At 45.0% G+C, this 56,115-nt stretch carries 64 protein-coding genes, 1 pseudogene and 4 riboswitches (2 of these 69 running past the window's edge); of the genes and pseudogenes, 46 read left to right on the top strand and 19 right to left on the bottom strand.

All coding sequences use genetic code 11. The annotated features are described in order from the left end of the window. The 10 genes in view from KXD37_RS15200 to KXD37_RS15150 are tightly spaced (at most 52 nt apart) and all read left to right on the top strand, a layout consistent with a single transcriptional unit that may run on beyond the window. Window positions 1-527, top strand: the 3' portion of a protein-coding gene (locus KXD37_RS15200) for a baseplate J/gp47 family protein (protein WP_106022243.1). The gene continues 520 nt to the left of window position 1, outside the view; the window shows 527 of its 1,047 coding nt (coding positions 521-1,047); the start codon falls outside the window, past its left edge; it ends in the stop codon at window positions 525-527. Continuing rightward, complete coding sequence (locus tag KXD37_RS15195; RefSeq protein WP_059292942.1) at window positions 511-1,089, top strand: YmfQ family protein; 579 nt, start codon at window positions 511-513, stop codon at window positions 1,087-1,089. Before KXD37_RS15200 ends, KXD37_RS15195 begins: the two co-directional genes overlap by 17 nt. Continuing rightward, window positions 1,086-1,358, top strand: coding sequence for a hypothetical protein (locus tag KXD37_RS15190; protein WP_106022242.1), 273 nt, complete (start codon window positions 1,086-1,088; stop codon window positions 1,356-1,358). The genes KXD37_RS15195 and KXD37_RS15190 overlap by 4 nt, the downstream gene beginning before the upstream one ends. A gap of 2 nt (window positions 1,359-1,360) precedes the next feature. Next, a complete protein-coding gene (locus tag KXD37_RS15180) occupies window positions 1,361-3,475 on the top strand; it encodes a terminase (protein ID WP_106020449.1) in 2,115 nt (704 codons plus the stop codon). Between the two features lie 11 nt (window positions 3,476-3,486). Then, window positions 3,487-3,816: an XkdW family protein gene (locus KXD37_RS15175; protein WP_106020448.1), complete on the top strand. Its 330-nt coding sequence runs from the start codon at window positions 3,487-3,489 to the stop codon at window positions 3,814-3,816. After that, window positions 3,813-3,977, top strand: coding sequence for an XkdX family protein (locus tag KXD37_RS15170; protein WP_106020447.1), 165 nt, complete (start codon window positions 3,813-3,815; stop codon window positions 3,975-3,977). The genes KXD37_RS15175 and KXD37_RS15170 overlap by 4 nt, the downstream gene beginning before the upstream one ends. Before the next feature lie 43 nt (window positions 3,978-4,020). After that, window positions 4,021-4,860 carry a phage-like element PBSX protein XepA gene (xepA, locus tag KXD37_RS15165; protein WP_106020446.1) on the top strand — a complete coding sequence of 280 codons (840 nt, stop codon included), beginning with the start codon at window positions 4,021-4,023 and terminating at the stop codon, window positions 4,858-4,860. 52 nt (window positions 4,861-4,912) lie between these two features. Then, window positions 4,913-5,182, top strand: a complete 270-nt coding sequence (locus KXD37_RS15160) for a hemolysin XhlA family protein (protein WP_106020445.1) — start codon at window positions 4,913-4,915, stop codon at window positions 5,180-5,182. A gap of 11 nt (window positions 5,183-5,193) precedes the next feature. Continuing rightward, entirely contained in the window at window positions 5,194-5,457 is a 264-nt protein-coding gene (locus KXD37_RS15155) for a phage holin (RefSeq protein ID WP_106020444.1), read from the top strand. Between the two features lie 12 nt (window positions 5,458-5,469). Then, window positions 5,470-6,363 (top strand): N-acetylmuramoyl-L-alanine amidase, encoded by an 894-nt coding sequence (locus KXD37_RS15150; protein WP_101860749.1) that lies wholly within the window; start codon window positions 5,470-5,472, stop codon window positions 6,361-6,363. Window positions 6,364-6,399: 36 nt separating this feature from the next. Here KXD37_RS15150 and spoIISC read toward each other — a convergent pair whose 3' ends face one another. The 6 genes from spoIISC to steT form a co-directional block, all read right to left on the bottom strand. Then, the gene (gene spoIISC / locus KXD37_RS15145) at window positions 6,400-6,537 is read right to left on the bottom strand and encodes a three component toxin-antitoxin-antitoxin system antitoxin SpoIISC (protein WP_142396753.1); all 138 of its coding nucleotides are present in this window, start codon (window positions 6,535-6,537) and stop codon (window positions 6,400-6,402) included. Window positions 6,538-6,620: 83 nt separating this feature from the next. Then, window positions 6,621-6,791 (bottom strand): type II toxin-antitoxin system SpoIISB family antitoxin, encoded by a 171-nt coding sequence (locus KXD37_RS15140; RefSeq protein WP_024121090.1) that lies wholly within the window; start codon window positions 6,789-6,791, stop codon window positions 6,621-6,623. Next, the gene (spoIISA, locus tag KXD37_RS15135) at window positions 6,791-7,537 is read right to left on the bottom strand and encodes a toxin-antitoxin-antitoxin system toxin SpoIISA (protein ID WP_024121091.1); all 747 of its coding nucleotides are present in this window, start codon (window positions 7,535-7,537) and stop codon (window positions 6,791-6,793) included. Before spoIISA ends, KXD37_RS15140 begins: the two co-directional genes overlap by 1 nt. 108 nt (window positions 7,538-7,645) lie before the next feature. Beyond that, a complete protein-coding gene (locus KXD37_RS15130) occupies window positions 7,646-8,647 on the bottom strand; it encodes an inorganic phosphate transporter (protein ID WP_024121092.1) in 1,002 nt (333 codons plus the stop codon). 12 nt (window positions 8,648-8,659) lie between these two features. Beyond that, on the bottom strand, window positions 8,660-9,277 hold the full coding sequence (locus tag KXD37_RS15125; RefSeq protein WP_010333926.1) for a DUF47 domain-containing protein: 618 nt from the start codon (window positions 9,275-9,277) through the stop codon (window positions 8,660-8,662). Between the two features lie 276 nt (window positions 9,278-9,553). Beyond that, a complete protein-coding gene (gene steT, locus KXD37_RS15120) occupies window positions 9,554-10,870 on the bottom strand; it encodes a serine/threonine exchanger (protein WP_099042852.1) in 1,317 nt (438 codons plus the stop codon). A gap of 394 nt (window positions 10,871-11,264) precedes the next feature. Between steT and KXD37_RS15115 the strand changes: the two genes are divergently transcribed. The 4 genes and pseudogenes from KXD37_RS15115 to KXD37_RS15100 all read left to right on the top strand — a co-directional run bounded on the left by KXD37_RS15115 (window position 11,265) and on the right by KXD37_RS15100 (window position 15,621). Then, on the top strand, window positions 11,265-12,215 hold the full coding sequence (locus tag KXD37_RS15115) for a ring-cleaving dioxygenase (protein ID WP_127695396.1): 951 nt from the start codon (window positions 11,265-11,267) through the stop codon (window positions 12,213-12,215). 144 nt (window positions 12,216-12,359) lie between these two features. Continuing rightward, a pseudogene (locus tag KXD37_RS15110) lies at window positions 12,360-12,455 on the top strand (hypothetical protein); the annotation flags it as partial. Window positions 12,456-12,462: 7 nt separating this feature from the next. Further along, a complete protein-coding gene (locus KXD37_RS15105) occupies window positions 12,463-14,637 on the top strand; it encodes an ArnT family glycosyltransferase (protein WP_106020443.1) in 2,175 nt (724 codons plus the stop codon). Window positions 14,638-14,649: 12 nt separating this feature from the next. Further along, window positions 14,650-15,621, top strand: coding sequence for a glycosyltransferase family 2 protein (locus tag KXD37_RS15100; RefSeq protein ID WP_105953633.1), 972 nt, complete (start codon window positions 14,650-14,652; stop codon window positions 15,619-15,621). A 180-nt stretch (window positions 15,622-15,801) separates the two neighbouring features. Here KXD37_RS15100 and KXD37_RS15095 read toward each other — a convergent pair whose 3' ends face one another. Both KXD37_RS15095 and htrA read right to left on the bottom strand, forming a co-directional pair. Then, window positions 15,802-15,978 carry a hypothetical protein gene (locus tag KXD37_RS15095; protein ID WP_164848133.1) on the bottom strand — a complete coding sequence of 59 codons (177 nt, stop codon included), beginning with the start codon at window positions 15,976-15,978 and terminating at the stop codon, window positions 15,802-15,804. A 156-nt stretch (window positions 15,979-16,134) separates the two neighbouring features. Further along, entirely contained in the window at window positions 16,135-17,490 is a 1,356-nt protein-coding gene (gene htrA, locus KXD37_RS15090; RefSeq protein ID WP_106022237.1) for a serine protease HtrA, read from the bottom strand. A gap of 181 nt (window positions 17,491-17,671) precedes the next feature. Between htrA and proG the strand changes: the two genes are divergently transcribed. The 10 genes from proG to KXD37_RS15040 all read left to right on the top strand — a co-directional run bounded on the left by proG (window position 17,672) and on the right by KXD37_RS15040 (window position 28,043). Continuing rightward, window positions 17,672-18,490, top strand: coding sequence for a pyrroline-5-carboxylate reductase ProG (gene proG, locus KXD37_RS15085; protein WP_106020440.1), 819 nt, complete (start codon window positions 17,672-17,674; stop codon window positions 18,488-18,490). 127 nt (window positions 18,491-18,617) lie between these two features. Continuing rightward, a complete protein-coding gene (gene dppA / locus KXD37_RS15080; RefSeq protein ID WP_106020439.1) occupies window positions 18,618-19,442 on the top strand; it encodes a D-aminopeptidase DppA in 825 nt (274 codons plus the stop codon). Between the two features lie 15 nt (window positions 19,443-19,457). After that, window positions 19,458-20,384: a dipeptide ABC transporter permease DppB gene (dppB, locus tag KXD37_RS15075; protein ID WP_106020438.1), complete on the top strand. Its 927-nt coding sequence runs from the start codon at window positions 19,458-19,460 to the stop codon at window positions 20,382-20,384. 5 nt (window positions 20,385-20,389) lie between these two features. Beyond that, window positions 20,390-21,352, top strand: coding sequence for a dipeptide ABC transporter permease DppC (gene dppC / locus KXD37_RS15070; protein ID WP_024121102.1), 963 nt, complete (start codon window positions 20,390-20,392; stop codon window positions 21,350-21,352). A gap of 4 nt (window positions 21,353-21,356) precedes the next feature. Next, complete coding sequence (locus KXD37_RS15065; protein ID WP_106020436.1) at window positions 21,357-22,364, top strand: ABC transporter ATP-binding protein; 1,008 nt, start codon at window positions 21,357-21,359, stop codon at window positions 22,362-22,364. 18 nt (window positions 22,365-22,382) lie between these two features. Continuing rightward, complete coding sequence (gene dppE / locus KXD37_RS15060) at window positions 22,383-24,014, top strand: dipeptide ABC transporter substrate-binding protein DppE (protein WP_106020435.1); 1,632 nt, start codon at window positions 22,383-22,385, stop codon at window positions 24,012-24,014. 107 nt (window positions 24,015-24,121) lie between these two features. Then, complete coding sequence (locus KXD37_RS15055; protein ID WP_024121105.1) at window positions 24,122-25,057, top strand: LD-carboxypeptidase; 936 nt, start codon at window positions 24,122-24,124, stop codon at window positions 25,055-25,057. Window positions 25,058-25,059: 2 nt separating this feature from the next. Beyond that, on the top strand, window positions 25,060-26,160 hold the full coding sequence (gene ykfB, locus KXD37_RS15050; RefSeq protein ID WP_106020434.1) for an L-Ala-D/L-Glu epimerase: 1,101 nt from the start codon (window positions 25,060-25,062) through the stop codon (window positions 26,158-26,160). Next, a complete protein-coding gene (locus KXD37_RS15045; RefSeq protein WP_106020433.1) occupies window positions 26,157-27,047 on the top strand; it encodes a C40 family peptidase in 891 nt (296 codons plus the stop codon). Before ykfB ends, KXD37_RS15045 begins: the two co-directional genes overlap by 4 nt. A 12-nt stretch (window positions 27,048-27,059) precedes the next feature. After that, the gene (locus KXD37_RS15040; RefSeq protein WP_101865257.1) at window positions 27,060-28,043 is read left to right on the top strand and encodes an ABC transporter ATP-binding protein; all 984 of its coding nucleotides are present in this window, start codon (window positions 27,060-27,062) and stop codon (window positions 28,041-28,043) included. A 41-nt stretch (window positions 28,044-28,084) separates the two neighbouring features. Here the strand turns inward: KXD37_RS15040 and pgl are convergent, their stop codons facing one another. Further along, entirely contained in the window at window positions 28,085-29,131 is a 1,047-nt protein-coding gene (pgl, locus tag KXD37_RS15035) for a 6-phosphogluconolactonase (RefSeq protein WP_024121108.1), read from the bottom strand. Between the two features lie 89 nt (window positions 29,132-29,220). After that, window positions 29,221-30,081, bottom strand: coding sequence for a dimethylarginine dimethylaminohydrolase family protein (locus KXD37_RS15030; protein WP_101860741.1), 861 nt, complete (start codon window positions 30,079-30,081; stop codon window positions 29,221-29,223). 188 nt (window positions 30,082-30,269) lie between these two features. Here KXD37_RS15030 and KXD37_RS15025 point away from each other — a divergent pair, with 188 nt between their 5' ends. Both KXD37_RS15025 and hmpA read left to right on the top strand, forming a co-directional pair. Continuing rightward, window positions 30,270-30,788: an acyl-CoA thioesterase gene (locus KXD37_RS15025; RefSeq protein ID WP_024121110.1), complete on the top strand. Its 519-nt coding sequence runs from the start codon at window positions 30,270-30,272 to the stop codon at window positions 30,786-30,788. 252 nt (window positions 30,789-31,040) lie between these two features. Beyond that, complete coding sequence (hmpA, locus tag KXD37_RS15020) at window positions 31,041-32,243, top strand: NO-inducible flavohemoprotein (RefSeq protein WP_263463638.1); 1,203 nt, start codon at window positions 31,041-31,043, stop codon at window positions 32,241-32,243. 73 nt (window positions 32,244-32,316) lie between these two features. On the opposite strand, the gene KXD37_RS15015 is transcribed toward hmpA, so the two are convergent. After that, window positions 32,317-32,541, bottom strand: a complete 225-nt coding sequence (locus tag KXD37_RS15015) for a hypothetical protein (RefSeq protein WP_263463637.1) — start codon at window positions 32,539-32,541, stop codon at window positions 32,317-32,319. Between the two features lie 150 nt (window positions 32,542-32,691). Between KXD37_RS15015 and KXD37_RS15010 the strand changes: the two genes are divergently transcribed. From KXD37_RS15010 to KXD37_RS14970, 9 genes are all read left to right on the top strand, one after another. Continuing rightward, window positions 32,692-33,423: a DUF421 domain-containing protein gene (locus tag KXD37_RS15010; RefSeq protein WP_024121113.1), complete on the top strand. Its 732-nt coding sequence runs from the start codon at window positions 32,692-32,694 to the stop codon at window positions 33,421-33,423. Between the two features lie 113 nt (window positions 33,424-33,536). Continuing rightward, window positions 33,537-34,064, top strand: a complete 528-nt coding sequence (locus KXD37_RS15005; protein ID WP_185848033.1) for a DinB family protein — start codon at window positions 33,537-33,539, stop codon at window positions 34,062-34,064. Beyond that, window positions 34,054-34,569, top strand: a complete 516-nt coding sequence (locus tag KXD37_RS15000; RefSeq protein WP_095713471.1) for a GNAT family N-acetyltransferase — start codon at window positions 34,054-34,056, stop codon at window positions 34,567-34,569. The genes KXD37_RS15005 and KXD37_RS15000 overlap by 11 nt, the downstream gene beginning before the upstream one ends. Before the next feature lie 32 nt (window positions 34,570-34,601). Next, a riboswitch (guanidine-I (ykkC/yxkD leader) is annotated at window positions 34,602-34,714 on the top strand. An 82-nt stretch (window positions 34,715-34,796) separates the two neighbouring features. Beyond that, entirely contained in the window at window positions 34,797-35,135 is a 339-nt protein-coding gene (locus tag KXD37_RS14995) for a DMT family transporter (protein ID WP_024121115.1), read from the top strand. Then, window positions 35,135-35,452 carry a DMT family transporter gene (locus KXD37_RS14990; protein ID WP_059292921.1) on the top strand — a complete coding sequence of 106 codons (318 nt, stop codon included), beginning with the start codon at window positions 35,135-35,137 and terminating at the stop codon, window positions 35,450-35,452. The genes KXD37_RS14995 and KXD37_RS14990 overlap by 1 nt, the downstream gene beginning before the upstream one ends. Before the next feature lie 70 nt (window positions 35,453-35,522). After that, a complete protein-coding gene (gene purU, locus KXD37_RS14985) occupies window positions 35,523-36,425 on the top strand; it encodes a formyltetrahydrofolate deformylase (RefSeq protein ID WP_024121117.1) in 903 nt (300 codons plus the stop codon). 361 nt (window positions 36,426-36,786) lie between these two features. After that, window positions 36,787-37,884: a glutamate 5-kinase gene (proB, locus tag KXD37_RS14980; RefSeq protein ID WP_106020429.1), complete on the top strand. Its 1,098-nt coding sequence runs from the start codon at window positions 36,787-36,789 to the stop codon at window positions 37,882-37,884. Window positions 37,885-37,895: 11 nt separating this feature from the next. Continuing rightward, window positions 37,896-39,143, top strand: coding sequence for a glutamate-5-semialdehyde dehydrogenase (proA, locus tag KXD37_RS14975; protein ID WP_263463636.1), 1,248 nt, complete (start codon window positions 37,896-37,898; stop codon window positions 39,141-39,143). Between the two features lie 130 nt (window positions 39,144-39,273). Next, window positions 39,274-39,699 carry an organic hydroperoxide resistance protein gene (locus KXD37_RS14970; protein WP_010333956.1) on the top strand — a complete coding sequence of 142 codons (426 nt, stop codon included), beginning with the start codon at window positions 39,274-39,276 and terminating at the stop codon, window positions 39,697-39,699. Window positions 39,700-39,728: 29 nt separating this feature from the next. On the opposite strand, the gene KXD37_RS14965 is transcribed toward KXD37_RS14970, so the two are convergent. Next, window positions 39,729-40,172 carry a MarR family winged helix-turn-helix transcriptional regulator gene (locus KXD37_RS14965; RefSeq protein ID WP_095713468.1) on the bottom strand — a complete coding sequence of 148 codons (444 nt, stop codon included), beginning with the start codon at window positions 40,170-40,172 and terminating at the stop codon, window positions 39,729-39,731. A gap of 143 nt (window positions 40,173-40,315) precedes the next feature. On the opposite strand from KXD37_RS14965, the gene KXD37_RS14960 reads away from it, so the two are divergent. Next, the gene (locus KXD37_RS14960; RefSeq protein ID WP_010333958.1) at window positions 40,316-40,726 is read left to right on the top strand and encodes an organic hydroperoxide resistance protein; all 411 of its coding nucleotides are present in this window, start codon (window positions 40,316-40,318) and stop codon (window positions 40,724-40,726) included. Between the two features lie 119 nt (window positions 40,727-40,845). Beyond that, the gene (locus KXD37_RS14955) at window positions 40,846-41,949 is read left to right on the top strand and encodes a glycosyltransferase family 2 protein (protein WP_106020426.1); all 1,104 of its coding nucleotides are present in this window, start codon (window positions 40,846-40,848) and stop codon (window positions 41,947-41,949) included. A 4-nt stretch (window positions 41,950-41,953) separates the two neighbouring features. On the opposite strand, the gene KXD37_RS14950 is transcribed toward KXD37_RS14955, so the two are convergent. After that, the gene (locus KXD37_RS14950) at window positions 41,954-42,424 is read right to left on the bottom strand and encodes a nucleoside deaminase (RefSeq protein ID WP_106020425.1); all 471 of its coding nucleotides are present in this window, start codon (window positions 42,422-42,424) and stop codon (window positions 41,954-41,956) included. 132 nt (window positions 42,425-42,556) lie between these two features. Between KXD37_RS14950 and KXD37_RS14945 the strand changes: the two genes are divergently transcribed. Next, a complete protein-coding gene (locus KXD37_RS14945) occupies window positions 42,557-43,183 on the top strand; it encodes a histidine phosphatase family protein (RefSeq protein ID WP_106020424.1) in 627 nt (208 codons plus the stop codon). A gap of 37 nt (window positions 43,184-43,220) precedes the next feature. Here the strand turns inward: KXD37_RS14945 and metE are convergent, their stop codons facing one another. Both metE and isp read right to left on the bottom strand, forming a co-directional pair. Continuing rightward, a complete protein-coding gene (metE, locus tag KXD37_RS14940) occupies window positions 43,221-45,509 on the bottom strand; it encodes a 5-methyltetrahydropteroyltriglutamate--homocysteine S-methyltransferase (protein WP_127695386.1) in 2,289 nt (762 codons plus the stop codon). 128 nt (window positions 45,510-45,637) lie between these two features. Next, a riboswitch (SAM riboswitch) is annotated at window positions 45,638-45,793 on the bottom strand. Between the two features lie 131 nt (window positions 45,794-45,924). Continuing rightward, the gene (isp, locus tag KXD37_RS14935; protein ID WP_106020422.1) at window positions 45,925-46,884 is read right to left on the bottom strand and encodes a serine protease Isp; all 960 of its coding nucleotides are present in this window, start codon (window positions 46,882-46,884) and stop codon (window positions 45,925-45,927) included. A gap of 222 nt (window positions 46,885-47,106) precedes the next feature. Here isp and rsbRB point away from each other — a divergent pair, with 222 nt between their 5' ends. Continuing rightward, window positions 47,107-47,940, top strand: a complete 834-nt coding sequence (gene rsbRB, locus KXD37_RS14930; RefSeq protein ID WP_024121127.1) for an RsbT co-antagonist RsbRB — start codon at window positions 47,107-47,109, stop codon at window positions 47,938-47,940. A 33-nt stretch (window positions 47,941-47,973) separates the two neighbouring features. Here rsbRB and KXD37_RS14925 read toward each other — a convergent pair whose 3' ends face one another. The 4 genes from KXD37_RS14925 to KXD37_RS14910 are packed head-to-tail and all read right to left on the bottom strand — an operon-like array spanning window position 47,974 to window position 51,550. Then, complete coding sequence (locus tag KXD37_RS14925; protein ID WP_106022228.1) at window positions 47,974-48,738, bottom strand: CbiQ family ECF transporter T component; 765 nt, start codon at window positions 48,736-48,738, stop codon at window positions 47,974-47,976. Then, window positions 48,713-50,356: an ABC transporter ATP-binding protein gene (locus KXD37_RS14920; protein WP_127695384.1), complete on the bottom strand. Its 1,644-nt coding sequence runs from the start codon at window positions 50,354-50,356 to the stop codon at window positions 48,713-48,715. The genes KXD37_RS14925 and KXD37_RS14920 overlap by 26 nt, the downstream gene beginning before the upstream one ends. Continuing rightward, a complete protein-coding gene (locus KXD37_RS14915) occupies window positions 50,343-50,948 on the bottom strand; it encodes an ECF transporter S component (protein WP_127695382.1) in 606 nt (201 codons plus the stop codon). Before KXD37_RS14915 ends, KXD37_RS14920 begins: the two co-directional genes overlap by 14 nt. Then, window positions 50,945-51,550, bottom strand: a complete 606-nt coding sequence (locus tag KXD37_RS14910) for a YkoF family thiamine/hydroxymethylpyrimidine-binding protein (protein ID WP_101860627.1) — start codon at window positions 51,548-51,550, stop codon at window positions 50,945-50,947. Before KXD37_RS14910 ends, KXD37_RS14915 begins: the two co-directional genes overlap by 4 nt. A 96-nt stretch (window positions 51,551-51,646) precedes the next feature. Continuing rightward, window positions 51,647-51,758, bottom strand: a riboswitch (TPP riboswitch). A 101-nt stretch (window positions 51,759-51,859) separates the two neighbouring features. On the opposite strand from KXD37_RS14910, the gene KXD37_RS14905 reads away from it, so the two are divergent. From KXD37_RS14905 to mgtE, 7 genes are all read left to right on the top strand, one after another. Next, entirely contained in the window at window positions 51,860-52,546 is a 687-nt protein-coding gene (locus KXD37_RS14905; RefSeq protein ID WP_127695380.1) for a response regulator transcription factor, read from the top strand. Between the two features lie 3 nt (window positions 52,547-52,549). Beyond that, window positions 52,550-53,914: a sensor histidine kinase gene (locus KXD37_RS14900; protein ID WP_106020417.1), complete on the top strand. Its 1,365-nt coding sequence runs from the start codon at window positions 52,550-52,552 to the stop codon at window positions 53,912-53,914. After that, entirely contained in the window at window positions 53,911-54,591 is a 681-nt protein-coding gene (locus KXD37_RS14895; RefSeq protein ID WP_106022225.1) for a PepSY domain-containing protein, read from the top strand. The genes KXD37_RS14900 and KXD37_RS14895 overlap by 4 nt, the downstream gene beginning before the upstream one ends. Window positions 54,592-54,683: 92 nt before the next feature. After that, window positions 54,684-55,196 (top strand): PepSY domain-containing protein, encoded by a 513-nt coding sequence (locus tag KXD37_RS14890; protein ID WP_024121135.1) that lies wholly within the window; start codon window positions 54,684-54,686, stop codon window positions 55,194-55,196. 76 nt (window positions 55,197-55,272) lie between these two features. Then, on the top strand, window positions 55,273-55,410 hold the full coding sequence (locus KXD37_RS14885) for a transcriptional regulator SplA domain-containing protein (RefSeq protein WP_003218541.1): 138 nt from the start codon (window positions 55,273-55,275) through the stop codon (window positions 55,408-55,410). 108 nt (window positions 55,411-55,518) lie between these two features. Next, window positions 55,519-55,685: riboswitch (M-box (ykoK) riboswitch) on the top strand. 95 nt (window positions 55,686-55,780) lie between these two features. Beyond that, window positions 55,781-55,903 (top strand): hypothetical protein, encoded by a 123-nt coding sequence (locus tag KXD37_RS14880; RefSeq protein WP_010330178.1) that lies wholly within the window; start codon window positions 55,781-55,783, stop codon window positions 55,901-55,903. Between the two features lie 17 nt (window positions 55,904-55,920). Beyond that, window positions 55,921-56,115, top strand: the 5' end (the start) of a protein-coding gene (gene mgtE / locus KXD37_RS14875) for a magnesium transporter (RefSeq protein WP_024121136.1). It continues 1,161 nt past the right edge of the window; 195 of the gene's 1,356 nt are visible here — the first part of the coding sequence; the start codon lies at window positions 55,921-55,923; its stop codon lies beyond the right edge, outside the window.

The raw sequence follows: 56,115 nt of genomic DNA, 5'->3' as shown, positions 1-56,115 counted from the left end.
AGGCTGTCAGCGCCAATAAAATGCATTATAAAGAGTGGGCTGAAGAAGTGGACGGTGTTGGAAAGGCAAAGATCTTCCCGCTTTGGAACGGAGACGGGACGGTTAAAATTGTCGTCACGAATGCTAACCTTGAACCGGCTTCTGAAATCTTAATTCAAAAAGTGAAAGACTATATTGATCCTGAGCCCGGTCAGGGCGAGGGGCAGGCGCCAATCGGAGCCGTTGTCACAGTAGAAAGCGCGGTCTGGAAGGAAGTTGAGATTTCTGCCGAGGTGCTTCCAGAAGTCAATCACTCGATTGATGAAGTAAAGACAGAAATTCAAGAAGGCGTTTTAAATCTCTTTAAGAAAATGGCATTCGAAGATAACATTATCCGCCTTTCTCAAATTAATAACATCGTCTATAATTCGCCGTCTGTCAGTGATTATTCAAATATTAAAATCAACGGCACTTCCGAAAATTTAGTGCTGAGCGACGTAGAAATCCCTAAGCTTGGGCAGGTGAAGATCATTGAGCAAACAAGATGACATGATTTCATATCTGCCGCCGTTTCTCACCAGCTTAAAAGAAATGTCGGAGCTGCTGAAAGCGGAAGCACCTGAGTTTGATCAGCAAAATAACAGCATATTTGATCTGACAGACCAGTTATTTGTGCCAACAGCAACATGGGGGCTTAGCCGCTGGGAAAAGATTTTAAACGTGCCGCGGGAATCTGGAGACACCGATGAAATCAGGCGATTACGGCTCATTTCGAAGATGTCGAACATCCCGCCGATCACCTACAGGGCCATTGAGCAGGCGGTGAACCGTTTCTTAAAAAAACCGTCGGCACAAGTCCGCCTGCTGCCCGGTGAATACCGCTTTAATGTAGACATCAATATTGATGATCTCCAGCACATGAATGAGCTGATCGAAGCATTGGAAAATATGAAGCCGGCACATCTGGCGTATACGCTCAGAGGCGGATTGAATGAGACGCTCCAAATAAAGGACAGAGTCATCCTGAATCACCGAAGATACCGAACAGCCAGTGAGCTGAAGGTCGGTTATTCTGTCACCCTTAACAATAATGAGGTGGTCTTAACTTGATTTCAACCATATACAGAGAACGTACAGCTACCGATCTCAAAAGCAGGATTCATCACGTGCTGCTTAACGGCCAAGAAACAGAAATAGTGGAGCTCACCATTGAAGGAGCAACAGTGACCGTTCTGACAAAACGTGAGGAAGATATTAAACATATAGAAACGGTACAAATTTTAGACGAGCTGGGCAACATCATTACAGAAAGAAAAACAGACCTGGACGTCAGTGAAAACAGAACACTCGATTTCAGATTTACCTTTGAGGTGGTGTAAATATGGCATACGAAGAAAAAACAGACTGGCTTCCGGATGATCCAATTAACGAGGACGACGTCAACCGCTGGGAAAAAGGCATAAAAGACGCCCACACAGACCTGGCTGCCCACAAAAACGACATGAACAACCCCCACAACACAACAAAGGCGCAAATCGGGCTGGGGAATGTGGATAATGTGCAGCAGGCCGCGAAGAAGGATTTTGATCAGCATGAGCAAGATCAGGTGCGGCATATTACATCAATAGAACGTGAGAAATGGAATAGTGGTCAGTTATCTAAAATTACAAATGATGACGGTCAGCCTGTATTCAATATAGCTAACGATTTCCATACTGAACTGCTTAACTATCCTACGCTGACTTATTTTTCTTACAGTGGCTTGCCCTTAAATTCTCCGGGTGGATCAGGAAGGGGATTTTGGACTTGCAGTGATAGTAAGTTATATGGGCATGTTATTGTGATGACAAATGATAATAGAACCTATCGCAAAACGTTATCAAATGGCAACTGGTCAGATTGGATTGAATTGGAGACAACAAATGGTGCTCAAACAAAGGTGAACGCTCATGCCGCCAAGTCGGATATACACGTAACACAAGCGGAGAAGGATAAATGGAACAACAGCCAACTTTTTAAAATAACAGCGGATAATGGTCAAGGAAAACTATACTTAAATGAAACCGATGATTTTCATGAAATTGTACCAAAGAATACTGGAATGGTTCATTTTACGTCTGCTTCTAATACAGTGAATGGTCCTGGTACTTCAGTTAGAGGCATATGGACAGTTAATGCTATGGGGAATTACGGACAGATTATCGCTTTTGATAATGCAAATAAAACTTATCGAAAGACAATATCCGGAGGGAATTGGTCTGAGTGGATAGAACTTGAAACAACTGTGGGAGCACAGTCTAAAGTTTCTAATCATGCCATGGACTCAACAGCTCATATTACGACAGAGGAACGTAACAAATGGAATGCTGGTCAATTGTCTAAAATTACGAACGATGCGGGCGGGGTTCTAGTTTCAATAGGCGACGCAGATGATTTTCTTAGTAAAATTGTTCAAACGGGGGAGAAGTTTGGAACATTTTATTCTACTGGAAAACCGACTAATGCACCTTCTGCATTATCTACAAGAGGATTTTTTCATTTTACAGCTACTGATAGTAATGGGAATGGAACTTTTGGGTACGTAGTCGCTATTGATTATAAGAATAACATGTTTACTAACTATGTTGATGGTAATTTAGGATGGCAAGGGTGGAATAAAGTTGAAAGTGAGATCGGGTCACAAAGTAAGGCAGATAAAGCAGTAACGGACGCTAAAAATTACGTTGACACAAACTACACAAATGAAAAATTAATAGTCCAGCAGAGCTCTGTAGCAATTCAAGATGCAAGAACACCTGGCACAGATTATCCGCTGGGCATAACTATTTGTACTATAAATAATAACAATGATACAGGATACCCGCTTGGATATGGAATGATCAAAAATGAAAAGTGGTCGCATTATCGATTTGCTCAATATTTTTATGGAAATGGCGATACTACGAATGGTAAAAATGACCATGTAGGAACTTGGATACGTCACTGGTGGAATGAATCTGGATGGACTCCTTGGGAAAAAATATCTGGTTTCGCACATGCTATCATCGGAAGAACCGGAAAACAAGCTCTTAATAAGGGAGAACAAAATAAAATCATTTTTAAAAATATAATAAAAGACAGCAACAACTTATTTGATTTATCAAATAGCAGATTTATAGCTAGCCATGCTGGTATGTATTTGGTGAATGCCAGTTTATACATTGAAAATACATTACAATATTCTAATTTTGAGTTGTACGCATATGTTAATGGTTCTCAATATAAATTAATGAATCAGTTTAGGATGCCCTCTCCTAAAGACAATGATGACTCAAAAGAGTTTTATGCAACTGTTACTGGATCAGCCACAGTACCACTTAACGCAGGGGATTATGTTGAAATCTATGTTTACGTAGGATATACAGGTACAGCATCACGATATATTTTTGATAATCCTAATAGTAAAAATTACTTTGATATCCTAGAACTCGGTGGCCAAATTTTCCCTACAAGATAGGAGGTACAAAAATGATATTATACGACGCAATCATGTACAAATACCCTGACGCTGTGCCAAGAAAGGATTTCGAGCTGCGGAATGACGGAAATGGTTCCTACATTGAAAAATGGAACCTGCGCGCCCCGATCCCGACGCAAAAAGAACTGGAAGCCTGGTGGGAGGAATCGCAAAAAAATCCTCCGTACGAGCCGCCTGATCAGGTGGAGCTGCTTGCTCAGGAATTGTCGCAAGAAAAGTTGGCACGCAAAAAGCTTGAAGAGCTAAACAAAACGTTGGGGAGTGAGCTGTCAGATATAAAGCTTTCATTATTATCTTTGAAAGGAGAGAGTGCTGAATGAATTATTGGGTGCTTGCCCTCTACTATGAGTGGGCGACAACGGATATGGTGAAACAGGCCATCGCATATCAAGACTGTTCATTTGAGGATCTGGCAGAAGGCGTGAACAAAAAACTGATCACTTCTGACCAGTATGAAGAAATTACCGGTAAAGCCATGTAGGCTTTTTTATTTTGCTCGTTTTTACATGAAAAGGAGGATAAAAATGGTCAAGTATCAATATGAATTTCCTCTCGATAAGACTGGAAAAGCTGGAGCTGTAAAGCCGTATAGAGGAGAAAAAACCGATTTTGTCACACCTGTTTCAAATCTCTCAGGTGTAGCGGAGATTTTAACAAATGCCGCGTTAAAGGCCACTGAGGCATACAGTCAGCTCGGACAAGACCGGCTTGGCGCAGTTCTGATTTCTAAAGTAAAGGGCTGGGCGTATGCAGATCGTGAAGGCACGCTCTTTATAGAAGAAAGTGACAATAACAATGTTTGGACGACGACAGCATCAGTTAATGTCGCAGCAGGTGTCCTGACAGCGACGGACTGGGTATATCTTTCTAAACGCTATTACCGCTTCCGCTATGTGAACGGGAATCTTCAGCAATCAGACTTTGTATTATACCAATCAGTCGGTGCGGGTGAAATGGATGTGCGTGTCAGTGGAAAAGCGCCTTTGCAGATTGACTTTCAGGAGAATCAAACACACGATGGACGGTTGAAAGTGGAGGCCCGCAAAACATTTGACTTTGTCTTTCATGAAAATGCAGAGTCCGCCAGTGAGGGTGCTGCTTTACCTGTTGACGGTGCCGAGCATTTACTCGTTGAAGTATACGGCACAGCGGAAATGAGCGAAGTCAAATTTTGGGGCAAATCGGTGTCAGGACAGAAACTACCGATCAGAGGCGTGAAAACTGATGATGCCAGCTCTGCATTGAGTACATTAGGAAAAGCTGAGGCGTGGGCCTTTGATATTAAAGGGTTTAAGGAGATCATTATGGAGATCGTCAGTATCACCGGCGGTACTCTTTCGGTAAAAGGAACCGCTGTTTCATAACAGTTTTGGCTCTCGGAAGGGAGGTGATCTGCATGTGAAGGAGGAGTGAGTAATGCAGCAAGAGGCAGATGTTAATGTCTTTCAGCAGGATTTAGCAGACATAAAAGGTGAACAAAAAGCGCTCGAACAGAGAGTTTCGGCATTGGAACGCGTGTCTGACCGGCAAGACCAGCAAATCATGACGCTGAACGAAAAATTAAACAAAATTGATGAAAATACAACATGGATTAAGCGCACCATTACAGGTGCCATCATTACAGCAGTGTGCACAGGGATCATTGGCGGAGCGATCGCCATTATGTACAACCTGCTGCAGCATTAAGGGGGATTATCATGAAAACGTATGATAAAGGCACGGTCACTAGGACGGTGCTTCTTTTGCTTGCGCTCATCAACCAGAGCATGCTGATGTTTGGCAAATCACCATTGGACATACAGGAAGAGCAGGTGAATCAGCTTGCAGATGCTCTGTATTCAGCAGGATCAGTGATCTTCACAATTGGGACAACACTAGCAGCTTGGTTTAAAAACAACTATGTAACAGAAAGAGGGAAAAAGCAACGCGACTTGTTAAAGGAAAATAATCTGACGAAATAAGGAGAGATGAAAATGGTTAACATTATTCAAGATTTTATTCCGGTCGGTGCAAATAACCGTCCAGGCTACGCGATGACACCTCTTTATATTACCGTACACAATACAGCGAACACGGCAGCAGGCGCCGATGCCCAAGCGCATGCCCGCTATTTGAAAAACCCTGATACGGCGACAAGCTGGCATTTTACAGTTGATGATACAGAGATTTATCAGCATCTGCCGTTAAATGAAAACGGCTGGCATGCAGGAGACGGGAACGGAAGCGGCAACCGGGCTTCTATTGGGATTGAAATTTGTGAAAATGCGGATGGCGACTTTGCACAAGCAACAGCTAATGCCCAGTGGCTGATCAAAACATTGATGGCTGAACACGGTATCAGTCTCGCTAACGTCGTGCCTCATAAATATTGGTCAGGGAAGGAATGCCCTCGCAAACTGTTGGATACGTGGGACTCGTTTAAAGCGGGAATTGGCGGCGGCGGGAGCCAAACTTACGTCGTAAAAAAAGGTGACACACTTACATCCATAGCGAGAGCGTTCGGTGTTACTGTTGCTCAGCTGCAAGAGTGGAACAATATCGAAGATCCGAATCTCATTCAGGTTGGTCAAGTGTTAATTGTAAGTGCTCCTTCGTCCGCTGCAGAGCCAGAACTCTATCCGCTCCCTGACGGTATCATTCAGCTGACAACACCATATACCTCAGGCGAACACGTCTTTCAGGTGCAACGAGCGCTGGCGGCTCTCTACTTTTATCCTGATAAAGGAGCTGTGAACAACGGAATCGACGGCATTTACGGGCCGAAAACAGCAGACGCGGTTGCGCGTTTTCAGTCTGTTAACGGTCTACCCGCCGACGGTATCTACGGACCTGCGACAAAAGCGAAGATCTCAGCTCAAGTTAGCTGATGAAAGAACATAAAAATCCCGGAGTTGCTCCGGGATTTATTTTTTCTTCTTCAATTTTTTTAAAATTCCTGCACTCCGCTCCCTCACCCGAAGCGAATACCCGGAAAAGCCAAACTTCCCGTAATCAATAACCTTCACACGCCGCACCAATTTTTTCACTGTATCACCTGACATTATCCTCTGTTTGTTTTATTATATGTAGCCCCTTAAGAAAAGGAATAAGGACAAGAGCTGTTTCTCTTGTCCTTTTAGTGTGATCATGCTTTTTTTCGTTTATACTCATCAATCAGCCGTTCGTTTTCTTTGAAGATTCTTGCTGTGTGCGGACTGACTTGATAGCTTGCGACACTGGTGGTTGAACGTTTTTTCAGGATTTTAAACGGTTTCTTTGCCCGCGGATGGCATCCGTTTTGAAACGCGTTTTCCATTATCCTTCACCTTCCTCCTCAATTGGCAGCACCAAATCATATATGCTCGTTAATGATGTGAATAGCAAATAATCAAATTCCGTTACAATGCTGTCAGACGTCAGTTTGATGACATAGCTCTGTGTCTCAATTGTAAAGGGAATGAGCACTACTTTTCCATACTGGTCGTAATAGACATCCTTTCGATCCAGCCTCGTTTGCACGTCAGCGGGATCCTCCATGTGCTCGGTTAACCGGTCTTTATCAGACTGTGTCGAATAGTGACAAAGGCTGGCCGTCAGATTCATTTTATCAGCATAGGTTTTCAGCAGTTTATCAATTCCTTCAGCATATGCTTCTATACTTCCATAATAAACATGAATCGGTTCGTTTTTCAATAGATATTGGTATGTTTTCAGCCGATCGAGATACATGTGGAGCATTTCGTTGTTTTCTTCGAGAATTTCTCTTGTGTCTGTTTCCAGTTCACTGCCGGCCAGTTTTTTCACATAAGCGCTCAAAAAGATAAAAGCGTCAATTAAAGCAAAGCTGACAGCGACAATGACATACCGTTCCCAGTTTGTGAACAGGGAAGAGGGATCATATGTCCAGTATATCATGGCGCCCAAAACAAACAGCAAATACCATGTTTTTCGGATGGCGGACATTTTTTCTTTGACCTTCGCTTCGAACCGCCATGTGGCGTATACGTATAAGCCTAAAGCGGCCATAGTGCACCAGACCATGATTTGAAAGAATAAAAGCATACATCAATCCCTCGCATCTGAAATAGGTTCTGATTATTGTATTCGAGAGATGCGGCTGGTTTTCCTGTTCCATCAAAAAAACCGCTTCTGTTAAGAAGCGGTTCCACATTAAAAAATCATATTTAAAATAAAGTAGGCGATAGCACCAAGTGTCGCTGAAATCGGAAGCGTGATGACCCATGTAATGAGCATCCGCTTAGCTGTGCCCCAGTTTACGCCTTTTACCCGGTGTGATGCACCGACGCCAAGGATTGATGAAGAAATGACGTGGGTTGTACTGACCGGCAAATGAATAAATGTGGCGCCGAAAATAATGGCTGCCCCGGTTAAGTCAGCGGATACACCGTTTACCGGACGAATCTTCATGATTTTTCCGCCAACGGTTTTAATGATTTTCCATCCGCCGATTGAAGTTCCGAGACCCATGGCTGTCGCGCAGGCGAATTGCACCCAGGTTGGAATATCATTAGCAGAAGTATGTAAATTTGCTGTGATGAGAGCCATTGTGATAATTCCCATTGCTTTTTGCGCATCGTTTGTTCCGTGTGTATAGGATTGCAGGGCAGCAGTTATAATCTGCACTCTGCGGAATTGCTTGTTCGTTTTCGCCAAATTGCTGTCTTTGAAGATCAGCTTGACGATGCTGTAAAGAATATAACCAAGGACAAAGGCAATAATTGGTGATAAGATGAGTGCCTCAATGATTTTAATGAAGCCCTTATAATTTAACGCAGTAAATCCGGCTGCCGCAACGGCTGCACCGGCAATCGCCCCGATGATGGCATGGGATGAGCTGCTTGGGATGCCGTAATACCAAGTGAGCAGGTTCCACGCTATTGCTGCGACTAAAGCAGCCAAAATAACAACAGAGCCATTTTCCAAAGTATAAGGGTCTACAATATCTTTCGTAATGGTTTTGGCAACACCTGTAAACGTCATTGCTCCGACAAAGTTCATCACTGCCGCCATTATAATGGCATGGCGCGGTTTCAACGCTTTTGTTGATACTGAAGTCGCAATTGCGTTCGCCGTATCATGAAACCCGTTGATGAAATCAAACGCCAGAGCAAAAATGACTATTAGTATCGTTAATATAAATAGAATATCCATTTTTACCCCTCGTTACGCGTTTTTCATAATGATGGTTTCAAGATTATTGGCAACACTTTGGCACGAATCGGCAATTTCTTCAAGTGTTTCGTAAATTTCACGATATTGAATGACTTTAATTGGATCTGTTTCATTTCCGAAAAGATTCTTTAATGATTTTCTGTGCAGGTTGTCACAGCTGTGCTCATACTCTTTAATTTTGATCGCGTGAGGCTGAATATCCTTTAAGCGGTTTTCTGCCAGCAGCTCAATTGTAATCAAAATTTCTTTCGCGCATTCTCTGATGTATCCGCTGAATTTATCGATATGCTCGTCTGATGAAGTAATTGAGAAAATCTCCATCATGGCAGAGAAATGTTCGATTCCGTCAAGCACATCATCCAGGCTGTTTGTCAGCTGAAGGATATCCTCGCGCTCAATAGGAGTGATGAATGCTTTGTTAAGCTCTTTGATCATGACATGAACATGATTGTCACCTTTTGTTTCATATTCCTTTAACGTATCTGCAAACTCTTTAAGCGTCGTTTGGTTAGTGACCTTAAAATTCAAAAAATATTCTGCAGTTTCGTCTATGTTCTTTGCAATTTCTGTTAAAAGGAGTGAGAACTTATCTTTTTTTCTTCTTATCATTAAAAACCCTCCATAGTTTGAATGAACAATGCACACATCAAATTATTATATAGCCTTTTGTCGAAAAAAAACAGGAAAAGTCGAAAAAAAACGCGGCTTGACTTTTTCGATAAAACGTGTCTCCTTATTTTGGCCTACTTCACCTCAAAAAAACGAACCAAGTTTGCAAAATCTTTCTGGTTAACGTAAAAAGTATATCAAAAGTTGTGTTTTTTTTGTCAACATTTATCTTCTGATTCACCAAAAAACGGTTCCCTAAACAAGGGAACCGTTTTTTTAGCTGGCTTTTCGTTTTTGCATCCAATAATACACAGGGAGTCCGGCCAGGCCGATGAGAATTGATAATCCGCAGCTTAATGTGTCTGTAATGAGTGTGCTTCCCAATACAAAGAATGAACCTGCGATCGCCAATATCGGCATGAACGGGTAAAGCGGAACACTGTAAGCACGCGTTTTTCCCTTTGTTTGTTTGCGAAGAATAAATACTGCAAAAAAGGCCATCACATAAAAAATATAGATCATAAAAATAGAGATTTCAGAAAGCTTATCAGGATTACTGATGAGCATCAGGATGATCGCCACAGCGATTTGGAAAGAAATCGCAATCCACGGTGTGCGGAATGTCGGGTGCACGCGGGACAATTTCTCAGCAAAAGGCAGCTGTTTTCGTTCTGCCATCGCAAAGGTCACACGCGGGAAAGAAAGAACCTTTCCGTTTAAACAGCCGAAGATGCTGACAATAATTCCTATACTGACCAGCTTTCCGCCGATTGAACCGAACAGCATGCTGGCAGCAGTGCTTGTCGCATTTTCTCCAAGTGTCACAATTTCGTTTGCGGACAGGATGTGAAGCAGCGCAAAATTAATGAAGATATAAATGGCTGTTACGATTAACAGTCCGCCAGTCATTGCGCGAGGCAGAAGCTTTTCAGGATTTTTCATTTCTCCGCCGAGAGCTGCAAGCAGGATCCATCCGTCATAAGCAAACAATGTGGCCAAAATGGCTGCACCGAAATTCATATCAGAAATGCTTTCGTTTACTGCTGTAAAGATATGCTGATCGCCTTTCCAAAGGCCGAAAATAATGATACAAGCAATCGGAATCAGCTTTCCGACCGTAGTCAGCGTTTGAACAAAACCGCCGTATTTTGTACCGATAATATTAATTACACATAAAAAGATAACTGCGATAATACCGATTACCTTTGATAGTCCTGAACCCCAGCCGAAAAGATTCGCCATTAAAGATCCAAAATATAAACCGAGTGCCCCGATAATCGCCGGGCCGTAAATAATGATCTGCACCCAGCCGCATAAAAATCCCCAAAACTCGCCGTACACTTCTTCAAGGTACGTATAAAGTCCGCCTGTTTTCGGAATCTGCGTACCGATTTCTGCAATCGTCAGTCCGCCTGCCAGCGTTAATATACCGCCCAACAGCCACGCAAATAGCGCAGTTTTTGAGTCTCCTGAATAAGCGAGCACAGCACCGGGCTTCATAAAAACGCCGGAACCGATAATGGTTCCAATAACAAGAGTAAGGGCAAACAAGAGGCCTATCTCTTTTTTTAAACCGTTTTCTTCAGTATGCATGTCCTTAACCTCCTATGATGAAGCTTCGTGATGAAGAATCTATTTTTCATATTGTAAACCCTATTTTAGAAAAGTGAAATAAAATAAATTTTCTGATTTTCGATATTTGCTTTATTTCCATTCGTAAAATCTGTGAAATCGTCTATTTACTATCTATTGAAACGAATGAAATTGAGTGTAATCTTATCTAAAGTTCGTGTTTTGCGAAAGGTGTTCAAGCGGAGAATGAGCACATTAAACGGCTGACATCGGGACTTAGCAGGATGCCGGACCTAGATGAAGCTGATATGTTGACTTTCGTATGTGAATAAAATACCTTGTAATTAGGAAAATAAATATACATCTTTAATATAATATCTCGAAATCGAGATAAATTGACCTGGAGGGACAGCATATGAAAGTCAACGGCATTCACCACGTGTCCGCATTAACAGCTGACGCGCAAAAAAACTTAGATTTCTATAGTAAAGTATTAGGATTAAAACTCGTCAAAAAATCCGTAAACCAAGATGAACCAACGATGTACCATCTATTCTACGGGGATGAAGTGGCAAATCCGGGAACGGAACTGACGTTTTTTGAGATTCCCCGCATTGCGCCGTTTCATGCGGGAACAAACAGTATTTCTTCTATTGGATTACGTGTTCCAAGCACAGAAGCGCTGCATTACTGGAAAGAACGTTTTGAAGAGCATCAGGTAGCGCATAGCGGCATCGCCCAAAGAGCCGGACGTGACATATTGGCGTTCGAAGATCATGAAGGACAGCGCCTTGTGCTGATTGCTGATGAGAAAGGCAAAGGTTATGGTCTGCCTGTTAAACAAAGCGGCATTCCGGAAGAATTTTCATTTCGCGGGTTAGGGCCTGTTGAATTGACAGTGCCGTACGCTGAACCAACATTACATGTATTAACCAATATTCTTGGGTTTACAGAGGTCAGCCGAGAGCCGGTTGAAGGACAGGGAACAGCGGTCATTTTAGAATCTGGAGAAGGCGGTGCGGCCACGGAAATCCATTTAATTGAAAGAAATGATCTTCCGCGCGAACGTCAAGGAAAAGGAAGTGTCCATCATGTCGCATTTCGCGTGAGAGACGAAGAAGAGCTTGCCGGATGGCACCGCATCATCAGCCGGGAAGGCTTTAGCAACTCAGGCATCGTTGAGCGCTACTATTTCAAGGCGCTGTATTTCAGAGAACCGAACGGCATTCTGTTTGAATTATCTACAGACGGTCCGGGCTTTATGGTTGATGAAGAAATTGATGAGCTTGGCCAAACCATCGCTCTTCCGCCATATCTTGAGCATAGAAGAGAGGAAATCGAAGCAAGACTGAAGCCGATTCAATAACGATATATTGTGATTCTTTGCCTTCCGGCGTCACCGGAAGGCTATTTTTGTTCAAAAACGGCTTACATATGGATGATTAGGTACAAAATATCAGATTTAGATCAGGATAAAGACCCGAAAACTTTTGCTTTTATGGACTGATCGTATGAATTGGTTTTGGCAAAAATATTGCCTTTGTTTATTAATAGTTTTTTCATATTTGCTTGTTACACTATTTCAAAGTTAGACGAAAAGGAGTGAGACACACGTGGAAAAGAAAAAACGCGAGCTGGACATCTTCCTGATTCTCATTTTGCTCGCATCTGCATTTTTAAATATCTATAACATCTGGAATGATGATACGGTGAATCCTTATTACACCGCTGCAGTCACAAGTATGATGCAAAGCTTTCATAATTTTTTCTATGCCTCATTCGATGCGGCAGGGTTTATAACGGTTGATAAACCGCCTGTTACGTTCCAGATACAAACCATCAGCGCACTTATATTCGGTATGCACGGCTGGAGCGTCATCCTGCCTCAGGCACTTGCTGGTGTAGGTTCTGTCCTTTTAATGTATCTGTTAATAAAACCGACATTCGGTAAGACGGCAGCAAGAATCGCCTCTTTCATCATGGCATGTACACCGATTGCGGTGGCTGTGGCCCGGACAAACAATGTTGATGCATTACTGGTATTTTTCTTATTGCTGGCTACATGGCTTCTCTTTAAAGCCATCAGAAAAGGAAAGCTGATCTGGCTGTTAGCAGCATTTTTCGTCGTTGGTGCAGGTTTCAACACAAAAATGCTTCAAGCTTATATGATTTTACCGGCTTTCTTATTGTTCTACCTGATTGCGGCAAATGCCACAATCAAGAGAAAAATCATTTCATTAGGAAGCGCATTAGTCGTATTAGCGGCAGTTTCGTTATCATGGCCGCTCATCGTTGACAATATCCCTGCCAGCAAACGCCCTTATGTCGGAAGCAGCCAGACCAACTCTGTTTTGGAATTGGCTTTCGGATACAACGGAATTCAGCGGCTGACAGGACAAAATTCCGGCGGCGGTCAGGGCGGGTCAAGCAAAGACGCAGCAAAAGAAATGCCTTCTTCGGAGAACAGTTCATCTGACGCTCAGGCACCGCCTAATCAGTCATCAAGCAGCAGCTCATCAAACGATGACAAATCTGCAAATGGCAATATGACGGCACCGCCATCCAATGGGGAAATGCCAAGCGGCGGTCAAGGAGGCCCTCCAAACGGCGGAGGAGATGGCGGACAAGGCGGACCTGGCGGCGACGGAGGTAAGGGCGGTTCAGGCGGATCGAAAATGCAATCAGGTACAGGAATGTTCGGAACGGGAACACCTGGCCCGCTTCGGCTCTTCCAACAAGAACTATCTGATCAAATCAGCTGGCTGCTGCCATTTGCGCTTTTTGGAATTGCAGGCTTGCTGATTGCAGGCGCGCGAGAAAGAAGAAGATTATCTGTTGATCAGAAGGAGACGGTGTTCTGGGTTGCATGGCTTGTGCCGATTGCCGGATTCTTCAGCGTAGCAGAATTTTTCCATCATTATTATCTCATTATGCTGGCGCCGCCGATTGCTGCACTTATCGGAGCTGGATGGGTTGCGCTCGTTCAGTTATACCGAAACCATACAGGCTGGAAGTCTTGGCTTTTGCCGGCGGCGATGATTGCCACAACAGGATTTGAATTGTTTATTCTGAGAAACTACAACGATCAAATCGGTGTTGGATGGAGTATCGGCGTAGGGGTTATCGGTGCGTTATCTGCCATTGCTCTTTTGATTTTTAAACAGCGCCAAAAACCGCTCACATATTATATATCACTTGCAGGTCTTCTCGTATTGCTTGTGATGCCGATTTATTGGGCAAGCACACCTCTCCTGTACGGAGGAAACAGCTCTCTTCCTGAAACAGGGCCGCAGCTCTCTTCAAGCAGCGGAAAAGGCATGGGAATGAACGAGTCGAGTGTAAATGAAAAATTAATTGAGTATTTAGAAGAAAACAACTCCGGAGCGGAATATTTATTCGCCACAACTGATTCAAACACAGCGGCTCCGTATATCATCAAAACGAAAAAGGCCGTCATGACGATCGGCGGATTCAGCGGTTCTGACCCGGCCATCACGCTGACTCAATTTAAAAAGCTCGTAAAAGAAGGAAAAGTGAAATACTTCTTGGCTTCAGGAATGGGGAAAGGCGGAAACAATGAAATTGTCGAATGGGTTCAAGAAAACGGCAAGAAAGTTTCTTCTGATAAATGGCAGTCAAGCGCTGATCAGCAGACATCATCTGATCAGACTGATTCATCAGGTACGTCAAGCGAGAGCAACGCTTCAGGCCAAACCGGCAAAATGGGCGGCGGGCCTGGCGGAATGAACCAGTCAGCTGCATTATACGAACTACATGCTGATGAATAGGAGGAAAAAAACATGAGCAGACATATTCAATATTCAATTGTGGTACCTGTGTATAATGAAGAGCTTGTCATTCATGAAACCTATCAGCGCTTAAAAGAGGTCATGGATCAAACGAAGGAAAACTATGAGCTGCTATTTGTCAATGACGGCAGCAAAGATCGCAGTATTGAGATTTTAAGAGAACACAGTCTGATTGATCCGAGAGTGAAAATCATTGATTTTTCCAGGAATTTTGGGCACCAGATCGCGATTACAGCGGGAATGGATTATGCACAGGGGAATGCAATCGCCGTCATTGACGCCGATCTGCAGGACCCTCCTGAGTTAATTTTAGACATGATTGAAAAGTGGAAGGAAGGCTATGAGGTCGTATACGCCGTACGGACAAAACGAAAAGGGGAAACCTTTTTCAAAAAACAGACAGCGGCCATGTTTTACCGGCTTCTCAGCAGCATGACAGATATTGATATCCCGATTGACACCGGGGATTTCCGTCTCATGGACAGAAAAGTCTGTGATGAAATGAAAAAATTAAAGGAAAAAAACCCTTTTGTCCGAGGACTCGTCAGCTGGGTAGGCTTCAAACAAACGGCAGTTGAGTATGTACGTGATGAAAGGCTTGCCGGAGAAACGAAATACCCGCTTAAGAAAATGCTGAAGCTTTCAATGGACGGCATTACGACATTTTCACATAAACCGCTGAAGCTGGCAAGCTATGTCGGGGTCTTAATGTCAGGCGCAGGATTTCTGTATATGTTTATCGTACTGTATTTGAAGCTGTTCACCGACAGCACCATTACCGGCTGGTCATCGCTTATCGTCATCCAGCTCCTGTTCAGCGGCATCGTACTTCTGATACTGGGCATGATTGGTGAATATATCGGCAGAATCTATGATGAAGCCAAAGACCGGCCGCTTTACATCGTACAGAAATCGTACGGGATTGAAAATAAAAGACTCTATAGAGACCAGCATATGTCCTAACCTGAACCCCTGTCCATTACGGACAGGGGTTTTTTATGTTCTGCATGATGATCAAAGTGAAAGATGCTGATATGGATGGTAGAAGAAGAGAAGAAGGGACTGTGAACTTGCACTGCGGTTCAGGCGAGCTGAAATAAAAACGGCAACGCCTAAAAGCTTTCGTCTTAGGCGCTACTGAAATCAGCTGTTAGATTGAGGGTTTTTTAAGAAACGCATAATCACAGCAGTGCCTGTTATGTTTAATAGAATACTGGTCCCCAGTGTAACTCCCCATGCCAATGTTGATGCAGGAAGGAGAAAGCTCAGCATCAGAAAAGCCAATCCTGCGCAAATTATGCTCAATCCTACGGTTTTCATGTCATTCCTCCTTTTTAAACAATGCTTCAAGCATCTGATTAGAATGATGTCAGCCTGTATCATATACGGGTGTCTCGGCAGAAAGTTTCGTAGAGTGTATAGGTCTTTTATCTAATAAAAAGCCTCAGGCAGCTTTTGCGGCCTGAGGCGCTTTTCTTAAGAAGGTGTTTCTTCTTTTTGATCGAGTTTGATTTTTTTCGTCATTTCTTTTCCGTTTCTGAGAATTTTCACTTCGACGGTGTCGCCGATGTTTGCGTCTTTATATAGGATATTGCGCAATTCGCTGCCTGTATTGATTTCTTTGCCCTTAAGGCCGATGATAATATCCTCTGCTTTTAATCCAGCCTTTTCAGCAGGAGAGCCGGAAGCGACCTCGCGGATATATACGCCCTTATTCAGCTGGCTGCCGAACAGGCCGAGTGTGCCTTCCTGATAGTTTTGCGGCACTTGTTCTAAATCAAGCATGCTGACACCGATATACGGACGTTCAATTTGCCCTTTAGACAGCAATTCTTCAGCTATCGGTTTTACATCATTGCTTGGAATGGCAAATCCGATGCCCTCAACATCATCTTCACTGATTTTCATACTGTTAATGCCGACAATTTTGCCGTCTGTATTTAACAATGGACCGCCGCTGTTACCCGGGTTAATCGCGGCATCAGTTTGAATCACGTTAATGCTTGTTTGACCGGCTGAGGTTGACATTGAAACTGTTCTATCCACGCCGCTTACAATTCCCTGTGTTACTGTGCGAGACAGGTCTTTTCCGAGCGGATCTCCAATCGCAATGACGGTTTCGCCTGTTCTGAGATCTGATGAATCACCGAAGTTTGCTACCTTTGTTACGTGGTCATCACTGATTTGAAGAACAGCTAAATCTGTTAAAGAGTCACTGCCTACGAGCTTAGCTGTCACATCAGTGCCGTCGTATAAAGACACCTTGAGTGAAGTTGCGCCTTCTACAACGTGGTTATTCGTAATAATATAAGCCTTGCCGTTCTCTTTTTTGAAAATGACACCCGATCCTGAGCCGCTTTCTGTATCTTCACTTGAATCAGAGCTGGAACCGGAAGAGCCAAACAAAGAGCTGTTTGACTGAGCCTGAAGGTTTGTGATGCCGACAATCGCCGGTGAAAGATCTTCCACCATATCTGAGATTTTAGAAGAATCCTCGCTCTTAAATGCAGATGAGCTTGTCGAGCTTTTGCTTGATTCAGAGGATGTGCTTTTAGCTGTAACAGATTGAGTTTGCTGCTGGCTGGACGTCTGTTTCGGTGCGTCCTGAGAATCGTGGTCGCCAAGCGGTGTGAACGTATAAATGCCAAGGGCGAGACTTCCGCCGATGACTCCGCCAAGCAGCGGCCTGAACCATCCGAATCCGCGTTTTTTCTTCTCTTGATCATGAATCACATTGCGGGCTGAGTAAGACGGGTTTTGATCATTCTCTTTCGTTAAAAAAACCTCATTCTCTTGTCCTTCTGTTCTATTTTCGTCACGATAGTTATCCATCATGTTCACTCCGTTTCTCTCTATTTTCAACTCATTACATTTTGATTATGGCAGTTTTATGACTTGAGTTTATCATAAACAAAAACTGTGGGATAAAAATGAAAACATTATGGGAAATTGTGAAAAAGTGCGAAAAACGGTACACTTTATAAGGAATATTGTACATGAAAGGGCTGAAACGATGGAGTCAATCGGATTGATAGGATATGGCAGCATGGCGGATATGATCGCCAGGCAGCTGTTGAAGCATAAACAAGTAGAGGAAAATGAGCTGTTTGTTGAGACAAGAACTAAGGGAGAGCGGCTTCAGGCTTTGCTCGCTGATTATCCAGACGTTTCGGCAAAACCGCTTGAGATATGGGCGGAAAAGTGCGCCTTGATCTTTATATGTGTCCCGCCGCTCCATGTCATTGAAACAGTACGCCGGCTTCACCCGTATGTGAACCGGAATACTCATATTGTATCCATTGCGGCTGGTGTGCCTCTACGGCTTTTAGAGGCTGAAACGGCAGCTGGAATATCACGGTTGATTCCGGCCATTACATCTGAAGCGGAAGCCGGCATCTCACTGGTTGTTCACAGTGAAGCACTGGCGGCACAGAAGAAAGAACGTTTGTATGAATTGTTATCGGCTTTCAGCAGTGTGCGAGAATTAAAAGAATCAAATTTGGATGCCGCCAGTAATCTGACGAGCTCTGCTCCGGGCTTCATCGCCGCAGTGTTTGAAGAATTAGCGCTGTCGGCTGTGAGAAACAGCGGCCTGACAAAAGAAGAAGCCTTTGATTTCCTGATACACTCACTGTATGGGACAGGCAAGCTGCTGATCGAAAAGAAGATGTCCTTTGAGGAGACGCTGAACCGTGTTGCAACGAAAGGCGGAATTACAGGGGAGGGAGCGGCGGTGATACGTGCCTCTGTGCCGCATGTTTTTGATCAAGTATTTGAAAAAACACTCGAAAAATATGAGCAGCTGACAGAACAGGCAGCAAAAGAAACATGAATCCTTGAAAGAGGATTCTTTTTTATCTCTGAACGTTAGTGATTTTTCCCAGCTATATTGCATTTTTCCTCTTTTTTTAATATAATCTGTTAGAATATTCATAATTTAGTAAAAAAGGAGGAGCGTTATGAAACTGTACATGTCAGTAGATATGGAGGGTATTTCAGGTCTTCCGGATGATACCTTTGTTGATTCCGGCAAGCGTAATTATGAACGCGGACGGCTGATCATGACCGATGAAGCAAACTACTGTATTACCGAAGCGTTTAACAGCGGGTGTACGGAGGTGCTGGTGAATGACAGCCATTCGAAAATGAATAATCTGATGATTGAAAAGCTTCATCCCGAGGCAGATTTGATCTCCGGCGATGTTAAACCATTTTCAATGGTGCAGGGGCTAGATGATACTTTCACGGGTGCTTTGTTTCTCGGTTATCACGCAAGAGCCTCAACTCCCGGTGTCATGTCTCATAGCATGATTTTCGGTGTCCGTCATTTTTACATAAATGATCAGCCTGTCGGTGAGCTTGGATTAAATGCTTACGTTGCCGGTTATTACGATGTCCCGGTAATAATGGTAGCCGGTGATGACCGGGCGGCCAAAGAAGCTGAAGAGCTCATCCCGAATGTCACGACAGCTGCTGTTAAACAAACGATTTCAAGGTCTGCAGTCAAATGTCTGTCGCCTGCGAAAGCCGGCCGGCTGCTGACAGAAAAAACCGCATATGCCTTGCAGAACAAAGATAAAGTTAAACCGCTTACACCGCCTGACAGGCCTGTATTAAGCATTGAATTTGCCAATTACGGCCAAGCTGAGTGGGCTCATCTAATGCCGGGTACAGAAATCAAACCGGGAACCACAACCGTTCAATTTCAGGCGAAGGATATGCTTGAAGCCTATCAGGCTATGCTTGTCATGACTGAACTGGCAATGCGAACATCATTCTGCTAAAGGGGTGTTAAGGCTTTGGCAAGATATATAATGAAGCGTTTTTGGGCAATGGCAGCTACGATTTTGGTCATTACCACCCTGACTTTCGTTCTGATGAAGGTCATTCCCGGATCTCCTTTTAATGAGGAGAGGGGCACAAATGAAGCGGTTCAAAGAAATCTCGAAGCCTACTATCACTTAGACGATCCTCTCATTATCCAATACATCATCTATCTAAAATCCATCATTACATTCGATTTTGGCCCTTCTATTAAAAAACCGTCAGACAGCGTAAATGATATGCTGGAACGCGGATTTCCCGTTTCCTTTGAACTTGGGATGGCAGCGATTGTCATTGCTGTGATCTCAGGGCTGATACTTGGCGTAACTGCCGCGCTGCGCCGCAACGGCTTTTTGGACTACGCTGCGATGAGCCTCGCGGTACTCGGCATTTCCATCCCGAATTTCATTATGGCGACGTTGCTTATTCAGCAGTTTGCCGTCAATTTTAAACTATTTCCCGCCGCTACGTGGACGAGCCCGATCCATATGGTGCTTCCGACCGCAGCGCTTGCAGTTGGACCGATGGCGATTATCGCCAGGCTGACAAGATCAAGCATGATCGAAGTCCTGACACAGGATTATATCCGCACAGCGAAAGCAAAAGGGCTGTCTCCGCTCAAAATTATCGTAAAACACGCACTCAGAAACGCGCTCATGCCCGTCATTACCGTACTGGGAACTCTCGTTGCCAGCATTTTAACAGGAAGTTTTGTGATTGAAAAAATCTTTGCCATTCCCGGAATGGGAAAATATTTTGTCGAAAGCATTAATCAGCGGGACTATCCCGTGATTATGGGAACGACCGTTTTTTACAGCGTCATTTTGATCGTAATGCTGTTTTTGGTCGACTTTGCCTACGGTCTGCTGGACCCGCGCATTAAACTGCATAAGAAAGGGTGAAGCGTATGAATCTCCCTGTACAAACAGATGAACGCCAGCCGCAGCAGCACGCTCAGGTGCCGGACGAATGGTTTGTTTCGAATCAGGAAAAGACCCAAGAGACCGATTCAGTCAAACGGCCGAGTTTATCCTATGCGCAGGATGCCTGGAGAAGGCTGAAAAAAAATAAACTAGCGATGGCCGGGCTTTTTATTCTTTTATTTCTATTTGTGATGGCAGCAATTGGTCCTTTTTTATCTCCTCACAGTGTCGAGCGCCAATCGCTGACAGAACAAAATCTTCCGCCTTCTGCAGATCATTGGTTCGGTACCGATGAGCTTGGCCGGGACGTGTTTACACGAACATGGTACGGAGCGAGGATTTCGTTATTTGTCGGAGTGATGGCTGCACTGATTGATTTTTTGATCGGTGTCATTTACGGAGGCATTGCCGGCTATAAAGGCGGCAGAACAGACAGTGTCATGATGCGGATTATTGAAGTGCTGTACGGGCTGCCGTATCTTCTTGTTGTCATTTTGCTGATGGTCTTGATGGGTCCGGGGCTCGGCACCATTATCGTAGCGCTGACTGTTACGGGATGGGTCGGCATGGCGAGAATTGTAAGAGGCCAAGTGCTGCAAATAAAAAATTACGAGTATGTGCTCGCTTCGAAAACCTTTGGTGCGAAAACCTTTCGCATCATCCGCAAAAATTTGCTGCCGAATACAATGGGCGCGATCATCGTACAAATGACTTTAACTGTACCTACCGCCATATTCGCAGAATCATTTTTGAGCTTTCTCGGTCTCGGCATTCAAGCGCCGTTTGCCAGCTGGGGTGTGATGGCGAATGACGGCCTGCCGACCATTTTGTCCGGGCATTGGTGGCGCCTGTTCTTTCCTGCCTTTTTCATCTCGTTAACGATGTACGCGTTTAATGTGCTGGGGGACGGATTGCAGGATGCACTGGACCCTAAGCTAAGGAGGTAGCTGTATGGAGAAAGTTCTGTCAGTCAATGATTTGCACGTTTCTTTTACGACTTACGGCGGGACGGTTCAGGCGGTCAGAGGCGTGAGCTTCGATTTGTACAAAGGCGAAACCTTTGCCATTGTCGGTGAATCGGGCTGCGGCAAGAGCGTCACCTCTCAAAGCATTATGGGACTGCTCCCGCCCTATTCAGCGAAGGTGACAGACGGCAGCATTTTATTTAAAAACAAAGACCTTTGCCGTCTCTCTGACAGAGAAATGAGGAGCATAAGGGGCGCGGACATTTCAATGATTTTTCAAGACCCGATGACGGCGCTAAACCCGACGCTGACTGTCGGCGACCAGCTGGCGGAAGCGCTTCTTCGTCACAAAAGGATGACGAAAAAGGCGGCTGAGAAAGAGGTTCTGTCCATGCTTGCATTGGTCGGCATTCCGGATCCTGAAGCACGCCTGAAGCAGTACCCCCATCAATTCAGCGGCGGCATGAGACAGCGGATTGTCATTGCTATGGCGCTGATCTGCGAGCCTGATATTTTAATAGCGGATGAACCGACAACTGCCCTTGACGTCACCATACAGGCGCAAATACTGGAACTATTTAAAGAGATTCAGCGAAAAACAAAGGTTTCTGTCATTTTGATCACACACGATTTAGGCGTGGTTGCCCAGGTTGCTGACAGGGTGGCTGTTATGTATGCCGGAAAAATAGCGGAAATTGGCACGAGAAAAGATATATTTTACAAGCCGCAGCACCCTTATACAAAAGGGCTGCTGAATTCTGTCCCGCGGCTGGATCTTGAGGGCGCGGAGCTGATTCCGATTGACGGCACGCCGCCGGATTTATTTTCACCGCCGCCGGGCTGCCCATTTGCCGCCCGCTGTCCGAGCAGAATGATCGTGTGTGACAGGGTATACCCTTATCACACTGTTCGATCCGGCACGCACGCTGTACACTGCTGGCTTCAGGATAAACGGGCTGAGCATGCGGTGCTGCCGGGAGCGAAGGATGAATAACGAAAAAGGGGGAAGAGGATGAAGAGAGTGAAGAAGCTATGGGGAATGGGCCTTGCACTGGGACTTTCATTTGCGCTGATGGGATGTACAGCTAATGAGCAGGCTGGAAAAGAAAGCGGAGAAGATAAGGCAAAGACAAGCGGAGAAAAGGTACTGTACTTAAATAATGAAAATGAACCGACCTCGTTTGATCCGCCGATCGGTTTTAATAACGTGTCTTGGCAGCCGTTAAATAACATCATGGAAGGGTTAACGCGCCTCGGCAAAGACAATGAACCGGAGCCGGCGATGGCAGAGAAGTGGTCTGTGTCGAAAGACAAGAAAACGTACACATTTACGATTCGGGAAAATGCGAAATGGACGAACGGAGACCCTGTGACAGCCGGAGATTTTGAATACGCTTGGAAACGGATGCTTGACCCGAAAACAGGAGCTTCTTCCGCGTTTCTCGGCTATTTTATTGAAGGCGGCGAAGCCTATAACAGCGGAAAAGGGAAAAGAGACGATGTGAAGGTGACGGCAAAGGATGATCACACCCTTGAAGTGACGCTTGCCGCACCGCAAAAATATTTCCTGAGCGTGGTGTCAAACCCGGCGTATTTTCCGGTTAACGAAAAAGTCGACAAAGAAAATCCAAAGTGGTTTGCTGAAGCCGATACATTTGTCGGAAACGGCCCGTTTAAACTGTCAGAATGGAAGCATGATGACAGCATCACAATGGAAAAAAGCGATACGTACTGGGATAAAGAAACCGTGAAGCTTGACAAAGTGAAATGGGCAATGGTGAGTGACAGAAATACAGATTACCAAATGTTCCAGTCCGGTGAATTGGACACCGCATACGTACCGGCTGAGCTAAGTGACCAGCTGCTGGATCAAGACAACGTGCACATCGTTGATCAGGCGGGTTTATACTTTTACCGCTTTAATGTCAATATGGAGCCGTTTCAAAATGAAAACATCAGAAAAGCTTTCGCAATGGCTGTTGATCAGAAGGAAATCGTAAAATACGTCACGAAAAACAATGAAAAACCGGCACACGCTTTTGTTTCGCCCGGGTTTACACAGCCTGACGGCAAGGATTTCCGGGAAGCGGGCGGAGACCTGATCACACCAAATGGAAACAAAGCGAAGCAGCTGTTGGAAAAAGGAATGAAGGAAGAGAAGTATGACAAGCTGCCTGCGATCATGCTTACTTACAGTACGAAACCGGAGCATAAAAAGATTGCTGAAGCCATCCAGCAAAAATTGAAAAATACCCTTGGCGTCGATGTGAAGCTGGCCAATATGGAGTGGAACGTGTTTTTAGAGGAGCAAAAAGCGCTTAAGTTTCAATTCTCACAAAGCTCATTTCTGCCTGACTATGCGGACCCTATCAGTTTTCTGGAAGCCTTCCAAACAGGAAATTCAATGAACCGCACAGGCTGGACCAACAAAGAATATGATCAGCTGATGAAACAGGCGAAAAATGAAGCGGATGAAAAAACGCGTTTTTCACTCATGCATAAGGCGGAAAAGCTTCTCATCAATGAAGCGCCGATCATTCCGGTGTATTTCTATAATCAGGTCAATCTGCAAAACGAACATGTAAAGGACATCGTCCGGCACCCTGTCGGCTACATCGATTTAAAATGGGCCGATAAAAACTAACGCGGCGATTGAGAAAATACTGCTCTCTTTATGTGAAGGAGCGGTATTTTTTCTCTTATTTTCACGTATACGTAGGGTGCAGAGCAAATGAAGGGAGCTGATCGGAGTTGAATCACAAGCCGAACGCACTGAAAAAAGGCGATACAGTCGGTGTCATCGCACCTGCAAGCCCGCCTGATCCGAAAAAGCTTGAAACGGCGCTTTTGTTTTTAGAGGAGCTCGGTCTTCAGGTAAAGCTGGGCAAGGCGCTGAAAAACCAGCACGGCTATTTAGCGGGACAGGATGATGAGCGGCTGGCTGATCTGCACGAGATGTTCAAAGACCAGGAGGTGAAAGCGGTGCTGTGCGCATGCGGAGGCTTTGGCACGGGACGGATCGCTTCAGGCATTGATTACAGCTTGCTCCGCAAACATCCTAAAATCTTTTGGGGATACAGTGATATTACGTTTTTACATACCGCCATCCATCAAAACACAGGCCTCGTCACTTTTCACGGGCCGATGCTCAGCTCAGATATAGGCCTGGAAGACGTTCATCCCCTGACAAAAGCGTCGTATGAGCAGCTGTTTCAAGAGACAGTATTCACCTATACAGAAAAGCTTTCTCCGCTGACGGTGCTTGTTCCGGGAAAAGCGGAAGGAGAGCTTGTCGGCGGCAATCTTTCCTTGCTGTCATCGACACTCGGCACGCCGTTTGAAATTGATACGAGGGGAAAGCTCCTGTTTATTGAAGATATTGATGAAGAGCCGTATCAAATTGACCGGATGCTGAATCAGCTGAAAATGGCAGGGAAGCTGGCGGACGCAGCCGGTATTCTTGTTTGTGATTTTCATAACTGCATCCCGGTGAAGCGGGAGAAATCTTTGACACTTGAGCAGGTGCTCGAAGACTATATTGTGTCCGCCGGAAGGCCTGCTCTTAGAGGGTTTAAGATCGGCCACTGTTCGCCGAGTATTGCCGTTCCGATCGGTGCGCACGCTGCCATGGATACAGCCGAAAAAACGGTCGTCATTGAGGCGGGCGTTTCTGAAGGGGCGCTTTGAGTATGAAGATCACAAAAATAGACACGAAACGGGTCGCCGTGCCGCTGACAAAGCCGTTTAAAACGGCGCTTCGCACAGTGTATACGGCCGAATCTGTTATCGTAACGATCACTTATGATAATGGCGCAATCGGATGGGGAGAAGCGCCTCCGACGATTGTGATTACCGGAGACAGCATGGACAGTATTGAAAGTGCGATTCACAATGTCTTAAAGCCGGCACTGCTTGGAAGAAGACTGTCCGGCTGCGAGGCCATTCTGCATGACATCCAGCATCTTCTGGAAGGGAATCAAAGCGCAAAAGCAGCTGTAGAAATGGCTGTATACGACGGCTGGGCGCAGATGAGCGGACAGCCGCTTTACCAAATGCTCGGCGGGTATCGAAGCACACTTGAAACGGACTACACCGTCAGTGTGAACTCGCCTGAAGAGATGGCGGCGGATGCAGAGAGCTTTCTTAAACAAGGCTTTCAAACGCTAAAAATAAAGGTTGGCAGAGATGACATTGAGACAGATATCTCCCGTATTCAAGAAATCAGAAAGCGTGTCGGGCCTGGGGTAAAGCTGCGTTTGGATGCCAATCAGGGATGGGTGCCGAAAGAAGCGGTAACGGCCATTCGGAAAATGGAGGATGCCGGCCTGGACATTGAGCTTGTCGAGCAGCCTGTCCATAAGGATGATCTTGCCGGGCTCAAGAAAGTTACGGATGCAACGGACACTCCAATCATGGCTGATGAAAGTGTATTTACTCCGCGACAGGCATTCGAAGCCCTTCAAACCCGCAGCGCCGATCTGATCAATATTAAATTGATGAAGGCAGGAGGAATCAGCGGTGCAGAGAAAATCAATGCCATGGCTGAGATTTGCGGGGTGGAGTGCATGGTCGGCAGCATGATCGAAACAAAGCTCGGCATAACAGCTGCGGCGCATTTCGCGGCAAGCAAAAAAAACATTACCCGCTTTGATTTCGACGCCCCGCTCATGCTGAAAACGGATTTGATCAAGGGCGGGATTATTTACAGCGGCAGCACGATTACGATGCCTGACAAACCTGGTCTTGGCATTACCGGAGTCGCGTATCAGAAAGGAGGGATGGAGACATGAACCATACTGTTATATCAGCAGTTGCCAACATATGGACAGCACCTGATACTCCTCGTCCATTTGATCACACCATGCTTGATCCGACCGTGTCGATCAGAGAATGGCTGAAGAGCATGACCTATGATCAGCGGCTTGGGTTATGTACAGATAATGTGATCCAGACGCAGGTTCTCTTTGGTGAGGAGGTGCTGGTCACGGCAGAACAGGATGAATGGGTGTCTGTCGTTGTGCCCGGCCAGTCATCCCGCAAGGATAAACGCGGTTATCCGGGCTGGATGAAAAAGAACCAGCTGAAAAACACAAATCTCCCACAATCGAATCACACCGTGGCGATCACTAAACCAACAGCTTTTTTGTATGGGGATACCGGAGATAAGGAAATTGAACTGAGCTTCTTAACTGCTCTGCCGCTGATTGAAGAAGAGAATGGCTTTTTCAAGGTAGCGACTCCTTTTGGAGATAGGCTCCTGCGACAAACTGATGCGGCGCTTGTTCAGAATAAGAAAGGAACGGCGGAAGACATCATTCAGACAGGGGCAAGTTTTCTCGGGCTTCCTTATTTATGGGGAGGTATAAGCGGGTTTGGATTTGACTGCTCTGGTTTTATGTACAGCGTATTTAAAGCAAATGGATACAGGATTCCCCGTGATGCGGGAGACCAGGCGAAAACAGGGAAGGAAGTGCCGCTTCACGACATCGGTGCAGGTGATCTGCTGTTTTATGCATATGAGGAAGGAAATGGAGCAATTCATCATGTAGGTCTGTCCATAGGAGACGGAAAAATGCTCCATTCTCCTAAAACAGGGAAATCGATCGAAATTATCACGCTGAAAGATACAGGATATGAAAAAGAGCTTTGTGCGGCACGCCGCTGTTTTTCAGAATGAGGAGGGAGACACATGACACCACTGCTAGAGGTCAGTCAGCTGAAAATGCATTTTGATGCAGGGAAAAAGCGAACAGTCAAAGCGGTCGACGGGGTAACCTTCCAGATTCATGAGGGGGAGACGTTCGGGCTTGTCGGAGAATCCGGCTGCGGGAAATCAACCTTGGGAAGAGTGCTGATGCGTCTTTACCATCCCACAGAAGGAAGCGTCAAATACCGCGGAACAAATCTTCACGCCCTCAGTGAGAAAGAGCAGTTTGCCTATAACCGCAAACTGCAGATGATTTTTCAGGACCCTTATGCATCGCTCAATCCGCGGATGACCGTTCGAGAAATCATTCTAGAGCCGATGGAAATTCACAATCTTTACAATACCCATAAAGCGCGGCTTCTCGTTGTGGACGAGCTGCTTGAGGCAGTGGGGCTTCACCCGGATTTCGGCAGCCGTTACCCGCATGAATTCAGCGGCGGTCAAAGGCAGAGAATCGGGATTGCCAGAGCGCTTTCATTGAATCCGGAGTTTATCGTAGCGGACGAACCGATTTCTGCGCTTGATGTGTCGGTTCAGGCGCAAGTGGTCAACCTGCTGAAGCGGCTTCAAAAAGAAAAAGGGCTCACATTTCTGTTTATTGCCCATGATTTATCGATGGTAAAGCATATCAGCGACAGGATCGGCGTTATGTACTTAGGCCACATGATGGAAATTACAGATAGCGGCACATTGTATCGTGAACCGCTGCACCCGTATACGAAGGCGCTGCTGTCCTCGATTCCGATTCCGGACCCCGAATTAGAGGACAAGCGTGAGCGCATCATTTTAAAAGGGGAGCTGCCGAGTCCGGTACATCCGCCGAGCGGCTGTGTGTTTCGGACGCGCTGCCCGGAGGCGATGCCTGAATGCGGGGAATCACGCCCTTTGCTTCAAGAAATCGAAGCCGGCCGTTTCGTTGCCTGCCATTTATATCGAAATGCTGAAACGAAAGAAAAGGTGAGATAAACAAAAAGCTGGCTCCGTTGTTGGGAGCCAGCTTTCATTTATCATTGCTGTAAAAATTTCACGCACACTGGATAAGGGACAGAAACGGTTGAAGGAAGCAGCGTCAGTCGGCCTGTCTCTGTGTCTCTTTCAAACAATACGAGATTGCCTGTTTCTTCATTTGAAGCAACGAGGAAGGTCTCCGTTGGATCCAGCACAAAGTCACGAGGCCAGTTTCCTTCAGTCGATACTCTTTCCACAAATGCCAGCTCGCCTGAATATTGATTTACTTCAAACACAGCGATGCTGTCATGGCCGCGGTTTGCAACGTAAACAAAACGCCCATCCTGAGTGACGTGAATGGCGCTTCCCTGGCTGTTATCTGTGAAATCATCAGGGATGGCAGAGACGACTTGAAGTTCTCTGAATTCGCCGGCTGTCGGATTGTATTCAAGCGCAATGACTTCATTGCTTAATTCTGTCATGACATATGCGTATTTTTCTTTCGGGTGAAAAGCGATATGGCGAGGGCCTGCACCGGGAGCAAAGGAATGGCTTCCGGATTCAGTCAATTCACCGTCTTTCAGCTTATAGGTGTACAGCTTATCTGTTCCTAAGTCAACCGCTACGACGTAATTATGTTCAGGTGTAAAGCCCGCATAGTGTGTATGCGGCTTTTCCTGTCTTTCATGCGGACCCTTTCCTGTATGGGCGGCTTCAGAAGCGGGAGATTGCAAACCTCCGTCTTGTTGAACCGGAAAAGCGTGCACCTTCCCGCTGTGATAGTTGGCTGTCAATACGAATTGCTGATGATCATCGACACTCACGTGACATGGCGATGGGCCATCGATTAACTGATGATTCAGAAATGTTAATTCGCCGCTGTTTTTATCGATTTTATAGGCAGCAATACCGCCTTTACCGTCTGCTTTTTCAATTGAATAAAGAATCGTGTTGTCTTTATTCGGCGTCACATATGTGGGGTTTCCCAGCTTTGCGGCAAGTTTTGGCTCGCTGAGTGTTTTTTTCTCAGTATCCAGCTCGAATGAATAAATGCCTTCACTTCCGCCTTTTGTATATGTTCCGACATATCCTATGTACTTTGTCATGCGATTTCCCCCTTAAAAATGATGTCATCTCTATATTAACGTATCTTAAAGAAATACGCTGTTCAAAACATGAAAAAGGGGAATATTCTTCATTCGCCTCGAATGAGCGGCATCGTACAGCATCTGAAGGAACCGCCTGATTTGATAATTTCTGACAAGTCAATTTCGATGATGTGATAGCCTCTTTTGGATAATTCACGATTCACATGACGATTGCCCGGCAGGCTGATGATGGTCTTTCTGCCGATAGACAGGACGTTTGTGCCAAGTGTAAATTGTTCGTTTTCGGGTACCTCAATGAGATTGTAACGCTCTGCCAGCATATCGACTTCCTGCTGCGGAAGGGCTTCAGGGTAGATTAATGCTTCGCTTTCAGAAATGATATTAAATACGCAGTCCAGATGCAGAAATTTTTCATGGAGCGGAACTGAGATGATGGTATATTCAGGAAGCTCTTCTTGCAGCTGGCCGACCGCTGAGATGTCCGTGCGCTGGCTGATTCCGACATAAACGGTATCGCCATCTATGACGACGTCCCCGCCTTCAATGCTAGTATCCAGCATCCGGGTATAAGGAATCCCTTGATTGTGGAAAAATTCTTTTATCACAGCTTCTTCCCCTTGGCGAATGGGCTCAGTCATGCTGGAAAGAAAGGCTTTTTCCCCGATGACAAAACCGATATCCCGGGTAAATACCTGCTCAGGCAGTCCGTGCTGAACAGGCAAAAGGATGACCTCAATGCTGTGTGACCTGAGCTCTTCTACTAAGCGTTTGTGCTGCTCTTTGGCGGTTTTGACCTGAATATTGTCATCTTCAAAATGTTTTTGGGTTTCATTAATAACGTCCTTAATTGTCATATGCTCGGGTTTGCATAAAATAACTTTCTTCAAGGTGTCATATTCTGTTTGGCATACCGTTTTGTGCTGATGTTTTGGAACGGATACATCCATTTGTTTCTCCTCCTGACCGTGTGAAGAATACGTATATTATTCCCTTGTCAGCCAAATCATTAAACATTTAAGAAAGAAAACCTGACAGACAAATCATTTTAAATTTTAGACAAATGGATGAGAATATTGTTTAATAGGAGAATATGAGTGCATTTACTAATCGATCAGACATCAAAGGGGAGAAAGGTATGGAAGCACAGGAAACAAAATATTGTAAAGAGTCAAAGGTTGTGAAAACCAGCAGGGTATTCCCTCTCGATACGAACAATCATAATACGCTGTTTGGCGGAAAACTGATGAGTTATATCGATGATATTGCCTCTATTTCCGCAGCGCGCCATTGCAGACGTGATACGGTAACGGCTTCGATGGACTCTGTCGATTTTCTGAAACCGATCGGGCAAAGGGAGTCTGTCTGCTTGGAATCATATGTGACTTGGGTCGGCACATCTTCCATGGAGGTGTTTGTGAAAGTCATCAAAGAGCATCTGATGACTGGTGAACGGGAGCTCGCCGCGACATCTTTTTTGACCTTTGTCGCATTAGACTCAAACGGCAAGCCGGTGCCTGTGCCGAGAGTTGTACCGGAAACAGAAGAGGAAATCATGCTGCATAACACAGCGGTTCAGCGTGCCAGTGAACGGAAAAACCGAAAAAAACACAGTCAGGCGCTGGCAAATGCGCTTGGAACAGACAAGCCTTGGTAAAACATGAAACCCAAAACATACGTTGTTTTGGGTTTTTTTGTGCCTTCTATTAATTTGCTGATAATGGTGATCATTACAAAGGTTAGTCCGTTTTTGCTAGGGGATTCTATAAAAAAGCAACAATTGTCACGTTAAATTGATAATTTTGTGACAACTTTATTAAAGATTCATTTTGAATATATCTTTTAAAGGTAAGATCATGTATTTTAAAGATATATTTTAAATACATCTTTTCGGAAGGGTTGTTAAACGATGTTAGATAACAAAACAATCGAAATCATAAAAAGCACTGTACCAGTATTACAGCAGCACGGAGAATCTATTACAGGACGTTTTTACGACCTCATGTTCCAAGATCATCCTGAGCTTTTAAACATTTTTAATCAAACAAATCAAAAGAAAAAAACACAGCGTACCGCTCTGGCAAATGCCGTTATTGCAGCTGCAGCCAATATTGACCAGCTTGGCAATATCATTCCGGTCGTCAAACAAATCGGCCATAAACACCGCAGTATCGGTATTAAGCCTGAACATTATCCGATTGTCGGCAAATATTTGCTGATTGCGATTAAAGATGTTTTGGGAGATGCAGCGACCCCTGACATTATGCAGGCGTGGGAGAAAGCGTATGGAGTTATAGCTGACGCTTTTTTCGGAATTGAAGAAGAAATGTATGAACAAGCGGAACACCAAACTGGCGGATGGAAGGAGTATAAGCCTTTCGTCGTTGCGAAAAAAGTGCGTGAAAGCAAAGAAATAACATCCTTCTATTTGAAACCGGAAGACGGCAAGCCGTTACCTGAATTTCAAGCAGGGCAGTATATCAGCATCAAAGTCCGGATTCCTGATTCTGAATATACGCATATCCGTCAATACAGCTTGTCTGATATGCCGGGAAAAGACTATTATCGAATTTCAGTTAAGAAAGACGGTGCTGTGTCTTCTTATTTACACGAAGGGCTGCATCAGGGGGATTCATTAGAAATCAGCGCACCGGCAGGAGATTTTGTTTTAGATTCTTCATCCCGCAAAGATCTCGTTCTGCTTAGTGCCGGAGTTGGCATCACACCGATGATCAGCATGCTGAAAACGTCTGTTTCCAAACAGCCTGAGCGGCAGATTCTGTTTATCCATGCCGCGAAAAATAGTGAATACCACGCGCTACGCGATGAAGCAGAAGAGGCAGCAGAGCATTCTTCTGTTAAAACGGCATTTGTGTATCGCGAGCCGACAGAAGAAGACCGCGCGGGTGACATTCAATTTCATGAAGGTCAAATTGACCAGCAGTTCCTCAAAAGCCTGATCGCCAATACAGATGCGGATTATTATATTTGCGGTTCACCGTCATTTATCACTCAAATGCATAAGCTTGTATCGGAGCTCGGGTCAGCGCCAGAGTCTATTCATTACGAACTGTTCGGTCCTCAATTAAGCATCGCACAGTCCATTTCTTAATACACGCAGCTCTTCTCTTATATGAGAAGGGCTTTTTTTAGGAAAATAGAAGAAGGCGGACGAGCGCCTTCTTCTACATCCGCACAATGACTGATCCGCCTCCGCTTGAGCATACGCGATTTTGCTGCTCTTGAATCGTTCTCAGCAATTCATTGTTCACCTCGATGGCTCTGATCAAATGCTCCATTTTAAGCTCTAAACCGGCCAGCCTGTCAGCTGTATGGTATGGCTGATAGGCTGCGGATTTTGACTGTATGCTTTCATAGTGCCAATTGGCACTCTTATGCTGATGTTTCATGCTGTCCCTCCAATAACATGACTTTCTACTATGTTATGTGCCTGCATTCTGCACGTTCGCCTATTTGGATGAAGAGGTAAGATATGCATAGCGTTTCAGTTACAGGGAACAATATATTCATTATGACTAGCGGATGGAGGGCAATGATCAGTGTTATGGATGGTATGGGCATTTTTATTCAAGCCTGTTATCGTGTTTTCGATTGCTTATATTTTGTTTCGGCTTGCCGGAAAAAAAGCCGTGTCACAAATGAACAATTTTGATTTGCTTTTGACCTTTGCAATCGGAACCATCATCAGTGAGCCGATCCTCACATCCAAGCTGCCAATGTCTATTTATTACGCAGGCGCCTTTTTATTGCTTTATCTTCTGATGAGCAAGCTTGCTCTTTCTAATAAGTGGAGATGGCTGCTGGTGGTCAGTCCGACAGTGTTAATCCGGAACGGGGATATCGATGAGCGTGGACTCAAAAAAGAGAGACTGACCGTCAATGAGCTGCTCGGAAAACTGAGAGAAAAAGGCTATGCTGATCCGGCTGATATTGATCTTGCCATCATTGAAGAAACGGGAGAAGTAAGCGTGATCCCGACAGAAGAAGCGAGAGCAGTGCAGGTGCGGGATTTGAATATGGAGGCTGAACGGAACTTTATCCCGATTCCCCTCATATTGGACGGTGAGATCCTTGATCACAATTTGAAGTACCTTCAAAAAAACCGAAGCTGGCTGTTTGAAAAGCTTGAGGAAAAAGGACACAGCCCAAAACAGCTGTCTTTGGTCACGCTCGGCACGTTAAATGACCGCGGTGACATCTCACTCGATTTGAATACATCCAACGATGCGCACCATGATCCGTATTTGTACAAGCCTGGGAATAACAATTAAATGTGCTGCCGACATTCTTTCGGCGCTTTTTTGATAGATTAGATTGTGCCTTCTGCAAAGGAAATGTTCCCCCTTACGTCAAAATGTACACATAGGTAAGGAGGGAATGGAACATGAGGGACTTATTCATTAGAAAAGACATGGCGCCGACAGTCAGTCTGCTGTATTCCGCAGTGGAAGAAAACAGCCTCCGTCTGGCATCCATTGTTAGCCGCATGACTCACAGAGAGCTATATTATAAGGGGTGCTGTCAAACAAAAAACAGCACGGCACAGCTGATGCAGCATATCGCAAATGTTGATATCAGATGGGTGTGGCGCATAAAGGAGAATCGGGTCCCAGAACATATTGAAGACATTTACGGCCCGATGACAGATGAAAGCGGACGATTGCCTGAACCAAAGAATCAGCTGGGTTTAGAAGAACTTTTGACAAGACATCAACATGTCATAAACGAGCTGAAATCGGTATGTAAGACCTTGACGGAGAACGATTTGCATCAGACGCTTTCTTACGAGGGTGACAAGGCAACAGTAAGATGGGGGATATGGCATATGGCGGATCATAATCGCTATCATCAAGCTCATATTGAAGCCCTTAAAAAAGAATGGAAGCAGGATATGATCAAAAATGCGCGCTGAAACGAAGCTTGTGACCGAACGGATTCGTTTGCGCTGTATGGAGGACCGGGATCAAGAATCTTTACTTGAGCTTTTCAGCGACCCTGAAGTGATGAAATATTATTCCGGTTTAAAAGATAAACGGCAAACCCGCGAGTGGATTGCTTGGAACAAAAGAAATGAAAAAGGGTACCGGGTCAGTCTCTGGATCGCCGAAGACATACAGACGGGGGATTTTTTAGGCCAATGCGGAATCGTGCCTCAGCAAACCGAAAATGAAACGGCAATGGAAATCGGCTATATGTTTGCCCGCCGGCACTGGGGAAACGGCTATGCGCAAGAAGCGGCCAAAGCCTGCCTGGACTATGGTTTCAAGGAGCGGCAGTACGGCAAAATTGCGGCTTTGATTGACCCGGATAACAAAGCGTCTTTACGGGTGGCAGAGAAAATCGGCATGCTTTACAGCCGGACGATCAGAAAATGGAATAAACCGATCGCTGTGTATGAAAGAAAATCTTACAATTGAAGACAGCGTCGAGGTGTAGTATCATAAGACCAGATAAAGTTTTCTAGGGTTCCGCATGTTCATTGACATGGACTGGTCCGAGAGAAAACACATATGCGCATCATAACAGCGCATATGCACACGGAGGGAAAAAAGCCCGGGAGAGTCAAGCTCATTATGAGTCGACTGTCCGGGGTTTTTTTGTTTTCGGAGAATTTTATTGCATAGATAGAAAGGAATGATGTGATATGAAATGGGGATTGGTTGTGTTAGCCGCCGTATTTGAGGTTGTTTGGGTTGTGGGCTTAAAGCATGCTGACTCAGTCTTAACATGGAGCGGCACTGCCGTCGGTATCATAGTTAGCTTTTATTTGTTAATGAAGGCGACAGCCAGCCTGCCGGTCGGTACCGTATACGCCGTCTTTACAGGTCTTGGCACAGCAGGAACGGTGATGAGTGAAATGTTTCTGTTTCACGAACCGGTCGGATTGCCGAAGCTTTTGTTAATCGGCGTGCTCTTAATCGGTGTGATCGGATTGAAGCTTGTGACACAGGATGAGGCTGATGAAAAAGGAGGCGAGGCATAATGCTTCATTGGATCAGTTTATTAGGCGCGGGATTTTTGGAAATGGCAGGCGTCGCACTTATGAATCAATTTGCGAAAGAAAAAAGTGCGAAATGGGTGGTGCTGATCATTATCGGTTTTGCCGCCTCATTTTCCTTATTATCATTTGCTATGGAAACCATTCCGATGGGCACTGCTTACGCCGTTTGGACAGGAATCGGCACCGCGGGCGGGGCGCTTATCGGCATTCTCTTTTACAATGAGCCGAAAGACGCCAAACGGATCTTCTTTATCGCATTAATCTTGTGCTCGGCCGTCGGTTTAAAAATTCTGTCATAAATTGATTTTTATCAAATCTTCAGTATAATGGATAATTAGTTTAGACTTACAAAGATAAGAGGGATTATTCATGAAATCATATATGACCCAGCGGTTAAATGAATACCGTGACGGAAATGAAGATAAAGGGCGCCTCTTGGTCAGCTGTCCTGATCAGCCGGGTATTGTTGCTGCGGTTTCTGCGTTTTTATTAGAACATGGCGCCAATATTATTGAATCCAATCAATATACGACAGATCCTGAAGGCGGGCGTTTTTTCCTGAGAATTGACTTCGACTGTGAAGGCATTCAGGAGAAAAAAGAAAAACTTCAGGATGCGTTTTCGTCTATTGCGGATACATTCGACATGACGTGGAGCTTAACGATGGCCAGCGAACTGAAGCGTGTCGCTATTTTTGTATCAAAGGAGCTTCACTGTTTGCATGAGCTCATTTGGGAATGGCAAACCGGCAATCTCATGGCGGAAATCGCGGTTGTCATCAGCAACCATGAAGATGCGAGAGACCTTGTTGAACCGCTGAACATTCCATTCCACTATTTAAAAGCGAACAAAGATATCAGAGCGGAAGTTGAGAAACAGCAGCTTGAACTGCTGGAACAATATGATATTGATGTGATCGTTCTTGCTCGCTACATGCAGATCTTAACGCCTGATTTTGTGTCGGCTCATCCGAATCGAATCATCAATATCCACCATTCCTTCCTGCCTGCTTTTATCGGTGCCAATCCGTATAAACGGGCTTATGAGCGGGGGGTCAAGTTGATTGGCGCAACTTCTCACTATGTCACAAATGACCTTGATGAAGGGCCGATCATTGAACAGGACATTGAGCGTGTTGACCACCGCGACAATGCCGACGCGCTGAAAAATATCGGCAGAACGATTGAACGCAGCGTTCTTGCCCGCGCTGTGAAATGGCACCTGGAAGACCGCGTCATCGTTCACGAAAATAAAACCATTGTCTTTAACTAGACTGCCAGACGCCCGCGCAATGCGGGCTTTTTTGATGTGGAAAAAACCTTGACAAGAGGCTTTTTTCTTTGCATAATATAAAAAAATCATTGAGCGTTGAAGAGGATTAGTAAGCAGACCTTTCTGTGACAGAGAGCAAAATGAGTGGCTGAAACATTTTGCCGCATGAAACCTGCCGAACCTGCCTTGGAGTCTTAGGGGGAAAACCTAGGCGCATAACCTGGCGTTACAGGGAAGCGGAACGTGCTGAAGTGCGTTCAAACAAGGTGGTACCACGGAAATCCATTTCGTCCTTATGAATGAGGATGAAATGGGTTTTTTTATTGTAAGTTGGCTGGCGAAGAGCCGCGGAGGAGAATAAATGAAAAAACAAAGAATAGTAGTGAAGATAGGAAGCAGTTCGCTTACAAATAGCAAAGGAAGCATTGATGAGGTGAAAATCAGAGAACACGTTCAGGCAATTTCTCTTTTGAAAAAAGCGGGGCATGAAATGATTTTGATTACCTCGGGAGCAGTAGCGGCGGGGTTTTCCAGTCTCGGTTATCCGTCCCGTCCTGTTACCCTCAAGGGAAAGCAGGCGGCAGCCGCGGTCGGACAAACACTGTTAATGCAGCAATACATGAATCAATTTAAACAATACTCACTTACCCCGGGACAAATCCTTTTGACGAGAAATGATTTTTCGAAGAGAGAGCGGTATCGAAACGCGTATGCAACGATTATGGAGTTGCTGGAGCGCGGTGTTATCCCGGTTATTAATGAAAATGATTCTACGTCTGTTGAAGAATTGACTTTTGGCGACAATGATATGCTCTCTGCTTTGGTCAGCGGATTAATTCATGCAGACCAGCTCATGATCCTGACTGACATTAACGGGCTGTATGATGCCAATCCAAATGAAAATCCTGATGCGAAACGATTTGATTATTTGCAGGAGATCACCCCTGAATTGCTGGGATACGCGGGTTCAGCCGGATCAAGGGTCGGCACGGGCGGTATGAAATCAAAGCTGTTAGCTGCACAAACCGCACTGTCTCTTGGGGTCAAAGTATTCATCGGAACAGGCAGCGGCGAACAAAAGCTGGCGGATATTTTAGATGGCAGGGGAGATGGGACTTATATCGGCGACAAGGAGCTATCCTCAGTCAACAATACGAGACAATGGATTCAATTCCACTCGCCGATATCAGGGGAAATCGTCATTGACGCGGGTGCCGAAGAGGCGATGGTTCATAACGGAAGCAGTCTTTTACCGGCTGGCGTAGTGGGCGTGAACGGAAGCTTTCCAAAAGGGGCTGTCGTTGAAGTCCGGGGACCGGGCGGTGTGATCGGCAAAGGCCAGACCCATTATTCATCTGAGGAGATTATGGAGGCAAAAGGAAAACGAAGCAATGAGCTTGATTTTGACAAAACGTTTGAGGTCATTCACAGGAATGACTGGGTCAACTTAAAAGACTAGGGGGCGGAAAAATGAGTGAAGTTTCTGTAAAATCGACGCTGGCGAAAGAAGCAGCAGCTGAAATGATGATGAAAACAACGGCTGAAAAAAATGAGGCGCTCAGTCTCATTGCAAATGGACTCCGTAAAGAATTGGATTTTCTCTTATCGGAAAATGCAAAAGACATTGAGAACGGAAAAGCAAATGGGTTAACACCCGATGTCATTGACCGTCTCACGCTGGATGAGAAACGCATACGCGACATCGCGGACGCGGTAGAGCTATTGATTGATCTGGCTGACCCAGTCGGCGAATCTCTTGAAACAATTGAAAAAGCGAACGGCCTGTTTATTGAAAAAATCCGTGTGCCGCTCGGTGTTGCCGGAATGATTTACGAGGCGAGGCCAAACGTCACAGTTGATGCGGCTACCCTTTGCCTGAAAACAGGAAATGCGGTTGTCCTGCGGGGGAGCTCCTCGGCCATTCACAGCAACAAAGCACTCGTCAGTGTTATTCACAGAGCGCTTGAGCAATCAGCGCTTCCAATCAACGCTGTGCAGCTGATTGAGGATACGAGCAGAGAGACAGCAAAAGAACTCTTTACGTTAAATGACGGATTGGATGTATTGATTCCGCGCGGAGGAAAAAAACTGATCGATCTCGTTGTAAGAGAATCAACAGTCCCGGTATTAGAAACCGGAGCCGGCAACTGTCATATTTTCATAGATGAAACGGCAAATCAGCAAATGGCTGAAAAGGTTGTCATAAACGCCAAAACGCAGCGCCCTTCCGTGTGCAACGCGATTGAATCACTGCTGATCCACAAAGCATGGGCAGAGCAGCACGGAAAAGAATTGCTGACGCAGCTGGAAAAAGCGGGAGTCGAAATCCGCGGCGATGAATTCGTATGCGGGCTTCATTCTTCAAGCAAACAGGCGTCAGAAGAAGATTGGGGAACGGAATACTTAGGGCCTGTCATCAGTGTAAAGACGGTTGAAAGTGTACAGGAAGCTGTGCAGCATATCCAGAAATACGGCACTAATCATTCTGAAGCCATTTTAACTGAAAACGATAAGCATGCGGCTTACTTTCAAACGGCTGTAGACGCCGCCGCGGTCTATCATAACGCGTCGACCCGTTTTACCGATGGCTTTGAATTTGGCTACGGAGCAGAAATCGGCATCAGTACACAAAAGCTTCATGCAAGAGGACCGATGGGGCTTCCTGCATTAACTTCTACAAAATATATCATTAAAGGAACAGGACAAATTCGCGAATAGCGGGGCAATGTTCGATGAAAAAGCTTATCTCGTAACGGGATAAGCTTTTTTTTGTGCACTAAAAAATTGACACCGCAAATTAGATTGTGTACAATTTAATTGTATAAAATATATTTAGGGGGATACAAAAATGAGTCAGCCATTATTTACAGCGTCTGTTTCAGCCGTAGGAGGAAGAGAAGGAAAGGTAATTTCATCAGACCGCGTTCTCGAGCTCGATGTCGCAATGCCGGGAACACCGAGAGCAAAGAAATTAGAAAAAGCGACAAATCCGGAGCAGCTGTTTGCGGCAGGTTACGCAGCTTGCTTTGACAGCGCACTTCAGCTTGTAGCAAGAACAGAACGAGTGAAAGTGGAGACGGAGGTTACAGCGCATGTCAGCCTGTTAAAGGATGAAGCAGATCAGGGCTACAAACTGGGTGTGACGCTGCAGGTGAAAGGAAAAGGAGTCAGTGCATCAGAATTACAGGCACTTGTGCAAAAAGCGCACGGTGTCTGCCCTTATTCAAAAGCAACATCCGGCAATATCGATGTCACATTGGAAGTCGCTGAATAAAAAATGAGGATGCCTCACATAGGGCATCCTCATTTTTTTTGGTGCAGCGTTTCAAGCAATGTATATAGAGCCGATTTTAAGTGTTTTAATTCCTCGCCGGACTGGCCTGAGAGTCCCAGAATCGTTCCCGGAATATCAGCCGCTTTTTCTTTTAATAACGTTCCGTTCTCTGTCAGGCTGATCATCACCAACCGCTCATCCTCTTCAGATCTTTTTCTGGTAATCAAGTCCTGCTGCTCCATCCGTTTCAGCATCGGTGTCAGCGTTCCGGAATCCAAATACAGAAGCTCGCCCATTTTTTTGACGGAAAGTGTTTCGTGTTCCCACAATAAAAGCAAAGCCAAATATTGAGGGTATGTCACATTCAGCTTTTCAAGCAGCGGCTTGTACTGCTTTGTCATTTCCCGCGAACTCGCATAAAGCAAAAAACAAAGCTGATTCTCTAATTTCATATGATCAAATCCATTTTGCATCTGTGTTCACCAACTTTTTCTGACATTACATACTATTGTAGCTGAAAATCACCACTTTTCCTATTCTCGGCAAACAAAACATGTTTAAAAAGATGTGTATGGGAAATATAACAACTAAAGACAAATAAGGAGGCTGAAAACAAATGGCATTATTTACAGCAAAAGCCACTGCTCGCGGTGGACGTTCAGGACATATTCAATCAGATGACGGGGTTCTCGATTTTGACATTGTCATGCCCAATGCAAAAAAAGAAGGACAAACCGGAACAAACCCGGAACAGCTCTTTGCTGCAGGCTATGCAGCATGCTTTGGCGGCGCGCTTGAACACGTGGCCAAAGAACAAAATATTGACATTGATTCAGAAATAGAAGGTCAGGTCAGCCTCATGAAGGATGAGAAAGACGGCGGCTTTAAAATTGGAGTCACACTAGTCGTCAATACAAAGGGATTGGATCGGGATCAGGCCCAAAAGCTTGTCGAGGCTGCTCATGAATTCTGCCCTTATTCTAAAGCAACAAGAGGAAATGTTGATGTAAAATTGGAATTAAAATAATTTGCAGCATCCTGAGAGTTCTCAGGATGTTTTTTTGATATGAACGGATTGGTTATGATCTTTTCGAAGTGTGAATACATGTAGTATAGGTGGATTCAGACTAGAGAAAAGGTGAGCAAATGAAAAGACCGAAGCTGTCAGTTTGTATGATTGTTAAAAATGAAGAACGTCATATTGTCCGCTGTTTAGAAAGCGTGCAGCATATTGCTGATGAAATCATTGTCGTTGATACCGGATCAAACGATCAAACAGTAGAAATTTGCAGAAGTTTTCATGCTCAGGTCTATCATCATCAATGGACACAGGATTATTCGCAGGCAAGAAACATCAGTTTACAGCATGCCAAGGGTGAGTGGATTTTGATTTTGGATGCAGATGAAGAGTTAGACGTGGATACGGGAAGCTTATTGCGTTCACTGCTGAATGACTGCAGGCAGTCCCTTGGTTACGTAAAGGTTATAAACTATACGGGAAAGCAATGGGATGAAAACGAAGCATTTGAACAAATGCAGATCAGGCTGATACGGAATCAGCGGAAGATAACGTTTAAGGGAAGAATTTGCGAAAAGCCCGTGGGTGAGGAGGCAAGCGGCGCTTTCTCTCTCCCTTGTGTTATTCACCATTACGGCTATCTGGAGCAGGAGGCAAAGTGTAAGCATAAACGTAATTTAAGCATATTGAATACAGAATTATTGACGTCATATGCCGACCCGCTTCTCATTTATCAGAAAGCAGCTGAGTACGACAGAGGCGGTGAACAGAGCAAAGCCATCCGCCTGGCAATGAAGTGCATAAATGAATGCAACAGCAAAAAGCAAATTCCTCCAGCGGTTTTATATTATATCAAGTTTCAACTCTTCATTGATTCTGAACGGTATGAAGAAGCTGAGCGGGATATTGATGAAGCACTGCGGCATTATCCAGATTACAGCACCCTTTACTACTACAAAGGGATAATGAAGTATCAGCTTAAAAAAGTCAGAGAAGCGATTACAGCATTTGAATCCTGTCTGCAAACGCAAGGTGAAAACCATCAGTACGTACAGGTTAAAGGGGCCGCTGATTTTCGATCCCTTTGCTGGCTGGGCGTCTGTCACGCTGAATTGCATCAACATATGACAGCAGTTTTATATTTGCAAAAAGCGCTGAAAGCAAACCCGAGGTGTACTCAGGCACAGCAGCTGCTCAGTGAATTAACAAAGGATCAGGCCGCACATGCCTGATCCTTTAATATTCTTTTTTATGGTCAACATCCCGCCATGCTTGAAACGGAGATAAATGCTCCGTGAGAGTTACGTGATAAAAGGGGATCGTTCTTTCTTCAGCAGGTTTATTGATTTCTTCATAAATGAATGAATCATCAAAACCGGCTTCAGCAGCATCTGTATGCTCAGCAGCATAGTAAACGGCTTTCGGCCGGGCCCAGTAGATGGCGCCTAAGCACATTGGGCATGGCTCGCAGCTCGTATACAACATGCAGTCATCCAGCTGGTATGTCCCAAGCGCTTTACAGGCGTTTCGAATAGCAGTTACTTCCGCGTGGGCAGTCGGATCATTGCTTGTAGTAACGTTGTTCTGTCCTTCGGCTATAATGGCCCCGTCCTTCACGATAACAGCTCCGAAAGGCCCGCCGATTCCAGCAATCACTCCTTCACGAGCAAGCTCGACAGCCCGCTTTAAAAACGTTTCATGATTCATCCCATACCCTCCCAGTCGATCGAATGATATAAGTATAGCCGAAAAGAAGTGCAAAAAACATTCTCAAAAAAATGAAAAATAAACAAAATATTTGGGTGATTTGCTAAGATGAAAAAAAGGGAGGGGGAGCATATGCTGCATTTGTATATCGCCAGGCATGGACAGACACATTGGAACGTAGAAAAAAGAATGCAGGGCTGGCTGGATTCTGGTGTAACAGAACTTGGGCTGTACAATGCCCGAGCTCTTGGAGAACGGCTGAAGGATATTAAATTCAATCAGGTTTACATCAGCCCGAGCAAGCGGACAGAAGAGACGGCAAAAGCTATATTGGGACCGCGCTGCCTGCCGCTGGTGAAAGATCGTATATTCAGAGAAATGTCTCTGGGGCCATGGGAAGGGAAAAAACAAGAGGATATTGAAAGAGACGAACCTGATCTTTTTCATGCTTATTTTCATCATCCTGAAGCATATCGCCAGCCGGGATGTGAAACGTTTTTTGACCTCGAAAGCCGGGCAAGGCTGGCTCTCCAATTGATTTTAGACAGCCATTCTTCCGGGAATATTCTTCTGGTTACCCATTCTGTCTTTATATTAATGCTGTTAAATATCATAAAGGGAAGAGGCATTCATGACATATGGAATTCTGCTTACATACATGATACATCATTGAGCCTTGTGGCATTTGATAAAAATGGAACAGCCAAAATACTAAAAGAAGGGGATGGGGAGCATCGAAAACCGATTCCCGTTTTCTAAAAGAAAAAACCATCTGCATTTGCAGATGGTTTTCGTATTATACAAGCTGTGTCTGCTTAGCTCTTGCCTGTTTCGCCGCTTCAACCATATTTTTTAAGGCTGCGACTGTTTCTTCCTGCTGTCTTGTTTTTAAACCGCAGTCAGGATTTACCCAGAAACGGTCAGTCGGACATACAGCAAGCGCATCAACGATAATGTTGTACATTTCCTCAGTTGACGGGACACGTGGACTGTGAATGTCATAAACACCAAGCCCGAGCCCTTTCAAATACGGATGCTCTTTTAAGTAATCCAAAAATCCTCCGTGGCTTCTGCTGTGTTCGATCGTAATGACATCAGCGTCAAGATCATTGATCGTATCGACGATGTCTTCGAAGTTGCTGTAGCACATATGTGTATGAATTTGTGTTTCATTTTTCACGGAAGAGGTTGTTAATCTGAATGCTTCGGCAGCCCAAGTCAAATATTCATCCCAATCACGGGTTTTTAACGGAAGGCCTTCACGCAGGGCTGGCTCATCGACTTGAATGATTTGAATGCCCGCGTCTTCAAGCGCTTTTACTTCTTTGCGGAGGGCGAGTCCGATTTGGAATGCGATTTCTTTTCTCGAGATATCGTTCCGAGGGAAGGACCAATTTAAAATCGTAACAGGACCTGTCAGCATTCCTTTTACATGCTTGGATGTTAACGATTGAGCGTATACAGTATCTTTCACTGTCATCGGTTCAATAAACTCTACATCTCCATAAATGACCGGCGGGCGTACACAGCGTGAACCGTATGATTGAACCCAGGCGTACTTCGTAAAGGCGAAGCCGGCCAGCTTTTCACCAAAGTATTCAACCATGTCTGTCCGTTCGAATTCACCGTGAACAAGAACATCAAGATCCAATTCCTCCTGAATATCAATCCATCTTTTCGTCTCCGCGTTGATAAAGTTTTGGTATTGTTCATCAGACCACTCGTTTTTCCGCCATTTTTGGCGTGCGCTGCGTACTTCAGCAGACTGCGGGAAGCTTCCGATTGTTGTTGTCGGCAAAAGCGGGAGTCCGAGAGATTCATTTTGCAGGGTTAAGCGTTCTTCAAACGGAATGGGGCGCTTGAAGTCTTTATCGCTTAATTGTTCCAGCTCTTGCTTTTGTTCAGAATTGGCTCCTGTTGCAAATTGTTTGAGCGCTTTGATGTCCGCTTTCGCTTGCTGAATTTGCTCACTGATGGCGGCTTTGCCTGATACTAAGCCTTCTTTTAAAGCTGTTAGCTCTGCCAGTTTTTCTTTCGCGTAGGACAATCCGTTCAGCAGATCTTGTTCCAAATGCTCATCTGGGTGTTTCGCTACCGGAACATGAAGCAGGCTGCTGGAAGGCTGAATCCACAATTCATCAACCTGTGCAATGCTGAGGATATGAAGCACGGCATCCAGGCGTTCTTCAAGATCAGCTTTCCAAATGTTGCGTCCGTCTATGACACCGGCTGCCAGCACTTTATCTTTCGGAAAGCCGTGTGTCTTAAGCTGTTCCAGGTTTCTGCCTTTATCATGAACGAAATCAAGCCCAATACCCTGTACAGGATAAGAAATAAGCTCCTCATAAGCATCAACAGAATCGAAATACGTTTGCAAAAGCACATTCAAGGAAGAAAGCTCATTTGTGATGCTCTCGAATAACTCTTTTACGCCGCGTACATCCTCAGCTGAAGCGGTGACAAGCGCAGGTTCATCAATTTGAACCCATTTTACGCCTTCTTCTTCAAGCTCTTTTAAAAGCTGTACATATAACGGCACGAGACGTTTTTGAATTGCTTTAGCTTCAGATGGCTCGTAGCCTTTTGCAAGCGTGACGAACGTATAAGGGCCGACGATAACAGGTTTTGTTTCAACGCCGTACTCCTGTTTGATTCGGCGGTAGTCTTCAAGCTGTTTGTTTCTTGTCAGGCGGAACTCTAGGCTCTCGTCATATTCCGGCACGATGTAATGGTAGTTTGTATTAAACCATTTTGTCATTTCACTTGATACGGCGTCTTTTATTCCGCGGGCGATGGCGAAGTATGTATCTGTACTGTCAGTCAGGTGTCTGAAGCGTTGCGGGATCCAGTTGAAACTGACCGCAGTGTCAAGAATATGATCATACTGTGTGAAATCAGAAACAGGCACAACATCAATCTGCTGGTCAATTTGCGTTTTCACTGCGGATAAGAATAATTCATCGATTTGCTTCAAAAACGTATCTTTATCGCTGTTTCCTTTCCAATACGCTTCAAGCGATTTTTTCCATTCTCTGTTCAGTCCGATTCTTGGAAATCCTAAATTCGATGTTTTGATTGTTGTCATTGTTTCTCCTCCTTTATATGTAAAACACTCTTGTTGACCCGCGGATACAGGCTGTTAAGAGGTTTTCTCACAACTAAAAAGCCTCTTTCCCATGAGAGAAAGAGGCTTTTTTGCAAAACATACAGCCTCTCTCATCTCTCAGAAACAATCTGATGGAATTAGCACCGTGCCTTAAGAGATATAAATCTCGGCGCGAAAATCAGTGCGCCCCATTTCACAATGGAATTACGGTCGGTTGCTGTTGGGGTCAAAAGGCCAATCCCTCGCCCAACTCTCGATAAGAGAAAATGTTATTAATTTTTTGAAAAGTTGAATCATTTGTTGGTAATCTTAACAGCAATTCAAATTCATTGTCAACAAAGATTTTGAAATTTTTTTTACAATTTACGGTATATATTATATGAGAAAAATAATATTATAGGGTCAGTAAATGTGACTGCTCTGCTTTCTCTGACAGCTCATCAGGAGCGGTTAAATACAGGAATCCATTCCCGGCCAATGTTTTTGCGATATCGAGCGGAAGTGTCCTGCGGATCAGCTGCGCATAAAGCTCAGATTCAGAGAGCTCTCTTTGAAAAGATTCTTCTTCAAAGCTTTTAATTAAAGCAAGCGCTCCGCTGACATGAGGGGCAGCCATTGATGTGCCGGTAAGCTTCCCGTATTTCTTGTTGGGAAGAGTGGATAAAATGTTTTCACCAGGTGCAACAAGATCAATCTCTTTGTTTGTGTTTGAAAATTCTGACGATTCACGCGCTACTGAAACAGATCCAACCGCAATTACATCATTATACGCAGCAGGATAGGAAAGCTCCTCTGTGCGTTCGTCGCCGTCACCCTCATTTCCCGCGGCACAAACGACTAGCACTCCGTTTTTGACGGCGTTTTTGACCGCTTCCTCCAGTTCAGGCACATCGCTCGGTCCGCCAAGGGACATTGAGATGATATCAGCCTTTTGCTCAACAGCATAGTTAATGCCGTTAATAATCCATTCGTACTTTCCGCTGCCGTTTTCACCGCCAAGCACCTTTACAATTAAAAGGCTTGCCTCAGGCGCAACCCCGGCGATGCCGCCGTTTGAATCGTTAGCCGCAATCGTTCCGGCAACGTGTGTGCCGTGTCCGTTGTAGTCGGAAATGGCATCTTCCTTGCCGCCGTCATCATCTGTGAAATTCTTTCCGCCGATGATTTGGTTTTTCAAATCGGGATGGCTCGTATCGCAGCCGGTGTCCAATACAGCAATTTTTACGTCTTTGCCTTTAACCCCTTTTGACCACACTTCTGGCGCCTTAATCACTTTAATACCCTCAGGAAGCTCGTTCACATCCATGATCTGCTCATTCGTCACATACGGGATCAAGCGGATTTCACCATTCATAAAAAAGCCCTCCTTTTTTATGCTTGCAAGTGGATACAAGGGTGTTATCTCACATTATATGAAAAAAGCAGCCGCTCGGACAGTGTCGTTTGAAGCATTTTGAAAAAATAGGATACAATCCAATGGATTAGTAATTTTCAAAATAATGGATGTCTCTAGCGTGTATGGCTGGGATTCAGCTGTCAGTCAAGTTATAATAGAAGTTGGGAAAGGAGCAGTGTGATGAAACTGAATGAAAAAATATTTGCGTTTTTTTCTGAGCATGTAGAACAAATGGCCGAGGAATGGATTGACACAATGGAGGAAAGCGATCCGAATTCGATTTATGCCTTACATAATGCAACTGTAACCGAGGAGCTGAAAGAGCAGGACAGAGAGTTCTACCGGCATCTGAATTACATGTATGTTTTACCGGAAAAACAATTTCTCGATGAATTTCAACAATGGGTTATTGAGCTGACGAATGATCAAAAACATCTCGATACCCCGGTGCAATACGTCATCCGTGAGTTTATGAGAAATCGAAGATTATATACGAAGTATTTTGAGAAGTTCGCAGAAGAAAACGAGTCGGCATTTGGACCGGGAGAGAAACAAAAATGGGCCGATTTGATTGTGAAAGTTTTTGATTTTACCATTTATACATTCGTCGATCACGCTGAATCGAATGCAAAACAGCAATTAAATGCCCAGAGAGAAATGATACTGGAATTAAGCTCGCCTGTCATTACTCTGAGCAAAACGACAGCTCTGCTGCCGCTTGTCGGTGATATTGATACTGAACGGGCAAAGTTTATTCTTGAGAACACGCTTAATGCATGTGCGAAAAGACGCGTTGAGCATCTGTTGATCGATCTTTCAGGTGTCGTCGTTGTTGATACAATGGTGGCGCACCAAATCTTTAAATTGATTGAGGCGCTTACTTTAATCGGTGTCAGATCCACATTGTCTGGAATCAGACCAGAAATTGCGCAAACCGCTGTACAGCTTGGAATTGATTTTACGAACATTAATATTAAAACCAATCTTGCCCAAGCATTGAACTATCATCAATAATAAAAAAGCCGCTATTCAACATAGCGGCTTTTTCTATGAGGTAAAACATAAAGACACAAGAAAAGATCCTGCGAATAACAAGAGAATGAGGAAAAAGAACAGCCAGTCGCGCGGGCTGACGGTAAGCGACCGGTAATACGTCCGGTTTCGGCTGCCTGTAAATCCTTTTGATTCCATCGCAAGAGCTGTTCGTTCCGCTTTTCTGATCGCGCTTGCTAATAGCGGGATGGTATAGCGCTTTAACGCGTTTATTTTTTCTTTTAAGCCATTTTCCGCCGCCCCGCCTCGGATTTTATGTGCCTGCTGGATCAGCTGGACCTCCTCTTTTAACAGAGGGAGAAAACGAAATCCGGCAATGACGCCATATGCAAGCTTCGGGGACAGCTTGCACTGCTGCACAAGACTCAGCATAAATAAAATCGGATCGGTTGTAAAAACAAACATCATTGATAAGGCAGAAAAGCACAAAATACGAAACCCGAGTGAGATGCCGACAGCCACATTTTCACTGTTGATCGAAAAAGGGCCGGCTTGGAACAGAAAATTATCTGCGGTCGTCGGAATCTTGCCGAAAACAGCGGCTGTCCATACGCAGCCGAATGCTAAAATCAAAAACGGAATCGTGAACAAAAGCCATTTTTTCAGCGGTATTCTGGCCGCAAACAGGACACCCGCAACAATCATGATATAAAAGCACGCCGGTGTGTAAGGATTGTAAATAAACGACAGCATGACGACACAGCAAAAAACCGCCGCTGCTTTTACTGCCGGGTTAATGAGATGTAACGGCTGCTTCATCACGCACCTCCTGCTGGTATGTCATCCATTCATATCGAAGGGGGAGGGTGAGCTTTGCTTTTTGGACGAGCTCGGCTTCCCTAGAAAATAATTGTTCCGGTGTTCCGTCAAAGGCCAAATGTGTGCCGTGAAGCACAAGCACGCTGTCAGCATATGAAGATACAAGCTCCATATCGTGTGTGATCATGAGGACAGCGGTGCCTTCTGTCTGGATATGCTGAATCATTTCCATGCATTCAGCGGCTGTTTTGGCGTCTTGGCCAAAGGTCGGTTCGTCTAAAAGCAAAACCGTTACATCGTGCATCAGCATTGTGGCGACACTCAGCCGCCGTTTTTGCCCTTGGCTGATCGCAAACGGATGGTGGTCCGCCAAATGTGCAAGGCCGAAACGCTGCAGCAGGTTCTGCGCTTTTTTCTCGGTTTCGGCATTTGCCGCATGGCCGAACAGCAGCTCATCATATACTGTGTCAGTCACAAACTGGTGCTCTGGATTTTGGAAAACCAATCCCATTTGTTTGCGAAGCTCTTTTTCTTTGTAAGACTCCAGCGGCTTATCATGCAGAAGAATCTTGCCGCTTTTCGGTTTGAGCAAACGGGCGAGAACAGACAACAGCGTAGATTTTCCTGTGCCGTTTGGCCCGACAAGTGCCGTCAAAGAGCCTGCACGCAATGAAAAACTGATGTCTTTGAAAATGGTCTGCTGTCCTCTTGAAAACGATAAGCTCTGGACCTGCACTGCGTGTTCAGCAGAAAGAACCGCCGCTTCTTCAGCAGGCCCAGCAGGGAAGGGTTCCTTGAACAGCGTTTCTTTTGACAATGTAAACGGTATGCTCACGTTTTCTTGTAAGCCACAAATTTTTGGCGCAGCGATTCCCATTGTTCTTAACATGTTTGAGTGATGCTGAAACATATCCTTAGTCGGCCCGTCTAAGGCTTTCTTGCCTGCTCCATCCAGTACGATTGTTCTTTCAACCCAAGGCGCCCACTCATCAAGCTGATGTTCGATCACGAGAAGGCCGAAGCCTTTTTCCTGCTGAAGCTCTTTGATCATTTGAACGAATTCCCGTGCTGAATAAGGGTCTAAAAGGGAAGTCGGTTCATCCAGAATAATGAGCTCAGGCTCCATCGCCAAAATACAGGCGAGCGCGACTTTTTGCTTCAGTCCCCCTGACAGAGTGGAAATCGTTTTTTCCTTTACATGAGTGATGTGTAATTTTTCCAGAACGTCATCAATTTTCTTCACCATTTCTTCTTGGGGGATTTGCAGATTTTCCAATCCAAAGGCGATTTCATCCTCTACTGTCAGCATACAAAACTGCTGCTCAGGGTCCTGAAAGACGACTCCGACATGCTGAGCGATTGTTTCAGAGGTTTCAGCGTCAGTGATCGTTTTTTGAAATAAGAATACATGCCCAGACAGCATCCCGTCGCAAGCTTCAGGGTAAAGCCCGTTTAAACAGAGGGCAAGCGAGCTTTTTCCGCACCCGCTCGGCCCTAACAATAAAGCGCATTCTCCTTTTTGGAGCTCAAACGTTATATCCTGAAAAATCGGTTTCTCGTTTTCTTCATATGAAAAGCTAAGCCGGTCAACCGAAAGCAACTTGTTATAGGCTTGCATGATTTGATACCCGTTTCCGTTTCCTTTTCTTTTTCAGTTCCTTTCCGAGTGCCATTCCGTTTAAGACACCCGTATATGCGAGAGAATCGCTGACAGCTTTTCCGAGAAGGCCGGCCAGGACCGCACCTGAAACGAGACGGATCACAAGCATAATGAGCAGATAGCCCGGTGAGTACGCCGCATAACCGGAAACAAAGAAATCATAAATAAAGCTGGACACCGAAGACCCCATACCCGCCAGAAGCAGCACAGGAAGGGAATATGCTTTCCAGCGTGTCGCAAGAAATACAGCTTCTGCTCCGAGACCTTGAACAATGCCGATAACGATAACCATCGGGCCTGAAGGATTTCCCAGCAAACATTCAACGAGAGCTGCAATGATTTCTGAAACAAGGGCCGCGCCCGGTTTACGAATGATGTACGCGGCAATCACTGACACGATAAACCAAATGCCGTAAATCGGTTCATAAGCGATGGGCCCGAACATCCCTGCAAGTACGTTTCCGAAATGGGTGAATACTAAATACACAATGCCAAAAACAATACTGATAACAGACATGATGACAATTTCTTTTACTTTCCAGCTTTTCATTTTATCCCTGCTTTCTGTTTTCTTGATGGACTGTTTGCCGAGAAGTTCACGGTCATGGTGACATGGGCTGTTTGCTGATTTGCCATGCGGAAAGCGGCTTCCAGTGTCCGGAACACGTCGTGTGCATCTCCGTCTACCTCACTTGCGTAATGAACACCCTGTACAAAGGTGCCGTCAGCCTTAGCGATTTCAACAGCTTTCATGATGATGTCCATATAATTCGGCTCATTCATCGGATAAAGCGCAAATTGGCAAGGAGCCTCTGCTTTCAGGTCGTGAACAGATTCTTCGTTGACACGCTTTTCATCTGCTGTCAGATATGTATCTCCTTGTGTATCGCCGGGGCAGCCGATGGAAAACGTCCCGTTCATGACAATGTGCTTTTCGCTATTTGCTGCATACAGGTAGATGGCTTTGGCGGCGTCGAATACATGCTCGATCGATCCGCGCAAAACTGTGCTGATATGATCGGTCTTTGTCCAAACCTTTGACGTATCCGTTTTTTTCAGCGCAGACTTGATCACACTGATAAAATCATCTGTCATCGGGTATAAAGAGAACCGAAATCCGGCGATTCTGCTTGTACCGCATAAGTTGTCCATTTCTCTGACCTCCTGTTTTTTTGGTAAAATAAAAAACTGCATATCCTTAGGGAATATGCAGTCATAGATCGAGTAAGCGCACGAAAAAATACACCTTTCGGTCAACCTGCACTTCCCCACGCTGGTATTATCCAGATCGGGTCATAAGGGATCAAAGCGCGTTTTTGCGCGCTTTATCTCAGCCATAACAGCACCCCTAGTGCTTTCCGTATACAATTTTTTATTTTGACATCATAATAGATGATAAGAATCATTTTGTAAACAATGAAATCATTTTTTTCATATAGGAACATGAGAGGATGATCGGAATTGGAAAAAGGGCACATATTAATTGTGGAAGATGAAGAAAAAATCGCGAGGGTCCTTCAGCTTGAATTGGAATATGAAGGATACAGCGTCACCATCAAACATAATGGCTCTGAAGGACTTAACGCGGCCACGGAAGGTTCGTATTCCCTATTGCTGCTCGATGTCATGCTGCCAGGGTTGAGCGGGCTTGAAGTGCTGCGCCGGCTGAGGAAAACGGATCAAAAGACACCGGTTATTTTATTAACAGCCCGCGACAGCGTTCCAGATAAGGTAACGGGGCTTGACATCGGTGCGAATGACTATGTCACCAAGCCGTTTGAAATAGAAGAATTGCTTGCCAGAATCAGAGCGGCACTCCGCCAAACCGGAAGCAAAACAGAGGATATCGGCACATTTTTGACATATGACGATTTGCAGGTGAACGAGAAAACACGTGAAGTCAGACGGGGAGACAAAGAGGTTGGATTAACGCCCCGGGAATTTGATCTGCTCGTCTATATGCTGAAGCATCCGCAGCAAGTGCTGACGAGAGAGCAAATTCTCAGCTCTGTATGGGGGTTTGATTACATCGGTGATACAAATGTCGTCGACGTGTACATAAGATATATCAGAAAAAAATTGGACTATCCTTACGAAAAACAGCTGATTCATACCGTACGCGGGGTCGGCTATACCATTAAGGGGTAAATGATGAAGCTGAAGACAAAGATTCATCTGTATACATCCATTTGGCTGTTGATTTTATTAATGTTGGTTCATACTGCGGTCTATCTCATTTTTTCATCGGCACTCACCTCAAAGGATGCGGCCCGTCTTGCCGATGAAACGGACAATATCACCGAAGCTCTTCATACCGCCGAAACACAAGGGGTGGCTTTGCAGGATATGCTGCAGGCCTATCTTCCGGCAAACGGAATGGTGCGGGTAGTGAGTGCGGATCGGAAAGCCGTCATGACCATCACAAAGGAAAAAGCATATAAAGACTTCCCTCTTTCTTTTCACAGCGGGGAAACGACAGACGTGACAAAGCATGAAGGCAAACTGTTTGCAGCAGCAGCTGTCCCGGTCATTTGGACAGACGGACAAGTCGTATCGCTTCAGCTCGTGGAAAGGCTGGAGCATACAGAAGAGAGTCTTCTTCTGCTAAGAATCATCTTAATTGCGGCCAGCGCGGCTGTCTGTATCGCTTCCTTCTTTGCCGGAAGCTTACTCGCCCGCCATATCACCAATCCAATCAGACAATTGGTGACAACGATGAAAGACATACAGAGAGAAAAAGCATTCAAAACAATTTCTCTGGAAGGACAGTCGCATGACGAACTGTATCAAATGGGGCTGACCTTTAATGAGATGGCGAGCATGCTGAAAGAGCACTACGATAAACAGCAGCAATTCGTCCAAGACGCTTCACACGAGCTGAAAACCCCGCTCACCATTATTGAAAGCTACAGCAATCTGATGAAACGCTGGGGGGCAAAAAAGCCTGAAGTGCTTGAGGAATCCATTGAAGCTATTCATTCAGAAGCGGTCCATATGAAAAAACTGACCAATCAGCTGCTTACGCTGGCCAAGACCCATAAAGAACTGGAGCTTGATCTGAAAACGGTTGACCTGATCGAAGTGTCGCGCGCCGTCATACAAACACTCCAGCCGGTTTATAAACGCGACATCCTTCTTGAGACGGACAAGGAGAATTTGCTTGTAACGGCAGATGAAGAACGCATAAAGCAGCTGCTGACGATTTTGCTTGATAATGCCATAAAGTATAGTGACAAGGCCATTGTGATTTCCGCAGGAACCAATAACAGACGTCCGTTTTTGTCCGTAAGGGATGAAGGAATCGGCATACCTGAAGATCATATCCCGCGCCTGTTTGAACGTTTTTACCGGGCGGATGAGGCACGTAACCGCAAAACAGGCGGAACGGGTTTAGGTCTATCCATTGCCAAACATATTGCCGATGAGCATGGTATTGACCTGTCTGTAAAAAGCAAACCGGGACAGGGAACAAATGTCACGATGCAATTTAGAGAACAGAATGGGGGAGCGCTATGACAAAACGAATGAAAACAGGAGCTGCTGCTGCGGCAGCCGTTTTAGCCATTGTCATCTGCGCGGTTCTTATCATTCAGCAAACCCATGAGGACGTGCTGTCAAAGGAGGCAGTCATAAAAAAAGTAGAAACCTCCTATGAAGGCGACATCACAAAAGTGACGCAATCCAATGATAAAAAAACGTATGATATGACTTTGGAAAATCCAAAAGGAATTTATTTTCTAAAAGCTGATGCTAAATCGGGCGACATATTGTCAATGAACAGAGTGAAAAAGACGAACACATCTGAGATGACAGAAAAAGAAGCTGAGCAGCTCGCTCTGGTGCGGGTGCCGGGCACCGTCAAAAAACACACGCGAAAACACGGAGTTGCGTCGTATACCATTCAAAAAAATAATGGGGAAACATACGAAGTGAAGGTAGATATGAAGACAAAAGCGGTGGTGTCCGCTGATAAAATCAGCAGCAAAGACAAACAAAAGACAACAATTTCGGAAAAAGAGGCAAAAGCCATTGCAGAGCGTGAGGCTGGAGGAAAAGCGGATGACGCCGATTTGGAAGAAAGCGAAGGCACTCTCCTGTTTGAAGTAGATGTTGATCTCCCGAATGACAAGGAAGCTACGGTGAAAATAAACGCCTATACCGGCAAAGTTTCTAATATTATCTATGAAGACTAATGGTTTTCTCATCAAATTCTCATCTTTCTCTCGTTTTCCTTTCATGTTGAGTGTGTAAACTGATCTCATAATGAACAAGGGAGGAATCACATATGCTGAAGAAAAGATGGATGATTGGCTTATTAGCAGGGTGTTTAGCGGCCGGAGGGTTCAGCTACAACGCGTTTGCGAAAGAAAATAATGAACAAACACAGTCTGTTTCTGAAACTGGCGGACTTACTGAACAAGAAGCGGAGTCTATTGCCAAAACAGTTGTTGACGGAACAGTGGATGACATCGACAGAGACATCTATAATGGCAAAGAAGCTTATGAAGTTGAAATCGAAAAAGACGGTGAAGATTATGATGTTTATGTGGATATCAAGACCAAACAAGCGCTCAATGACCCGTTAAAAGAGAAAAAAGAGCAAGTTGTTTTGACAAAAGAAGAAGCAGAACAGATTGCTCTAAAGAAAACAGCTGGAACCGTCACAGAAAGCAAGCTGGATGAAGACGACGGTGCTTATATCTACGAAATTGAGGTTCAAACGAAACAAGGGACTGAAGCAGAATTTGACATCTCTGCAAAGGACGGACGTATTATGAAACAGGAATTAGACGACTAACCCCGCACCCGCGGGGTTTTTTTCATGATAACGAACCGCTTTTTGGACAATCTAATAAGAAAAGGAGGCGAAGCGCTTGGAAAAGAAAGAAGAACAATACATCAATCAGGCTGAGTATGTTCCACATCCGACGAAGGAAGGGGAATACGCCTTATTTCTTCATGAAACCTATCATTTGCTTTCTGAAGATGATGAGACGCAAACAACAGAATAAGGGCTAAGGCCCTTATTTTATTTCATTTGATGAGATGTAAACGCATAAATAACTTTTTTAAGTTGACATAGCTTGTTTTTTTCTGTAATCTCAGTGTGTCAATTCAATTACGAACTTCGTTAGGTGAGGCTCCTGTATGGAGATACGCTGCTGCCCAAAAATGTCCAAAGACGCCAATGGGTCAACAGAAATCATCGACATAAGGTGATTTTTAATGCAGCTGGATGATTGCTCCTATGCCATACAGTGCTAAAGCTCTACGATTGAAGGCGCCCGCACGCTTTTTTTGCCGTGCTTCTTTCACCTTCAATCCAGAAGGCTTTTTTTATGCCTTGAAAACGAAATGTTGAACAAAAAGGAGGTGCGGAGTATGGATTCTCCCCATTCGAGTCAATCTGAAGAAGTACCCATATACTATGACAGCAAGACAATTGATTACACGATGAGGAGACGATCTGCCGCACCTTCTGGCGAGGCCGGCACGTCTCCGTAGAGGAGGTACGAGTCCCGATGGTTCAAAACATGACCTATGACGAACTCATTTTACGCATCATTATCTTATTGCGAGACGGAAAAATCAGGGATTTCAGAAGTGTTATTGATGAGCTTCAGCCCTATGATATGGCGTTTATTTTTAAAGAAATGCCGGAAAAACACCGCGCCCGCTATTTATCTTATTTAACTGTTGATGATATTACTGATATG

It is taken from the genome of Bacillus sp. XT-2 (genome assembly GCF_025696525.1).
Classification (GTDB): Bacteria; Bacillota; Bacilli; order Bacillales; family Bacillaceae; genus Bacillus; species Bacillus halotolerans.
This window is presented reverse-complemented; position numbering and strand designations above follow the sequence as displayed.

Coding starts and splice junctions, on each gene's coding strand:
- rsbRB (WP_024121127.1), top strand. CDS start 47,107: ATGAAACTGAATGAAAAAATATTTGCGTTTTTTTCTGAGCATGTAGAA.
- KXD37_RS15030 (WP_101860741.1), bottom strand. CDS start 30,081: ATGGATGTATCCGTTCCAAAACATCAGCACAAAACGGTATGCCAAACA.
- hmpA (WP_263463638.1), top strand. CDS start 31,041: ATGTTAGATAACAAAACAATCGAAATCATAAAAAGCACTGTACCAGTA.
- KXD37_RS14915 (WP_127695382.1), bottom strand. CDS start 50,948: ATGAAAAGCTGGAAAGTAAAAGAAATTGTCATCATGTCTGTTATCAGT.
- KXD37_RS14910 (WP_101860627.1), bottom strand. CDS start 51,550: ATGGACAACTTATGCGGTACAAGCAGAATCGCCGGATTTCGGTTCTCT.
- KXD37_RS14925 (WP_106022228.1), bottom strand. CDS start 48,738: ATGAAGCAGCCGTTACATCTCATTAACCCGGCAGTAAAAGCAGCGGCG.
- metE (WP_127695386.1), bottom strand. CDS start 45,509: ATGACAACAATCAAAACATCGAATTTAGGATTTCCAAGAATCGGACTG.
- ykfB (WP_106020434.1), top strand. CDS start 25,060: ATGAAGATCACAAAAATAGACACGAAACGGGTCGCCGTGCCGCTGACA.
- spoIISA (WP_024121091.1), bottom strand. CDS start 7,537: ATGCTTTTATTCTTTCAAATCATGGTCTGGTGCACTATGGCCGCTTTA.
- spoIISC (WP_142396753.1), bottom strand. CDS start 6,537: ATGTCAGGTGATACAGTGAAAAAATTGGTGCGGCGTGTGAAGGTTATT.
- KXD37_RS15100 (WP_105953633.1), top strand. CDS start 14,650: ATGAGCAGACATATTCAATATTCAATTGTGGTACCTGTGTATAATGAA.
- xepA (WP_106020446.1), top strand. CDS start 4,021: ATGGTCAAGTATCAATATGAATTTCCTCTCGATAAGACTGGAAAAGCT.
- KXD37_RS15170 (WP_106020447.1), top strand. CDS start 3,813: ATGAATTATTGGGTGCTTGCCCTCTACTATGAGTGGGCGACAACGGAT.
- KXD37_RS15015 (WP_263463637.1), bottom strand. CDS start 32,541: ATGAAACATCAGCATAAGAGTGCCAATTGGCACTATGAAAGCATACAG.
- steT (WP_099042852.1), bottom strand. CDS start 10,870: ATGCATACTGAAGAAAACGGTTTAAAAAAAGAGATAGGCCTCTTGTTT.
- KXD37_RS14890 (WP_024121135.1), top strand. CDS start 54,684: ATGCTGAAGAAAAGATGGATGATTGGCTTATTAGCAGGGTGTTTAGCG.
- KXD37_RS15065 (WP_106020436.1), top strand. CDS start 21,357: ATGGAGAAAGTTCTGTCAGTCAATGATTTGCACGTTTCTTTTACGACT.
- KXD37_RS14965 (WP_095713468.1), bottom strand. CDS start 40,172: ATGCAAAATGGATTTGATCATATGAAATTAGAGAATCAGCTTTGTTTT.
- KXD37_RS14970 (WP_010333956.1), top strand. CDS start 39,274: ATGAGTCAGCCATTATTTACAGCGTCTGTTTCAGCCGTAGGAGGAAGA.
- KXD37_RS14950 (WP_106020425.1), bottom strand. CDS start 42,424: ATGAATCATGAAACGTTTTTAAAGCGGGCTGTCGAGCTTGCTCGTGAA.
- KXD37_RS14920 (WP_127695384.1), bottom strand. CDS start 50,356: ATGCAAGCCTATAACAAGTTGCTTTCGGTTGACCGGCTTAGCTTTTCA.
- KXD37_RS14880 (WP_010330178.1), top strand. CDS start 55,781: ATGGATTCTCCCCATTCGAGTCAATCTGAAGAAGTACCCATATACTAT.
- KXD37_RS15040 (WP_101865257.1), top strand. CDS start 27,060: ATGACACCACTGCTAGAGGTCAGTCAGCTGAAAATGCATTTTGATGCA.
- KXD37_RS15150 (WP_101860749.1), top strand. CDS start 5,470: ATGGTTAACATTATTCAAGATTTTATTCCGGTCGGTGCAAATAACCGT.
- dppC (WP_024121102.1), top strand. CDS start 20,390: ATGAATCTCCCTGTACAAACAGATGAACGCCAGCCGCAGCAGCACGCT.
- pgl (WP_024121108.1), bottom strand. CDS start 29,131: ATGACAAAGTACATAGGATATGTCGGAACATATACAAAAGGCGGAAGT.
- KXD37_RS14945 (WP_106020424.1), top strand. CDS start 42,557: ATGCTGCATTTGTATATCGCCAGGCATGGACAGACACATTGGAACGTA.
- KXD37_RS14990 (WP_059292921.1), top strand. CDS start 35,135: ATGCTTCATTGGATCAGTTTATTAGGCGCGGGATTTTTGGAAATGGCA.
- KXD37_RS14955 (WP_106020426.1), top strand. CDS start 40,846: ATGAAAAGACCGAAGCTGTCAGTTTGTATGATTGTTAAAAATGAAGAA.
- proG (WP_106020440.1), top strand. CDS start 17,672: ATGGAGTCAATCGGATTGATAGGATATGGCAGCATGGCGGATATGATC.
- KXD37_RS15000 (WP_095713471.1), top strand. CDS start 34,054: ATGCGCGCTGAAACGAAGCTTGTGACCGAACGGATTCGTTTGCGCTGT.
- KXD37_RS15160 (WP_106020445.1), top strand. CDS start 4,913: ATGCAGCAAGAGGCAGATGTTAATGTCTTTCAGCAGGATTTAGCAGAC.
- dppE (WP_106020435.1), top strand. CDS start 22,383: ATGAAGAGAGTGAAGAAGCTATGGGGAATGGGCCTTGCACTGGGACTT.
- proA (WP_263463636.1), top strand. CDS start 37,896: ATGAGTGAAGTTTCTGTAAAATCGACGCTGGCGAAAGAAGCAGCAGCT.
- KXD37_RS15095 (WP_164848133.1), bottom strand. CDS start 15,978: ATGAAAACCGTAGGATTGAGCATAATTTGCGCAGGATTGGCTTTTCTG.
- KXD37_RS15130 (WP_024121092.1), bottom strand. CDS start 8,647: ATGGATATTCTATTTATATTAACGATACTAATAGTCATTTTTGCTCTG.
- htrA (WP_106022237.1), bottom strand. CDS start 17,490: ATGGATAACTATCGTGACGAAAATAGAACAGAAGGACAAGAGAATGAG.
- KXD37_RS15125 (WP_010333926.1), bottom strand. CDS start 9,277: ATGATAAGAAGAAAAAAAGATAAGTTCTCACTCCTTTTAACAGAAATT.
- isp (WP_106020422.1), bottom strand. CDS start 46,884: ATGAATGGTGAAATCCGCTTGATCCCGTATGTGACGAATGAGCAGATC.
- purU (WP_024121117.1), top strand. CDS start 35,523: ATGAAATCATATATGACCCAGCGGTTAAATGAATACCGTGACGGAAAT.
- KXD37_RS15175 (WP_106020448.1), top strand. CDS start 3,487: ATGATATTATACGACGCAATCATGTACAAATACCCTGACGCTGTGCCA.
- KXD37_RS15155 (WP_106020444.1), top strand. CDS start 5,194: ATGAAAACGTATGATAAAGGCACGGTCACTAGGACGGTGCTTCTTTTG.
- KXD37_RS14995 (WP_024121115.1), top strand. CDS start 34,797: ATGAAATGGGGATTGGTTGTGTTAGCCGCCGTATTTGAGGTTGTTTGG.
- KXD37_RS14960 (WP_010333958.1), top strand. CDS start 40,316: ATGGCATTATTTACAGCAAAAGCCACTGCTCGCGGTGGACGTTCAGGA.
- KXD37_RS15115 (WP_127695396.1), top strand. CDS start 11,265: ATGAAAGTCAACGGCATTCACCACGTGTCCGCATTAACAGCTGACGCG.
- proB (WP_106020429.1), top strand. CDS start 36,787: ATGAAAAAACAAAGAATAGTAGTGAAGATAGGAAGCAGTTCGCTTACA.
- KXD37_RS14900 (WP_106020417.1), top strand. CDS start 52,550: ATGAAGCTGAAGACAAAGATTCATCTGTATACATCCATTTGGCTGTTG.
- KXD37_RS15140 (WP_024121090.1), bottom strand. CDS start 6,791: ATGGAAAACGCGTTTCAAAACGGATGCCATCCGCGGGCAAAGAAACCG.
- KXD37_RS15045 (WP_106020433.1), top strand. CDS start 26,157: ATGAACCATACTGTTATATCAGCAGTTGCCAACATATGGACAGCACCT.
- dppA (WP_106020439.1), top strand. CDS start 18,618: ATGAAACTGTACATGTCAGTAGATATGGAGGGTATTTCAGGTCTTCCG.
- KXD37_RS15180 (WP_106020449.1), top strand. CDS start 1,361: ATGGCATACGAAGAAAAAACAGACTGGCTTCCGGATGATCCAATTAAC.
- KXD37_RS14895 (WP_106022225.1), top strand. CDS start 53,911: ATGACAAAACGAATGAAAACAGGAGCTGCTGCTGCGGCAGCCGTTTTA.
- KXD37_RS15005 (WP_185848033.1), top strand. CDS start 33,537: ATGAGGGACTTATTCATTAGAAAAGACATGGCGCCGACAGTCAGTCTG.
- KXD37_RS15025 (WP_024121110.1), top strand. CDS start 30,270: ATGGAAGCACAGGAAACAAAATATTGTAAAGAGTCAAAGGTTGTGAAA.